Below are 57,671 nucleotides of genomic sequence, written 5' to 3'. Positions count from 1 at the left end.
GGATCGGCACCTTCTTTTTCGGCAGCACGGTCCTTGGGATTCGTGCTTTTGCAGTCGTTCTTTCAGCACTCAGCAGTATTCTGCTCTTCCGGCTTGGCAAGGAGCTCTATGATGAGAGGACAGGTCTTGCCTCTGCTTTTCTTCTTCAGGTTGTGCCGCTTTTTTCTGTCTACGGCATGCTCCTTACCATAGATGCTCCCTTCATCTTTTTCTGGACACTTTCTCTCTATCTTTTCCACCGCATCCTCAGGCAGGAGCTTTCTCCCGGAAACAATAGATCATCCCTTCTGTCTTGGGTGCTGTTAGGCATAGCAGCAGGGTTTGGACTGCTCACAAAATACACGATGGTATTTTTTCTGCTGTCGGCGTTTCTCTATCTTCTTTTCCGGAAGGATGCAAGAAGGCTTCTGCGGACCTTTGGCCCATATCTGGCGTTTCTGACCAGTATGCTTGTTTTCAGCCCGGTTATATTCTGGAACGCTTCACGCGGCTGGGTGACGCTGAAGCATACAGCAGGACAGGCCCATCTGCGGGAAGGGCTTGTGCTCTCCGCCTGGTCTTTTGCCGAATTTCTCGGCTCTCAGTTTGGGGTGGTGACTCCCCTGCTCTTTGTGATGATAATCGTTGCGGTGCTGAAATTGCGCAAGACAGAAAAAGGGGCCTTCCTCTTCTGGTTTTCGCTGCCGACAATCGCTTTTTTCCTTCTCAAAAGCATGCAGGGGAAGGTGCAGGCAAACTGGGCCTTGACAGGGTATATCACCGGCATGGTCGCCTTTTCAGCCTTTTTTCTGGACCGGTGGAAAGATTTCAAAAAGCCCCTTCGCATAACGGTGGCGTTCGGCGTCTGCCTGTCCATCCTGATAACACTGTTCATTCATGCCCCCTCAATGCTCAGACTGCCGGAAAAATTTGATCCTTCCATGAGGCTGGTCGGCTGGAAAGAGCTGGGACAGCAAGCGTCGGTCCTTTATAGGGATATGTCCGTCAAGGGGCCGGTCTTTGTTTTTTCCGACAGTTACCAGGTGGCGAGCGAGCTTGCCTTTTATATGAAAGATAATCCGGTCACCTATTGTGTCAATCTCGGCAGGAGGATGAACCAGTATGACCTGTGGCCCGGCTTTGAAAATCTCAAAGGTCAAAATGCCATCTTCATCAGGGCAAGGGAAAGAGAGAACGTCCCTGAAATGGTCTCCAATGCCTTCAGCTCCTGCGATCACAGGGTGATTGAGGTGAAGACGCGGAAGCAGAAAACCCTGAAATTTAGCGTATCGGCATGTTATGATTTCAAAGGTTTTGAATCGCAGCAGCCGGAGACTTTTTGATGACCATATCTGTCGTAATACCTCTTTACAATGAAGAAGAAAATGTGCAGGAGCTCCACAGCCGCCTAAAGACGGTGCTGGAGAGGCTTGGGACCGATTACGAGATCCTCTTCATTGATGACGGAAGCAGTGATAATACGCTGAAATATCTCCAGGAGATCCAGGCAGGGGACCGCAATGTGATTGTGCTGAGTCTCAGGAGGAACTTTGGCCAGACTGCAGCATTTGCCGCAGGGTTTGATTATTCGCGCGGCGATATTATCATCACCATGGACGGGGACCTTCAGAATGACCCCAATGATATTCCGAAGCTCATTGAGCAGATGAAGGACAATGACCTTGTGAGCGGCTGGAGAAAAAAGAGAAAAGACCCCTTCCTCTCGCGCAGGCTCCCTTCGATCATGGCCAACTGGCTTATCAGTAAAGTCACCGGCGTAAATCTTCATGACTACGGCTGTTCGCTCAAGGCCTATAAGCGGGATGTCATCAAGAACCTGAAGCTTTATGGCGAAATGCACCGGTTTATCCCTGCGGTTGCAAGCTGGTATGGCGTGCGCATTGCGGAGGTCGAGACAGAACATCATCCGAGGGTGCACGGGAAGTCAAAATACGGCATTTCCCGGACCATGAAGGTCGTGCTTGACCTGATCACGGTGAAGTTCCTCCAGAGCTTTTCAACAAAGCCTTTACAGTTTTTCGGCCCCGTTGGTCTGGCAAGCGGCATGCTGGGCTTTCTGATCTCAGTCTATCTCACGATAGAGAAGCTTTTTGCGGGCAGGGATATTGGAGGCAGGCCGCTCCTTCTGCTCGGTTCGCTGCTGATTATCGTCGGCATTCAGTTTATAGGCATGGGCCTGCTTGGCGAGATGATGGTGCGTGTGTATCACGAGACCCAGAAAAAACCGATTTATGTTATCAAAAAAGTCATTGGCCCTGGCAAAAAATAAGAAAGTCCTCGTTCTTGTCCTCAAGCTTTTAGTCAGTTCTTTCTCGTTTTATCTTATTTCCCGAAAGGCGGACATGGGGCAGGTGATCCATATCCTCAAAAGCATAGGGCTTTTTGCGTTTCTGGGGGCATCGGCGCTCTATATCCTGTCCCAGGTTTTTTCTACCATGCGGTGGCAGCTTCTCCTGCCCGATACGTATCCCCTGAAGAGACTTTTCTCGCTGTATATGATCGGTGCTTTTTTCAGCAGCTTTCTGCCCGGCGTTGTTGGCGGCGATGCTGTCCGGGCATATTATCTCAACAAGGACTCCAGGAAGATCAGCGTGACGCTGGCCGCTGTTTTCATGGACCGCTATCTTGGCTTTGTTACCCTTATGATAATCGGGATTGCTGCCTTTCCCTTCAGCCTTAAGGTCTTTGGTGACTCGCCGCACAGATGGCTCATGCCTGTTTTTTTCGTATCCTTTGTTGCCGGCAGCATCCTGTTTTTTGGGCTCCAGCTTGGAAAGAGGTTTAAGCTCATGAGCGGCATCTATGAATATTTTTCTGTCATAAAAAAACAGAAGGCTGTCATTGTGAACGCGCTGCTTCTGTCTGTAGTGGTCCAACTGCTCAATTTTTTGAGTGTGCTTATCCTTGCCTCCGGGATGGGCGAAAAGATCCCGCTGCTCCTGCTTGCCGTATTTCTGCCGATCGTTATAACGATCGTGGCCCTGCCCATTTCCATATCCGGTCTTGGCGTCCGTGAAGGGGCCTTTGTCATACTTCTTGGCCTAATCGGCGTTTTGCCTGAGGCGGCAACCTCGCTTTCTCTTGCGTGGTTCATTTCCACTTTTGTCGGCAGTCTTCCGGGACTCGTCTTTTATTTCTTTCACGACCGGCAGAAGGCGGCATAACAGATATGGGGCTTCAGGAAGATAACAGGCATCTCGAAGACGCTGACAGAAAGTATATCTGGCATCCCTTTACGCAGATGAGGGAGTGGGAGGAGGCAACCCCTGTCATTATTACGGAAGGCCGCGGCTCTTTTGTCAAAGACAGCTGCGGCAGATGGTATCTCGACGGTGTTTCATCGCTCTGGGTCAATATTTTCGGCCACAGAAAAAAAGAGATCGATGATGCCATAAAGGCACAGGTAGACAGAATAAGCCATAGCACACTGCTGGGCCTGAGCAATGAGCCTGCAATCCGCCTGGCAGAAAAACTGGTCACGCTGATGAATGTCTCCTTCGGGCAGGCCGAAGGGCCTCCCCCTGCAAAGGTCTTTTATTCGGATAACGGTTCAACTGCGGTTGAGGTTGCCCTTAAAATGGCGTTTCAATACTGGCAGCACCGGGGCGAAACGCAGAAGCGGTCCTTCCTGTCTCTTAACAATGCCTATCACGGCGATACGCTCGGGGCGGTGAGTGTGGGAGGGGTAGCTATATTCCATGAGGCATTTGGCCCGCTCCTCTTTCAGACCTATAAAGCCCCGTCTCCATACTGTTATCGCTGTGAACTCGGCAGGGAATATCCTGCATGCAATCTCGCCTGCGCAGATGCGCTCGAAGAGATAATGAAAAACCATCACCAGGAGATTGCAGGCCTGATCATAGAGCCCCTGGTCCAGGCTGCGGGCGGGATGATCGTTTCGCCTACGGGGTATCTGAGACGCGTACACGAACTCTGCTCAACCTATGACCTTCTCCTTATTGCGGATGAGGTTGCGACAGGCTTTGGCAGGACAGGCAGGATGTTCGCCTCTGAACACGAAAATGTCGTGCCTGATATTATCTGCCTTTCCAAGGGCATCACCGGCGGATATATGCCCCTTGCGGCAACGGTCGCAACAGAAGAAATATACCGGGCATTTCTTGGCGAGTTTAAAGACCTCAAGACTTTCTTCCATGGTCATTCCTACACGGGCAACCCCCTTGCCTGCGCAGCAGCAGTCGCCTGCCTTGATATATTTGCGAAGGAGGATACGCTCAGGGAGATGAAGCCGAAGATTGAACTCCTCGATGACTGGCTCAGGCAGATGCAGGCAGTTCCCCATGTCGGCAATGTCCGGAGCAGGGGGCTTATGGCAGGGCTTGAACTTGTTCTTGACGAAAAGACAAAGGAGCCCTATGACTGGCAGGAGAAGATAGGATGGAAGGTTGCACACCATGCGCTGGACAACGGCGTATTCATCAGGCCGCTTGGCAATGTTATTGTGGTCATGCCGCCGCTGAATATCAGCATCGAAAATCTCGGACGGCTGCTTACGGTCCTCAGGGATGCGGTAATCTCGGCAACAGCATGAGCAGAAAAACGATCATATCTCTCGTCATCCTGATCATATCTCCGGTCATTATCTATGTGCTTTGGCCCTCAGACGAAAGCAGGATACGCAACCTTTTCAGGGAGGGTGCAAAGGCGGTTGAACAGGAGAAGATTGACGAGGTAATGGCGAAGGTTTCATTCAATTATATGGATGAAAGCGGACTGACTTATCTTATCCTAAAGCAGGGGCTGACCAAACTTTTCCTGAACATGGAACATATCAGGGCGGAATATGAGATCACCCGCATAGAGATAAAAAAGAACACTGCCACTGCTGAGCTGGATCTTCGGATATTGGCGACCCAGGGCAGCGATACCGGCTATATTGCAGGAGACCTCTCAAAGCCTTTTCATATGAAGTTCTCCCTCGAAAAAGAGCGAACTGCCTGGCTCGTCACAAAGACTGAGGGCCTGCCGCTTCATTTCTGATGCTCCTGAATATCTGCATGCTGACCGCCGAAATGGTATAGCATCTTTAGGGTAAGATGTGGTATAGTCTCCCCATGCGCAAGATTTGGTTTATGACATTTGTCCTTTTATCTGTCCTCTCTCTGGGGCCCCAGGCATGTATGGCCGCAAAGGGAGATACCCTTAGTGCTGAAGAGGCAAAGACCATTTTGAGCGAGCTCAGTCCAAATGTGAAAGTGCTCTATGTTCAGCCAGCCCCGGTTACGGGACTCTGGGAGGTCGGCGTAGAGACCAATGGCAAAAAAGCTGTACTCTATATCGATCATGCCAAAAAGCATTTAGTATCCGGCAATGTCGTTAACATCAAGACCAAGACCAACCTGACCCAGGAAAGCTTCCAGAAGATCAACAAGGTTGATGTATCAAAGATCCCGCTCAAAGATGCTCTTGTTCTTGGTGACAAGACTGCCAAGAACAAAGTCATTGTATTTTCCGACCCCGATTGACCATACTGCGGAAAACTTCATCAGGAGATGAAGAAGGTCATAAAGGAGAGGAAGGATATAGCCTTCTATAACATCCTCTTCCCCCTGCCGATGCATAAAGAGGCATATGGCAAATCAAAGGCGATCATCTGCGAGCAGTCGCTGGAGCTCCTTGAGGCTGCATTTGATAAGAAGCCTCTGCCTGCGCCAAGCTGTGCGACCACGGTGATCGATCAGAATATCAAGCTCGCAGAGACGCTCGGCATAAGCGGCACGCCTGCGGTAATCTTCCCCAACGGGACGCTCATCCCGGGGGCCATTGACTCTGCCGAGATCATTAAACAGGTCGACAAGAAGTAGTTCCGGTCTTACCCCTTTTACCTTTTTCCGTATCATATCCCATTTGATAATCACTCATTGGCTCTCTCTTTCCTTTGCGAAATAATGCTGGTTGTGATATAAAAAGAGAACTGCTCAGTTGGCTGGTCTATAGTCTCTACCTACAGTCTAATCAACCGGTGCAGGCGGAAAAAATATAAACATGTTGAGTTAAGGAGAAGAAAGGTTTTATGAAAAAATTCCTGATGATAGGCTTATTTGTCGTAATGTTTTATGCCCTGCAGGGTATGCAGTCAATGAAGGCCTCTGCTTTCGGCGGGTGTGAGGAAGACTGCATGAAGTGCCACGCCATGAGCACGCAGGATGCACAGCAGATACTTACAAAGCTCGGCGCTGCCGAGGCAAAGCCCGTTGAGATCAGGCTCAGCCCGATAAAAGGGCTCTGGGAGGTCATTATTGAGGACAAGGGTACCAGGGGCGTCATGTATATCGGTTTTTCGAAGCGGCATGTGATTGCCGGCCCGATCTTTGAAGTCGATACCGGACTGAACAAGACGCAGGAGACCTTTGAGAAGGTCAACCGTGATCTGGTCAAATATGTCGACGTTTCGAAGATCCCACTTGATAAGTCTCTGATCATTGGAGAGAAGGATGCGAAATACAAGGTGATCGTTTTTACTGATCCGGACTGTCCCTACTGCGCAAGGGTCCATGAGGAGATAAAAAAGGTTGCTGCAGAGAGAAAAGATATCGCTTTTTATCTCAAGCTCATGCCTCTTCCGATGCATCCGGACGCGTTCTGGAAATCCCAGAGCATTCTCTGCAAGAGTTCGGTCCAGTTGCTTGAGGATAATTTTGCGAAAAAAGAGATACCGAAGCCAGACTGTGACAATAAGCAGGAGGTCGAGGCAAATATCAAGCTTGCCGCTGAACTCGGCATCACCGGAACACCGACCCTCATTTTGCCGGATGGCATGGTGGTTGTCGGTGGCAAGGATGCCAGGGCGATCATAGAACTTGTGACCAATCCTCCCAAAAAAGGAGAGGGGAAATGAAAAAGGCAATAGTCGTCTTCCTGGCGACTGCACTTATTGCATGTATGGCCGGGCTGTCTTTTGCCGGGGTGAAGATAACGCTGAAAAATGGCAGGACCATTACTGCCGAGTCGTGCCGGGATATGAAGGGGAAGCTCCTGTGCGATCTTGAGGGAGGCACTTTTGAGATTGACCGGCAGGAGATTGTCAGCATGCAGGATACGAAGGTGCTCAGGCAGACGCCTGCGGAAGTCAGCGATGAACCCAAACCGGCCGGCTCTGGCAAGCTGCCGGAAAACGAAAAGCCTCTGCCTTCTGATAAGCCTGTGGTAAAGGGGAGCGAGGGGAAGGTCGTTACCGGCCTGACGCCGGATCAAATATCACGGCTCGACCAGATAAATGAAAAAAAGGCTGCTCTGAAACCTGAACGGGAAAGGCTTGACAAAGAGCGGGAGCAACTCAATGAGGACGTAAAGAACCTGGGTTTGATCAGAAGACAGTCGCAGCTTGATGAAATAAGGGGTCGTATGGCAGACCTTGATGCAAGGATAAAAGGTTTTAATGATGAGGCAGCGAAGCTGAACGAAGAGGAACGGGCGATCATAGATTTGTCTTCAGAAGCAAAGTGAAAAGATAGGCGACCGGCTGCCTATCAGAGTAAACCTGATTTTTACCAGTAATCCTCTGTAAAAGATAGGCGAACACGACTTGGGAATTTCGGTTAATTTCGGTCAGGTTTCGACCTGCTCGTTTGTTTGATTGAGTGGCGTGGGCGGAGAATAGATTATCTGGCGAAATTAAGTCATCTATTACATGTAATAGGAAGTTCATTGCCTAATTTAGCCGATATGCCTGGACGTTAATCTTCAACCTGCTGATTTTGCTGAATTATACTTATTCATTTTTTGGCCTCCTTTTTGCATTGTAAGCTAGTGAAAATCTTGCTTGGAGATATATCAATGAAAAACAGACGCAAAAAAGGATTTACGCTCATAGAGGTGCTAATTGCGGTCACAGTGCTCTCTCTCTCATTTTTTGCATTGCTACCGCTCATTACAACTGCCGTCAGCACGGACAAGACGGCGTTGTTGACAACAAAATCTCAAGCTGTGACAGCTTATAAAATGGACGAACTTCTAGCCGCAGGGACTTCTATGACTTGCAATGGGGCAGCTTGGACTTGTGGTGCTGCTCCAGGAAATACCTGCGTTAACTTTGTCAATGCTGAAACTGATGTGGTGAGCGCTGCAACTACGGGAGCTCCTTTTGAAATCAGGAGAACTTCCAACGCACTTATAGTGAATGCGGCTTCAGGTCTTTGCAAACTGACGGTTACATCGACTTACACATACCAGGGAGAAACGAAGACTTTTAGACTTGTAACGGAAAAGAGTTTGTAGCCATGGAAAAACATCTCAATATCTTAAAAAATAGGACAGGAACAACGCTTGTTGAGTTGATGATTGCGGTAACGATCTTTCTGATATTTTTGGGCGTAGCCTATCCAACATTTACTTTTCTCGGTCAGCGTATGGCTGATGTGCAGACAAATCAGGAGCTGACGCAGAAAGGCCAGAGAATACTGAATTATATGGCAGAGGAGTTAAGGCTTGCAGGTTTGTTTGTCGGCGCTACCCCAAATGTGACTCTATGCGGAGAAGGCACAGCCACAAATTCTCTTGCGCATACAAATGGAAATCCATACGATAGCCTTTTATTTCTGACATCAGAACAGGTGGTGAATAAAACAGATAATGCTGCAATCCCCTTTCTAGTCATGAATGCTGCCGCAGCTTCGGGAGCAGCTTCAATATCTGTAAATGCCACGTATGCGAATGTCAGCGGCCTGAGCCTGGGAGGAAACGCAACGCAGAATGCGAGAGCCTTTGTCACTTTTGATACGCTTGCACCGACGATCCTGAACAGGGCATATCAGGTCACTTCCTTCGGTGGAACGTCACTAGCGATCAGCCCATCGCTTGATCAGACTTTAAATAACGGAAGCAATGTATATGTTGTCATGCGGAAGAGGTTTGATGTAAATGGCCGTGATCTGCGCATTGTGCGATGGCAGTCTGACTGCAGTGAAGAGCCTCTATCGCTGCTCGAAGCCCATGACAGGACCGGTGGCACATCTTGGGGTGGGGTTGATGCCCTGCAGTTCGAATATTTTATGAATGACGGGAATATCAGGGACACAATTGCGGCAACGGATATTACGAATGTTAAGGCGATCAATATCTGGATATTGGTGCGTTCTGACTTTCCGGAAAAAGACTATACTAACAGCAGTATCTATAAGGTGGGCGGTGCGACTAACCCTGATGGTACCGTGATACCCGGCATTACCCTACCTGCGTTTAACGATCAATTCAGGCGAATGCTGCTCTCAAAACGGGTGGAGGTAAAGAACCTTGAAAAATAGCGGATTAGTTATAAGAAATCAAAAGGGTATTGCCCTTGTAGTGGCGATGCTTTTCTCGCTTATTTTGCTGGTTGTAGCAAGTGCTCTAATTTACACCATGGCTTCCTATTTCAAGGCGCTTGCCACAGCCCGGGAAAAAACTCAGGGCTACTATGTGGCGACTGCTGGCGTTGAGAAGATGAGGGATCAGCTCTGGCAGAACAACTGCATACCGCCAAACTGGTGTGGCCAGTTGGGTAACCTTCTTGATACAAATGATTCGGCATATAAAGATAGGACCGGCATACTGCCGACACCCTCAAGTGACTTAATGAATGATCTTGCCGCGGCGGGATACACTGTCTTTCTTAAAGACAATGATGACGGTGACAATGATTTTACGAATGATAGAGATCAAATTATTATTGCTGTTGCCACCGGCACTGACGGCTCTACGGGAACCACCTCAACGATTGAGGCGATGCTGTTATATACTGGCGCTGGCAGTCCCTATGCTCAACTTGGTGCTGGCGTTCAAAAAACCGGAAAATCCTCTGGAAGCGTATCTGCCCCTGGGACTATTCGACAGACGCTTTAATAGATACAGGGTTACGTAGCAAGCAAGTAATATTTCAGAATAACGCGGTCATAATGGAAGGAGAAAGAAAATGAAGACGATGAAGGTGAATAAGACGACGATGCAAACAGCATTAGTGAAACCGGCGGTATTTTGCCTGCTTATTTTTGCCTGCTTATTTGCACTCGCGCCTACTGCTGACGCAGCCACAAGAACATTCCCAAAGGGGTCGTTTATCATACCATTCGACCCTTGCTGGCAGCCGAATAAGGAATGTTTTTCAAATGCCGCCACTTTTACACTCGACACTACGAAATGCCCCGAGTACAAAGATTATGCTTACGGTAAAATAGGCACTACAACGTACCATGCTGAATGCGATACTGCCCTGAACGATCAGGGAACTTTTCAGGCATATGGTTTTATCTATGATTTATTGAAGATTGGCGTCCCCGCATACTGGGTAATTAATCCTGATAAGGAAGTTGGCCCTGGAGGAACCATTACCGCTCCCGATACGGCTAATACTAAGGGGCGCCATGCGATCGATTTCTTCATCAGCAAGAGCGGTACTGATGCTGCAGTACAGATTAAGCACAGCTCTGCGCTTACCACCTCAGGGACAACCTCCCCGATAAACTATAGGGGCGGCCCATTTGTTATCGACATTAATGATTATAATGCCTTGGACTCAACCAAAAAAGCGTCATTTGACGCTGCACTAAGCTACTATACATCAATGAGGTATCATGTTGCTAACTATGATTTTTCTGCCCCCGTGGATAAAGTGCTTACAGGTACTCCCCCAAAAGTGGCAGTGCTTGGGGAAGGGGCTACAAGTATTCTGCTTGACTATCTCAAGGCTTCCGGTTTGGGTTCGAGGGTTTATGATATTTTCAGCACAATAACAAAAGAAGAGGTTATTGCGGGCGATCTGGACAACTTTCAGCTGCTATGGGCACCGCACTGGATCATAGACGACGGGTGTGGTGATAAATGTTCAGCAAGCGGCAACTGCCCTTCCGGATACACGATGAATACTACGTTATGCCCCGTAAGCCCAGCGAGTTGTTACAAGGCACCCGTTGCAGCTAGCTGTGATACGGCGAGCTGTCCCTCTGGGTATAGTTTTAGTACGAGTTATTGCACGACAGGTGCAAATAGATGCCAGAAAAGTAATTCCCCAAACCAGCATTCGTGTGTGGCTCCGATTTGCAGTTCTGGAACTCCCGATACAGTGACATGTACGGATACTAATGCAACTGGCCATAGAAAATATTGCTCTGTCCCTGCAACAATAGCGGAATGCGTAAATCCGACGTGCAATACCGGGGTTGTGAACACTACAGAATGCCCTGCCAGTCCTAATATATGCTACTACTCGGGGTATAGCACAGGCTGTAAAATAGCGCCTGCTGATCAAACAACAATTATGAGTGAAATTAGGGGGTTTCTCGAAAAAGGCAATGCTGCACTTTTTGAGTGCGCATCACTTGAAAGCATGGAAGGGTCATATCAGTATGATGGCAATAAAACTGCTGGAAACACGGTTACAACTGGAGGTTTTCTGACGGCCAAGACATACGCACCACCGAGGCTTGATACAAACGGCGGGCTCTGTAATGATATATCCTCGTGTGACCAGACCAAAATAGCGGTTGAAGGTACTACTAACTTTATCAACCAATGTGCCGGTTGGGTGCATATGCCTGCAAGCGGACATGTCAAAAACTTCCGACCGCTTCTGACGCCGTCTCCTGATTACGGGTGGAATTCAACGGTTACGAGATTTATTCATGACAAGGACACAACTGCTTATTCAAGTCCGCGAGAGGCTGCACCACCTGCATACGACTATTTTGTTGGTGGCAGGATCAACGGCAGCGCTACGCAAGGGTATGTTGCATACATTGCCGGGCATAAATATCTGAAGTGTTCTAATGCTGCCACGATTACACCGAGTGAAAGATTATTGGATCTGACATTTGATAAGGATATTAGCGCGGTTAACCTAACGAATCCCAATATCGTAACAATAGAGGCTGTTTTAAATACGCCGAATCCGCCTAATTATCCGTCTTTGACCGGCTCGTGTACATGCGTTGTTGGTTCCACCTGTCCGAAGCTTCAGATTGACCTTACCAATATTGTTGAAAATATCACAACGCAGGTATGCGGCGTATATATCAGCAGTGATGGTACCACATACAATCCCACCACAAAGACACTTATGGGTCTCAAAATCGGCAGTCTGCAACCCTATGGCAGTGGCACTGCTGATCCTGGCGCTAATTTGAATATTAAAGAGCTTAGGGTTACGTTTCCTAAAGGTGTAGTTGGCCCGCCTCTGATCGCCGATCCGAAGTTGACAACTGTTGTCGATGTAACGGATGACGTGACCGGAGGCTGTAGTGTCTGTTCGCCAAATACAGCCAGTCAGTCGATTTGCACCCCTACAAAGAATATTACATACGACACGGGAGGTGTTGCCATCTGCTCTGCGACGGCGACTGGGATGCAATTCGGCCCGCTTTTGACTAATTGCGATGTCGACTGGGATAGCTCCACGACATGTGGCACAAAATATATTCTGAATTCCCTTCTGGGACTGCAATTGCAAATTGTTCCGAATGAATACGTAAAGGCAGGTGCAGTTCAAAAAGACAATATACTGTATAAGGCGACCTTTGAATTTCCTGGGTATAAGGGGCATCTTTATGCCATCGATGTCACAACAAATCCTGCTACTAAGCTTTGGGATGCGGGAGCAAATTCTGTTATGCCCCCTGCCGGAGCCAGTGGCGCGAATCCGGCAAATCCGACAAATGCAAATGCAGCGCGCTACATTTTCACTACGCTGCCTGGGTCAACGACAAAAATGGGGTTTGAGGTCGGTAATATTGGCACTGTACAGACAGATGCGACAAAGCTCTGGCACTATCTTGATCCTGATGCTGTAAAAACGCTCAATGGTGTTAAGGCGCTGGTTAACTCAGTAAGGGGCCGCAAAAATGCGGATGATACCCTGCCCGCCGGAGATAAGGAATTAAGCAAGCGGCTTGGGGGAATCGAACATTCCACTCCGGCTGTCTTAACCCGCAGCGACCTTGTTACTGGAGCCGGTAGTAGGGATAAGATAATATTCGCGGGAGGGCATGACGGAATGCTGCATGCTTTTTATGGCGGGGCTTGGAATAGTACTACCAAGACGTACAGTACGGGCAGCGGCAAAGAGATCTGGGCGTACATTCCATCAGCACTTCTAACTTCCTTAAAGAATCAGACTTTTACTGACTGCAATCCTGGCGAGACGATTACTAGCTGTGATCCCGCAACGGATCCAAATCACTGTGTCTGCCCGGTCTTTTCTTATGCCGTTTCCGTTGATAGTTCACCCGCCGTTGGTGATTTCTTTGTGGATCATGATAATAATATTAGCACGCCAAATCAGTGGCGGACTATTCTGGTTGCTACGGCAACGACTGCTCAACCAGGCGTGATTAGCGAAGGAATTGTCTTTGCGCTCGATGTCTCTGACCCATATACCCCGTCTGTGCTTTGGGAGAGGACCTACAGCAGTAAGGTTAACCCTGTAAGCTCGACTAATCCTATGAGAAATTACTATCCGACGGGTAGCTTCCCGAGCACTTATACTACAGCGGAAGCAATGACAATAGGGCTTCATTTTGACCCCAATATGGGTAACTCAAAGGGTGTAGCGATTGGTAGGGTCCAGATTGGAACTACTCTCGATACAAATATAATTCTAACTGCCCCATGGTTACGGCCGGTGGATATTAACCCCTTGGGTGCAGCGCATAATGTGCAGGGGCTTAGCGTTTTCGGGCTTAATTTCCGCACCGGGGACTTGGTTTGGGAGACGAAAATCATGTATACCGGAGATGCTGAAAACGTGAATTACACTCCTTCGATTCCAGCGCTGATGGATTATGGGAACAATGGAACGGATGATTATGTTCTCTTCGGTGACATGCAGGGCCGTCTTTGGATATTGCGTGCGGTCGACGGGGTGAGTATTGCGGCAGATGGTTCCGCGGGTAATGGCCCGGCTTTTTATGTTCCATCAAATCTCACCACACTTGTAATGCCTGAAGCTACGTCAACATTAGCGGCAGGCGTGAAGGAACCCATTGGATCAATGGTTTCTATTTCCGGACATAAAATTGTATTTGGCACTGGTGGCAGGGAGAGTCTCCAGGATGAGGCAACGACAAAATATCACCTGTTTGCATTTCAATTTGAGAGCGACAAAACTCTTACGAACCTCTGGGCCAGCTTGGACGACAAGAGCTTTGCCACAAACGATGGGGAAAAGATATGGATTCAGCCTCTTGTAGACTCTTCCGGGACCGTATATTTAGGAACTGCAAAGGGCTATACCGATATCGGTCAACCTGATCTGGTAAAGACTGTATCAACCGGAAGGTTTCTTGCGTTGTCTCTTAAGCCAACTGATGACTTAGTGAACATTGGGAAGAAGTCGGTACTGACGCTGTCTAAGGATATTGGCTCTCCTGTTGTGGGTGGCCTCGCGATAGAGAATAACCACGTGTCGATTCTTTCCTTTGATGGTAAGTTTATTCAGCTTGGCGATGGAAACTTTACTCCAAACGCTGTCCAAGAAAATCCGGTTAAGACGCTCTGGTGGAGGACGTTGCAGTGACGATGCAGAACAGGCATGGAGTCACACTGGTAGAGCTGATAGTAGTAGTCGCTATCATTGGGATTCTTGCGCTGCTGGCGTTTCCGGCGTTCCTGAGTATGATCAGTTCGGAGAACAAGGTGAAGGCTGCGGCAAGGCAGCTGGTCGATGACCTCAAATTTGCCCAGAATGAAGCTGCGGCCCAGGGTAGCGGAAGCATTGTTAATGGAACGCTTCGCCGTCGGAAGGTCTTTGTGGTTTTTAACACTACGGCAAATACCTATCAGGTGTTCCGTTATGAAGATACAAACGGGAATAATGTGCGTACCGCAGCCGAGGTGACAAACCCGGCTGGCTGGGCAGCAGCTAAGGCCATGCAAAACAGAGTTGTCTTTGGCGGAGCCTATGAGGATGACAGTGGCAATGCCGCAACAATTAATAAAAAAGCGTTTATATCAGGCGGTGCCGCCTGCGGCAATGGTAATGGGGCGCCGGCGTCTTTCGTTTCTCTTGGCACACAGACTCGTGCTTCTGACCCTCCCTGCAGTAATATGCCGTGTCTGGCTTTGAACTCAAATGGTTTTCCAATTGACGGCACTGTGGCTGGCGGTACATTTTACCTCAGTAATGGCAAGGATGCGTTTGCCGTAAATATCAATTCAGCAGGCTTAACAAGAATGTGTAAATGGGATAAGGGGGCAACGCAATGGGTAGACTCTCGCTAACGTTTCTCGTAGCCCTGCTTATCATTTTTTGTGCTGTGGCATGTGAGCGGCAGGAATCAAAGAAAGCAGACAGCTCTTCTGCCGACCAGAAATCCGGTCTTGTATTGCCGGTTTCGCAACAGCAAGCCATGAAGAAAATGGATGGTATGACCTTTGTCCCAAGAATTGCACGGTTGCGTCTGACGCCTCAGCAGCCCCGCAAGGGCGATGAGCTGTCGGTATATGCTGAGGCCGAGTCCGGAAAAGAAGGGGCAGTAGCATTTCGCTATGCATGGAAGCTGAATGATGAAATGACGAGGGAAGTGGAGGGGCCGATTTTTAGGGGGCCGTTCAAAAAAGGTGATAGGGTAGAGGTCGAAGTTATTCCTGTTGCCGGTGCGGTGAAGGGAGTCTCGCTTCGACAATTTGCCTTAATTGGAAATACTCCGCCTGTTGCAAAGGCTAATCTTGTAAATGCGAATACGACGCTAACGGGGTATACCGCCTATATTCAGGCAGAGGACCCAGACGGTGATCAGCTCTCCTACTCGCTATTGAAAGGTCCAGACGGCATGAAGATAGATTCAGATACGGGCAGGATTAGTCTTGACTTGCAGGGATTGACTTCGGGAACTTACGATGTTGCGGTATCTGTCAAGGATAGCGATGGTGCAGAGGCAGTTGTTAGCATCCCTTTTACGGTTGAGGTTGGGAAGAGAAACTCCGAAACTCAGTCCGGCCAGTGATATCTGCTCGGAGAGGATAAGATTTTTTCTAGTAAGGACTGCAGTTGAAATATCAGTTTTGGTGGAGCAGATATGAGTGAAAGTGGAAAATTTATTCTTATTCTTAAACCAATAGAAAACAAGAGACTTCAATATATCAGTGCCAGGAGACTGGCTCAACTGTGGCCGAATGTTCCATTCGCTCAGTGGAAGGCGCGAGTGGAAAGCGAAGAGACTATGATCTTAATGCGGTCTGGCAGCACGTCAGCATTTAATCGATTCAAGAGAGAACTCGACGAGATTGGTGCTCCAGTAGAAATTGTTGAACAGAAGTCTATTGGTGGCGCGAGTGTATACTAATAACCAAAAACAACCTTGAGCTCTGTTTTTACGCTTAATAACTGAGCTCGTCCAATAGTCCCAATAGGCCGGGCAAGGTGCACTTCGGCCACAGTACGAATCTGACAAAATCCGCCTGTCCTGTCGGCTATCTTCAACCCTTTTATTCTCACGAATTCCTTGGTATTGTTTGTGATGAGAATAATCCTAGAGGTGAGATGAGCGCCGATAAGCATATCAATTGATCCAACAGTAGGCTGGACTCTTTGCGTATGTATGATCGTCGGCGTCCTTGGTGTTTCGCTTGGCTTTGCCTATTCAGACTGGATCGGCAGATATAAAGTCGAGAAACAGACAAAAGAGATATATTCCGATATGATGTCAGCACGCATGATGGCCATGGAAAGAAGCCGGGAATACTTTGTAGATTTTACCAGTCCGACAACGTATCGCATTGTCGAAGATACGAACGACAATAGCGCCATAAATGTCGGAGCCGGCGATACGGTTCTGGTACCCAAAACAGTTGAGTTTGCAAATGATGCCAATGGCGGCGGCATTCCTCTTACCTTCAAGTTTAACCGCAGGGGCACTATCTCACCGCTCAGGACAATAAGCATTACGCATACGACAGAGCCTGATTATGATTGCATTGTCGTTTCATCAACACGGATCAACATGGGGCAGATGTCGGGAAATTCCTGCGTTCAAAAGTAGTCTGTTGCAGATAAATAGTTACCGATTGACAATTACGGTGCATCGACAGGGTCGATTTCTCTGCCGTAAACCTCTGCAAGTATCTTGTCCGCGCCTTTTGAGAGCAGCTTCTCGCCAAGGGTTATGCCGATTGTCTCGGCATCCTCGATCTTCCCTTCAAGGTGCTCCTTGATAATCCTGTCTCCGGTAACACTGCCGACAAGCCCGTCCATGAACAATCTCCCGTCTTTGATCGTGGCATACGCAGCGATCGGCACCTGACAGCCTCCCTGCAGCCTCTTGAGCAGCGCCCGTTCGGCCCTGACGCAGATTGAGGTGTCTGTATGGTTCAGAGGGGCAATAAGCTGATTGATGAACTCGTCATTGATCCTGCACTCAATACCCACAGCACCCTGACCGATCGCAGGAAGGCTTATTCCCGGCTCTATAACCTCGCTAATCCTCTGTTGCCAGCCCAGTCTTTTTACGCCTGCTGCCGCAAGGATCATGGCATCGAACTGGCCTTCGTCAAGTTTCCGGAACCGCGTCTCAAGATTCCCTCTGAGCTGGGCAATCGTAAGATCCGGTCTTTTGCTCAGAAGCTGACACGACCGTCTCAGGCTGCTTGTCCCGATGGTTGCTCCCTGAGGGAGGTCTTTAAGGCTCTTTGCCGCCTGCCCGCTGCTCTGTGCGATAAAAGCATCCCTCGGGTCTTCCCTCTCGCAGATCACCGCAAGGTAGAGGCCCTCAGGGAATTCGGTCGGAACGTCCTTCATGCTATGTACGGCAAGGTCTGCCTCCCCCCTCAGAAGAGCTTCCTCGATCTCTTTCACAAAGAGCCCCTTGCCTCCTACCTTTGCGAGCGGCACATCAAGAATCTTGTCGCCAGTCGTCTTGATCTTGTTCAGCCCGACCTCAAGTCCCGGATTCAACCGCTGCAGCTCGGCCTTCACCCACTCGGCCTGCCAGAGCGCAAGCTTTGAGCCGCGTGTGCCGATTACTACACTATTTTTTTTCATCATCGTCTCCGTTTAACCCATAGAGTCTCTTGATCACTGCTATCATGACATCTTTGTCTTCCGAGTCATCCTTCAGCGCCACGGTAGGTCCATGGATAAGTTTGTTCATGATCGCGCTCGACAGTCCCTCTATCGCCTTCCGTTCCTTGTCACCCAGTCCGGGAAACCGGTTCAGAAAGCGTTCCAGCTCTTCCTTCCTGATAGCCTCGGCCTTTTCACGAAGGGCAACGACCGCAGGTACAGAATCAAGCGTTGACAGCCATTTTTTGAAGGTCTCGATCTCTTCCTCTACGATCTCACCTGCCTTTTCAGCCTCTTTCTGGCGCTCCTGCTTGTTCGTATCCACAACATCATTGAGGTCGTCGACATTATAGAGGTACACGTTATCCATGTCGTTGATTGACGGCTCAATATTCCGGGGCACCGATATATCGATAAGAAAAACGGGCTTCTGTTTTCTGGCCTTCATGGCCTTCTGCATATGCTCCTTCAGCAGCACATACGCTGGAGCTCCTGTGGAGCATATCAGGATATCCGTATTGACCAGTTTATCAGGGAACTCCTCGAACCTGATCGCCTTACCGTTAAATTCATGCGCAAGTTCGCAGCCGCGCTCATAGGTCCTGTTGGCAACAGCGATCTCCTGCACCCCGTTATTCATCATATGCTTTGCAGCCAGCTCAGCCATCTCGCCGGCGCCAAGGAGCATGAACGATTTGCCCGAAAGGTCGGTGAATATCTTCTTTGCGAGTTCAACCGCTGCAAAGCTGATCGAGACCGCGCTTGAGGCGATCCTTGTCTCTGTCCTGACCCGTTTTGCAACGGATATCGATTTCTTGAGAAGTCGGTTCAGGAGCGCGCCAGTCGCTTTTTTCTCGAGCGCGAAATCGAAGGCATCCTTCAGCTGACCGAGGATCTGGGGTTCGCCCAGAACCATGGAATCGAGGCTTGAGGCTACCCTGAAGATATGCTTCACCGCCATCATATCCTCGTGCAGATACAGGGCAGAGTCCAGAGAATCGCGTTTGAGATCAAAGAACTGCACCAGGAAATCCTTGAGCGAGGCAAACGCCTGCTGCAGGTCCTCAACCGTCAGATAAATTTCTACCCTGTTGCAGGTTGAAAGGATAGCAGCCTCTTTTATGCCGGGGATAGCTTTTATGCTGAGCAGGCCTTCCTCAAGGCGCGGGCCGTTAAAGGCGAGCTTCTCCCTGAGTTCCACATCAGCCGTTTTATGGTTCAGTCCGACAACTGCGATCTTCATCAGAACGTATGGTATCCCTTAAGCAGCAGATTAACGCCGAAAAACGTAAAGAGAACGATACAGAAGCCGATGATCGAAAGGATCGCCGCCTTTTTCCCCCGCCATCCTTTTGTGAGCCTGAGATGGAGCACGGCGGCATAGATAAGCCAGGTTATAAGGGACCATACCTCTTTGGGGTCCCATCTCCAGAATCTGCCGAGAGCGCTTTCTGCCCAGAACGCTCCGGTAATGATGGCCAGCGTTAAAAACGGAAATCCGATCGTGATCAGGCGATAATTCATTTCATCGAGGATCTGGAGACTCGGCAGTCTTTTAAAGAGCCCGCCAAGATGCTTGGACTTGACGTAATGCTCCTGCACCAGATACATGATACCGACGCCGAACGCCATGGCAAAGGCAGCGTCGCCGATAAAGGCGAACGCGGTATGGATAAAGAGCCAGGAACTCTGAAGGAGCGGGCTCAGGTTCTCTATCTTCCGGGGCAGCATGGAGGACGTGAGCATCAGGACAAAAACCACCGGCATGATAAACGAACCGAGAAGTCCGACGCGGTACCGGTATTCGAGGAAAAAGAAGAGCAGCACAATGCACCAGGAAAAGAAAGAAGAAGCCTCGTGGAGACTTGCGGTCGGCATATGGCCTGAAATGAAATACCGCGCAAGGATATGAATGGTATGGAGGACAAACCCGGCAACGACAAGGCCGAACATAATGCGCGAAGTCGTCTTGTTGCCCTTGAACAGTTCAAGACCGCAGACGATCGTTGCGGCAAAATAACAGGTCAGCGCAAACTCAAAAAGAAGCGTCTCCATCAGAAGCACCCTAACTGGCAGTTCCTGATCCTGATGCCGAGATCATCGGCAGCATCGCCTACTTCCTTATATGAAATATTCAGGCTTTCTGCTATCTTTCTGGCATCTGAGCAGGAAAGCTTCCCGTCATCTGCCTTTTTCATCATTTCCTGCTTAAGCTCTTCGTTCATATAATCATCCGGTCACTATTCCAAAAAATCTTTATATTCCGCGCCTGAAAGGCTTCGGGGAAAAGCTTTTTGGTCTGAGTCTGAAGGGAGCCTGACTTCGGAATCATCGAGGATAACATCAGCTCCGGCTGTGAGCCCTTCCGTTGCAGCTCCCAGCGTTTTCTTCCCTTACCAGCTTAAATATTACCGTATCAGGCTTTAAAAACTCAATTTTGCCGCTGTCTATTATGGAGAGGGACGGACAGGGTAACCCGCATCGTGCCTGAGGACAGCCGTTGCACGTGTTATTCTGACCGAGCTGCAGGGCAGGTCGTGATCTCGATAAGGAACCGGTGTTTCATCAGAGCCACTTGATTGAAATGGTTCTGTCTATAAACAGCGACAGCTCTGTCTCAGCCTGCTGCTTCAGTATCTTCTTTATTGACCTCAGCCTTGTGGCCGCATTCCTTATTGACGCAGATCTGCGTCACATTGCCGGCCTTGTCCCACTTCTCGGTCAGGAAGGCTGCACCGCACTTGGGGCAGGGCACGGGAATCGGTTTATACCAGGAGACAAAGGTACAATTCGGATAATTGCCGCAGCCCCAGAACTTGCCTCTTTTTGACCTTCGCTCCACAATGTCTCCGCCATCAAGCGGACATTTCATGCCTGTAGAGACCGGTTTTGTTGTCTTGCATTCCGGATATTTGGAGCAGGCAATGAATTTCCCGAACCTTCCGGTGCGTATGACCATGGGGGATTCGCACTTCGGGCATTTCTCGGCGGTCGTTTCAGGTTCGCCGGCTGCCTGGCCTTCACCCTCAAGCGGTTTTGTTGTCTTGCATTCCGGAAACCCGGTGCAGGCATAGAACCTTCCATGCCTTCCCCAGCGTATTACCATTGGCTTGCCGCAGTTTTCGCAGATCTGCTCAGTAGCAATGTCCTCAGGCTTTACCTTGCCTTTTACCGCTGCTGCTTCGGTCAGTTTTTCATGAAAGGGCTTGTAGAAGTCCTTCACGATCTTTGCCCATTTCTTTTTGCCGTCTTCAATATGGTCAAGGTTCTCTTCCATGTTGGCGGTAAAACTGATATCCATCAGTTCACTGAACCGCTCGACAAGAAAATCGTTAACGACGATTCCGAGCTCAGTAGGAGAGAACTTGCCCTCTGCCTTCTGCACATATTTCCTGTCCTGTATGGTCGAAAGGATTGCGGCATAGGTGCTCGGCCTGCCGATGCCTTTTTCCTCAAGCGCCTTGACGAGTGTAGCTTCGGTATACCGAGGCGGAGGCTGGGTAAAATGCTGTTTTGGCTGAAGCTCAAGGAGTGCAAGTGCTTCTCCCTGAGTAAGGAGGGGCAGGAGCGCTTCACCTTCATCCATAACCTCGTCTGTGCCTTCCGTGTAAAGCGCCATAAACCCCTGGAACTTCACGACACTGCCTGAAGCCCTCAGCACAGGCTCACCCTTGCATGGTTCAGCAGCGCAGGAGATTTCGAAGGTCGTCTGTTCGAGTTCCGCAGGGGCCATCTGACTTGCGATAAACCGGTTCCATATGAGTTTGTACAACGCAAGCTGGTCTTTGCTCAAATACTGCTTTATTGCCTCAGGGACATTGGTCAAATAGGTCGGTCGAACCGCCTCATGGGCATCCTGTGCCGATGCCTTGCTCTTGTAGAAAGGCGGCTTTTCCGGCACGAAATCCTTACCATAGGTGGCTGAAATATATTCTCTGGCTGCCTGCTGGGCCTCGGCAGAGACCCTGAGGGAATCAGTCCTCATGTAGGTAATAAGTCCTACTTCCCCCTCTTCGCCGAGCTCTATGCCTTCATAGAGCTGCTGCGCCATCATCATCGTCTTCTTTGCCGTGAAGCGAAGTTTTCGGGAGGCCTCCTGCTGGAGCGTGCTTGTTATAAAAGGAGGGGACGGATTTCTCTTTTTCTTTTTCCTGTCGATCTTTGAAAGAATGAACCTGCTGCCCCTGATATCACTTACCGCAGCCTCGGCCTGCTCTGCATTGCCGATCTCTACTTTTTCCCCGCAATATTTTACAAGCTTTGACCAGAAGGTCGGTTTGTTTGAACCTTCGAACTCGGCGTTGATGGACCAGTATTCTTCCTGCTTGAAGGCCTCGATCTCACGCTCCCGGTCAACAACGAGCCTGACCGCCACAGACTGCACCCTTCCGGCGCTTAGTCCTCTCCGCACTTTTCTCCAGAGCAGAGGACTGAGTTCATAGCCCACGAGCCGGTCAAGAATCCTGCGGGCCTGCTGTGCATCGACTTTCTGGATATTGATCTCGGTCGGATGGTTCATCGCCTCCCGGACTGCACTCTTGGTTATTTCATTAAAGGTGACGCGGAAGACTTTTTTTGCCTTGCCCTTGATCTCCTCAGCGATATGCCAGGCAATCGCTTCTCCTTCCCGGTCGGGGTCAGGGGCAAGAAACACGGTATCGGCCTCTTTTGCCGCCTTCTTCAGATCTTTGATCACCGTCTCTTTGCCGGGGATGATGATATACTTGGGAGCAAAGCCCTTCTCTATATCAATGCCCATCTCTTTGGCAGGCAGGTCCCTGATATGGCCGACTGAAGCCTTGACCGTAAAATCCTTGCCAAGGATTTTGCTGATCGTCTTGGCCTTTGCCGGCGACTCAACTATAACGAGCGATTTCATTTTTCCCTCCTGATGCATCCAACCAGACAGCTCAGTTCCACAGGATTCTTCTTCCGTTGCCGAAGATAAAGGAGAATATATCCTCTTTCTCATACGAACTGTCCCGTATCAGTATATAAACAAGAAGTGCTTTCAAAATGTCAAGCTCAACTTAGTCAACCTGCTCAGTCGATTCAAGCTCATCGAGTTCTTCCCATATCTCGGCAAGGTCCTCTTCCTCATAATCCACAGACTCAAGAAGCCTCTCGGAATCGATCTCGATATCGTCCCTGTCTGTGGATATCATGCGCAGGATCCTCAGCAGTTTCTGGGTCAGTGTTTCTGTTTCATGCAAGATAGAACCTCTTTCCATCTGACTGTCTTACAACCCCCTTTAACTCCAGGGAAAGGAGTATATCAAGAATCTTCTGAACTGGCAACCTGAACTCCCTGGATAATACATCAATATGCTGCGGCTCGCGTGTCATACAGCCGCAGAGTCCCTTTTCCTCTGCAGAGAGTTGAACTTCCTGTTTTATCTCGCCCCTGATGAAGCCTTTCAGCACAGGTGCCAGTTCCTCAAGAATATCATCCGCCCGGGTCACCATCCTGGCGCCCTGCCGTATCAGCATATTCGTGCCTGCAGCGTTGGCTGACGTGATGTTGCCAGGCACAGCAAAGACCTCCCGATTCTGCTCCAAAGCAATGGATGCCGTAATGAGCGAACCGCTGCCCTCTGCTGCTTCGATCACAAGCACCCCCATCGAAAGGCCGCTTATCAGCCTGTTTCTTCGCGGGAAATTCTCCCTGCTGGGCTCTGTTCCAAGAGGGAACTCCGTGATCGCACAGCCCGAGGCGGCGATCTTTTCCATGAGCCCCCTGTTTTCTGCAGGATAGAAGACATCCAGTCCTGAGCCTAATACGGCAATAGTCCGACCGCCTGATGCCAGGGCGCTCCGGTGCGCAAAGGTGTCGATACCCCGCGCCATGCCGCTGATGACCGTGAACCCGGCAGAAGCAAGCTCTCCGGAGATCTTCTGCGTTACTGCCTCGCCGTAGGGGGAATACTTTCTGGAGCCTACCACCGCAATGCCATACCGGTCTTCAGGCTGATACGTTCCTTTGACATAGAGCACAACCGGGGCGTCAGGGATCTCTTTTAATGCCGCAGGATAGCCAGGACCTCCATAGCAGACAGCCGAAAGTCCCCTTTTCTCCAGTGCCGCCACCTGTTTTTCAACATCGTCCCAACGCGAAAATGTTCTGATATTCTCTGCCCTGATCCTGGCCATGCCATGGACCGAAAGCAGGTCATGCATATCCATTTTGAAAACATGCTCAGCGTCCCCGGCATGCGCTATGAGCTGTTTTGCGGTTATCGGCCCGATATCCGGGATCAGAGAAAGACCGATCCAGTATCTGAGGTCAGACACTACCTGCCCCTGAGTGACCTGTTCGCCTTAAGCCTTAATGCATTCAGTTTGATGAACCCTTCAGCGTCTTTCTGGTTATACACATCCTCAGCTTCAAAGGTCGCAAGCTTTGCGTTATATAATGACTTAGGCGCCTTCCTGCCTGCAATGATGCAGTTGCCCTTGTACAGTTTTATCCTGGCGGTACCGGTAACAACCTTCTGGACAGAGTCGATCATGCACTGAAGCGCTATCCGCTCAGGCGCAAACCAGTACCCGTAATAGATCATTTCTGCATACTTCGGCATAAGAGAATCCAGAAGATGGGTAACCTCACGATCAAGAGTGATGGACTGCACCGCCCGGCGCGCCACATGAAGGATCGTTCCTCCGGGGGTCTCGTAAACACCGCGCGATTTGATTCCGACATACCGGTTCTCAACAATATCGACCCTGCCTACCCCATGCCTGCCGCCGATTTCATTCAGTTTTTCAAGGAGTTTGGCCGGTGAAAGCCTTTTTCCATTTACGCTGACCGGATCTCCCTGCTCAAAACCTATTTCGACATATTCGGCCTTGTCAGGGGCCTCTTCAATCGGCACTGCCAGGGTGTACATATCACGGGTAGGCTCAAGCCACGGGTCCTCAAGGATCCCGCCCTCATAGCTGATATGAAGGATATTCCTGTCCGTGCTGTAGGGCTTTGTCTTGGTGGCTGTGACCGGTATTTTGTGCTTTGCGGCATAGTCAATAAGGGATTCCCGCGAGTTGAATGTCCATTCCCTCCAGGGAGCGAGCACCTTGATGTCCGGCTTAAGCGCGTAGTAGGTAAGCTCAAACCGTATCTGGTCATTGCCCTTGCCGGTTGAGCCATGGGCAACTGCATCGGCCTTTTCCTTAATCGCGATCTCTATCTGTTTTTTTGCAATCAGCGGACGCGCGATGGATGTGCCGAGAAGGTAGAACGCTTCATATACGGCATTTCCACGAAGCATCGGGAAAATATAGTCTTTGACGAACTCTTCGCGCAGATCTTCGACATAGACCTTTGAAGCGCCGGTCCTGAGGGCCTTCTGTTTTACGGTCTTCAGCTCTTCCTTCTGGCCGAGATCTGCGCAGAATGCAATGACATCCGCGTGATAGTTCTCTTTCAGCCATGCGATGGCAACCGAAGTGTCCAGGCCTCCGGAATACGCAAGCACGATCTTCTTAACCATGGTATGCCTCCGTGATATCAGGGAATTAACGGTAACTGAAACTGCAGGGTCATGATGACCTTATCAAAGAGGATTAAACATAGCACAAAATCTAATTATTTGCAAAATATGACTTCTAAAATGCATCCCTTCAGTTATGGGCGATTCATAACACACCCTTCTAATTGCAACTTAATCTCAATTTCAGGTATAATTGCAGTTATGGAATGCAGAACCTTTCAGGATTTTCTTGTTGGCCGTGGCCTGAAACTCACCAAGGAGCGTATGGCAGTGGTTGGCGAAATCTTTTCGACGCACGGCCACTTTGAGCCGGAGCATCTCTATTTCAGGATCAGGGGCTCGGGCATCAAGGCATCGCGTGCGTCGGTATACAGGACCCTGAACCTCCTGGTAGAAAGCGGACTGGTAGAGCGCATTTCGCGCTCCGAAAAGGGCAATGTCTACGAGCTGACTTTCGGTCACAAGCACCATGATCATATGGTATGCACAGATTGCGGCGATGTGATCGAATTTTATTCCGAAAACCTTGAAACGATCCAGAATGACATTTGCACGAAGTACAGTTTTGAAGGAACAAGCCATACACTTGAGATACGGGGTAAGTGCAGATCATGCAGAAAAAGAACATAAGAGACGAGAAGCAGTCATACCGCAGGATTGTTCTGGTGGGGAACCCAAATGTCGGCAAAAGCGTCATCTTCGGACTCCTGACCGGGCAATACGTCACAGTCTCTAACTATCCAGGCACAACGGTTGAGGTTGCCTCAGGCAACCTTACCCTCGCTAACGAAAAGTTCCTGCTCGTTGACTCTCCCGGCATCAACAGTTTCATCCCGATGAGTGAAGATGAGCGGGTAACGCGGGATATCCTCCTTGCCGAAAAATCCGATAATATTGTACTTGTCGCTGACTCAAAAAACCTCAAGCGTGCGCTCATGCTCCTCATCCAGCTCGCAGAGATGGCTCTGCCCTGCATCCTTGTTCTGAATATGGAAGATGAGGCAAAGGCACGGGGCATAGATATTGACTATCGCAGACTGGAAGAGTTGGTAGGCATCAAGGTGATCGGCACGGTCGCTCCGCAGCGCAAAGGGCTTGGCAAGCTCAGAGACTCTATTCTAATGCCCCAAACCCCGAGGCTTTCCACTGACTATGGAAAGGTCATAGAGGAATATGTCGTTGCCATATCATCGCTGTTGCCGGAAGCGCACATCTCGAGGCGTGCCCTCAGCCTGATGATCCTGGCCGGTGATGAGAGTTTAAAGATATGGTGCATAGCTCACCTCGATCCAAAAACTATCGACAAGATCGAGGACCTGAGGTACGAGGCCGAGACGCGGGCAAAGGAGCCGCTCTCTTCCATAATTTCCCGTGCGCGGATCGGGGCTGCGGAGAAGGTCGTGCTGGAAGTCCAGGAGAGATATGAGCCCGAATCCGGGCATATTGCCCGCTGGTTAGGTAAATGGACCATGCATCCGATCGCAGGCTTATTCTTTGTCTTTTTCGTACTCTTCTGTTTTTATGAATTCGTCGGCAGGTTCGGCGCCGGCACCCTGGTCGATTTTTTCCAAAATGTGGTATTTCAGACCTATCTTAATCCTGTCATTGCAAAGACCGTTAAAACGCTGATACCGTCGCCCTTTATTCAGGACTTTTTTGTGGGCCAGTATGGTCTCTTCACCATGGCGCTCACCTATGCGGTAGCCATTATCCTGCCGATTACCGCAACTTTCTTTATCGCCTTCGGCTTCCTTGAAGACAGCGGGTACCTGCCGCGTATTGCGGTCCTTACCAACGGTGCATTTTCAAAGATCGGCCTCAACGGCAAGGCGGTGCTGCCAATGGTGCTGGGCCTTGGCTGCGGAACTATGGCAACCATGACCACGCGGATACTCGAGACAAAAAGAGAACGGCTCATTGCGACCTTTCTTATTGCGCTGGCCATCCCCTGCTCTGCCCAGCTTGGAGTGATCCTTGGTATGCTTGGCCCCTATTCCATAAAAGTCGCTCTCTGGTGGATAGGTACGCTTCTTCTGGTGCTCCTGCTTGCGGGGACCATCACATCCAGAGTGCTGCCGGGAAGCAAGGCAGATTTCTTCCTCGAAATACCTCCCATGCGCATGCCGCGTATGGGAAATATTTTCATGAAGACCATCGGCAGGATAGAATGGTATCTGAAAGAGGCGGTGCCTCTTTTTATCCTGGGAACACTTATTCTTTTCGTGCTTGATAAGACCCATATGCTGAACTGGATAGAGCAGGCAGCCTCTCCGGTGGTGGTGAGGTTTCTCGGTCTGCCCCAGGAGGCGACTGCAGCATTTATTCTGGGATTTCTGAGAAGGGACTACGGCGCTGCAGGCCTCTTCGAGCTGTCAAAGCAGGGGCTGATGAACGAGCATCAGGTGATCGTGAGCATCATAACCCTTTCACTCTTTGTACCCTGCCTGGCGAGCTTCTTTATGATCATAAAAGAACGGGGGCTCAGGACATCGCTTTTGATGTTCGCACTTATTACGGTCTTTGCCCTTATTGTCGGCGGGGGAATAAATCTTGTCCTGACCCTCTTCTGACAATCCTTTACAGTCCTTTCATAAGGCGGGTATAATCTACCTTACCGTGAAACCGAAGCTCATCATTATCCTTGTCCTGTCTTCCATTCTTATCGGCGGCATTGCAGGCGGCTATGTAGCAATCGCCAAGGGCATCCCTTCGATCGACGAGCTCAAGCATTACCAGGCTGGCGGCGGCACGAAGATCTACGCAGACGACGACGTTATGATCGGCGAACTCAAGGCAGAAAAGGGCATTTTTCTTTCAATCAACAGCATCCCAAAACAGATGACCAATGCTATTGTTGCGGTTGAAGACTCACGTTTTTTCAAGCACAAGGGCATAGACTACATCGCTATTGCACGTGCGGTTGTGAAAGACATCATTCACGTAAGCCTGAAGGAGGGCGGCAGCACGCTCACCCAGCAGCTTGCCAAAGTAGTATTTCTGTCGTCTGAAAAAACCATGAAGCGAAAACTTCTCGAAGCAGCCCTTGCCTTCAAGATCGAGAAGAGTCTCAGCAAGCAGGAGATCCTTGAGTTGTACCTTAATAAGGTCTATTTCGGCCACGGGGCCTACGGCGTTGAAATGGCGGCGCGCACCTATTTCGGGAAGTCTGCACGACAGCTTACTCTCGCAGAGGCAGCCATGATCGCAGGTCTGGTCAAGGCCCCCACAACCTATTCGCCCTTTAATGATCTCACACGGGCAAAAGAACGACAGAACATTGTCTTAAGCAGAATGGAAGAGGAAGGATATATCACGAAACAGGAACGGGAAAGCGCATACAACCAGCCCCTGTATCTTTCGAGCCTCAAAAAAGGAATTGAGGCGCACAGCTATTTTGTCGAATATATCAGAAAATATCTGGAAGAGAAATACGGAGAAGAGGCAGTGTACAAAACAGGCCTCAAGGCATATACCACGCTGAACAGGGCCATGCAGCTTTCTGCGGTCAATGCCATGCAGAACGGTCTGCGAGAAGTTGACAAGCGCAGGGGATGGCGCGGCGCAGTCGAAACTAAAAAGGGCATTGACATCGATAAAGAAATGAAAACCCGGGACTTAAGTACAATGGTCATGAATAATCCCGGCGATATCTACACCGGCCTCGTCCTGAAAGTCGCTGCTCATGAGGCAACGATCAAGACCCGCGGGCTGCTTGGCAAGCTCTCGATCAAGGATGCGCAGTGGGCATCGAAAACACTCAACAAGTCGGGCAGTGTCAAGGTCATAAAGGACTTCAGCCTGACCCAGATCCTCAAGCCAGGTGATGTGGTAAGGGTCAGCATCAAGAGCATCCAGAAAAGCAGCGTTCTGCTTGCCCTTGAGCAGGAGCCGGAAGTTGAAGGTGCGCTTATCGCTGTTGAGCCATACACCGGGTTTATCAGGGCAATGGTCGGCGGGTATGACTTTTCCCGGAGCGATTTCAACCGTGCCGTTATGGCAAAGCGGCAGCCGGGCTCATCCTTTAAGCCGATCATCTATGCTGCTGCGATGGACCATGGGTTTACGCCGGCAAGTCTTATCGTGGATGAGCCGGTCACCTATTCGGGAGGTCCCAAAGGCGACTGGACTCCTGAAAACTATGACCACAAATATTATGGCCCCACACGCCTCAGAGAAGCGCTGACCTTTTCGCGCAATGTCGTGACGATCCGTCTTACCGATACCATGGGCCTCGATGCACTTATGAACTTTTCGCGTACCATCGGAGTTACTGCCGACATGCCGCGAAACTTGAGCATTGCGCTCGGTTCATTCAGCATTACACCACTTGAAATGGCGATGACGTACAATGTTTTCGCAAGCACCGGCATGAAGTCGAAACCTCTTGCCCTGAAATATCTGACTGACAGCAAAGGCAGGATTCTTGAGACAAACGAGCCTGAACCTGAACAGGTGATCAGCCCCCAGACAGCATTCCTCATAACCTCCATGATGGAGGATGTTGTCAGATATGGAACCGGCTGGCGGGCCAAGGCCCTGGGAAGGCCTGTTGCCGCAAAGACCGGAACGACAAACGATTATAAAGACGCATGGTTCGTCGGCTATACCTCAAACCTTGTGGCTGCAATCTGGGTAGGGTTTGATAATGCAAAGACGCTTGGGGCGCAGGAGACCGGAGGAAAGGCTGCTGCACCGATCTGGACCATGTTCATGGGCAGTGCAGCCAAAGGAGAATCTGAGGGATTTCAGCAGCCTGAAGGCATCGTCAGTCTTTATATCGACCCAAAAACCGGGCTTCTTTCCCGGGATGAATCGGGCCTGAAAGAATATTTCAGGGAAGGCACACAACCAAAACAGTATTCGTCATCCAAATCCGTATGGGAAATAAGAGATCCGACCCAATTCAACTTTGATTAGAGATAACTGCTCAGGTGGATAGTCTCAGGGTTACTCCGGAGTGAGTTTAGGCAGACAACGGAAGCGCAGAAACAGACGGAATGTCTATTTTTTCTTTGATACCTGTTTTGAAATAAAGACAACGCAGTCTTCGCAGATCCTGCCTGACTCCGTATTGCAGATCATACGGTTCAGTTCCCAACAGGGCTTGGTCTTGTCTATATACGCAGAGCACTTACCCTTCCGCTCCTCAGGGCAACTGGTTATCTCCCAGCAGGGAGCATAATCAAGAAGCTTCTTGATACCTTCAATGCTGATCTTCTGGTTATGGATCAGGTCCCTGAGGCACCTCAGCCACTTGATGTTATTCTCGGAATAAAACCGGTTCTTGTTCCTGCGTGCCGGCTTGATCAGGCCGTGCTTCTCATAAAGCCTGAGTGTCTGATCAGTTGTTCCGATCAGTTCGGCGACAATGCCAATCGGATAAAGAGGAAGGCTCTGTTTCTCCTCGTCACTAAGATCCTTTTTGACTTTATCTTTTGCCATCGCTGTTTCCGTTGTCTGTAGAGTAGAAAGGCATTCTGTTAACCACAGTTATTAATACACTTTTGAAATGAAAAATGCAAGATTTTTGTATTCATTGTCATTTTTTATAGATCTATAAAACCGTTGCAAATCCTTGACTTCTCTCATTTTTCTTAGGTAATATTAGCCTACTTTTCTCCCAAGGAGATTTCAATGCACGAAGAAAAACTGTTATCTGATATTTTCATAAATGTTCATACGGTTCCACACTATGTTTCTTATGCATTCCTTGCGTCTCTTATTCTGATTGTAACTGCCTTTATGGTTAACAGGTCTCTGAAGCTTGTTCCGACCGGCCTCCAGAACTTTATGGAAACCATTGCAGAGGGAGTTCTGGGCCTCTGCGAGGATAACATAGGCCATCACTGGGCAAAGCATTTCTTCCCGCTCATAGGCACAGTTGCCCTCTATGTTGCTGTCTGTAATTTCATGGGTCTTATTCCGGGCTTCTATTCTCCGACCAGCAATATCAATAACAACGTTGCCCTGGCGATTCCGATCTTTCTGGCGACCCATGTTTACGGCCTGAGGGTTCACGGCATCGGCTATTTCAAGCACTTCCTCGGGCCTATCCGGTCACTCCCTGCGCTGCCGCTTATGATGCTCATATTCATCATCGAACTGATCGGCCATCTGGTCAGGCCTGTCACCCTTTCGGTCAGGCTCTTTGGAAACATGGTGGCCAAGCATATCATCCTGCTCGTGCTTGCAGGACTTTCACCCTGGCTGGTTCCGACGCTTATCCTGGCGCTCGGCTCTCTGGTGAGTGTTATCCAGGCCTTTGTTTTCACCCTGCTTACGACATTGTATCTCGCTGGTGCCGTTGAAGAGGCACATTAAATCAAAGTCTTTAAGAAAGGAGGAAAGAACAACATGAAAAAAATTCTTTCTCTCGCACTGCTCACATTCGCTGTTATCTGTCTGCTCGCTCCGGTAGCTGTTTTTGCTACTGAAGGGGCTGCTGCACCGGCTGCTGCACCTGCTGCAGATTCCGGTTCAGGCAAGGGGATGGCCGCGCTTGCTGCAGGCATCGCGATCGGTATCGCTGCTCTTGGCACAGGCATTGGCCAGGGCATGGGCCTGAAGGGTGCTACCGAGGGTATTGCAAGGAATCCGGGAGCTTCCGGCAAGATCACGACGACCCTGATCATCGGTCTTGCCATGATCGAGTCCCTTGCAATCTATGCGCTTCTCGTAGCGCTCGGCATCCTGATCAACGCAAAGATGTTCTTCTAGGAATATCCTTCTTGTATCATAAAAAAGGCCGTGTTTATCACGGCCTTTTTTATTTGTTCCCGTTCCAGACTTTGTGGTAATTTAGATCATGGCCGGGAAGATAATCTCTCTTGCAGTCCACCCTTTTAATGAGAATTGCCACCCTGTCTGGAATTCATGAAATCAGTCTGCACCATAGGCATTGCCGGCTACTCAGGCTCAGGCAAAACAACCCTTATCCGAAAAATCCTTCCTGAATTGAAGGGGCAGGGGCTTGCTGTCGGGGTCCTCAAACATATCCATCATAAGCTCAACATCGATATCAGGGGAAAAGATACCGATATTTTTTATCGCGCAGGAGCGGATTTTGTTTCTGCGCATGACGATCATCAGGGCTTTGCGCGATACCGGAGCGGCGCCATGTCCCTCGCTGAGCGTATCCGGAGATTCCCTTCTTCGCTGGATTTAATAATTGTCGAGGGGCATAAGGATATCGATATCCCCGGCATCTGGCTGGAGACCAAATCTTCGGCAGGAGAGACCGGGAGATTGTGTTATGGCAGCAGATCGATACTATTCAGGGACGATCCGAAATATCATCTCAAGGCCCTATTGCATATACGGCAGGTATTGGAGAGGTTCCACTTGCGACGACCCGTCATGGCCGGTTTGCTTGTCGGCGGCAAAAGCATGCGCATGGGAACGCCTAAATCACTGCTGAAGATAAAGGGCAGAACCATGGCTGCAAGGTCTTTCGATATGCTTTCTGCCGTTTCGGAGAAGACCATACTGCTCGGTTCGGGGAAAATCCCCGCGAGCCTGAAAACAGCTGATCGCCTTGCCGATCTGCCAGAGGTAAGCGGTCCGCTTGCCGGCATGCTCAGTGCTTTCAGGTGGGCGCCCCAAAACACATGGCTCATATCCTCGGTAGATATGCCATTGATGCAAAAAGAGGCCTGGAAATGGCTCCTGAGTCAGCGGAAACCGGGTGTTTGGGCTGTAATGCCGAAGATAAAGGGACGCAAAGGTCTTGAGACTACCGGCGCGATATATGAGCCCATGATATTTGGGTATGTAGAGTCACTGGCTGCTGAAGGGATAACATCGCTGCAGGAGATAGCGAAGCACGGGAAGGTCATTTCACCGGCGATACCGGAATCCCTCGCCTGCGCCTGGAGCAATGTCAATACTCCCGGTGAATGGGAAAAGATCCTCTGGCGCACAAAAAAGCTCTGAGGCAAATGCAAAAAACTGTATTCTGCCTTTGATGATTACAGTTGAAGTGTTGTCCGGCGTATCGTTCCCGCTGTTTTGAGGTTTACATATGCCGCCTATTTAATTGAGATATTGAGCGTATAATCTGCAACCGAGTCTTTCTTCCTGGCGCCGGCGCGCATCATGAAAACCCTGATCAGGTAATCTCCCGTTTCAGGCAGAATATTAGACCAATCTGTTTCTTCGCTTTTGGATATCTGACTTCCGTCAGGCAATCTTACGATAAAGTAAGTGTATATATTGGCAGACTTCAGATGTACGGTCATTGTCTGATTGGCCCGCGCACGGAGCAGGTAATCCTTTGTTTCATAACCATGGATTAGACCGCTGACCGTAGCTGAAACAGCGCCCTTTTTAAAGGTAACCCTTTCCGGCTTATCCGTCTGCTTTGCAGAATCGGGAAATTCAAGAGCCTGGGCATACGTGGGCATTACCGATACAAAAAGCATATATGCGGCAGCTATCATTACGGCAAGAAAAAGCCTTCCTGCCGCACGGTTTACTCTATAAGACCTGTCTAATATCCCTTTGAAATTCATCACCTTATCCTGTTCATTACATGAAGATTATACCAGACGATGATCTGCATATAACACGGCAATAGCCTGCAGTGCAGGGCCTCACAATTATGCAAAGGGCAATTTTGCCTCTGCGCGGCTGACAGAGTATCTATGATCCGGATCATAGGAATTTACCATGGCTTTCGGTAATCTGAGAATAATGCATATACCGGATTAACGAAGCAGAAACAGGTGAGAAATGAAAACGTGTCCCCGATGCGGGAAAAAGTTTAACTTCTGGCAGCGTGCAGTGGGTGAGGCCAAAGAACATCTGCGGATTTGCACAAGTGAGGAAAAGAAGAAGGACCTTGCAGGTCTTGCGGCCCATTGCAGAGGATGTCCAGCCGGCTGTTTTGAGAAGATCGGAAGCCCTGAGGAAGAATAGCGGATTTTCATTATTAGTTTTACCGGCACTTATTGAAATAGACCTCTCTGATAATGTTGCAGATAGACTTCGGTCCAAGGTTCTGATAGCATTCATCATAGGGGAATGATGATTCCCGAAAGCATTGCGTATGAACAGCGATACGAAAGGAGGAAGACCATGGGAGACAAAGGCGGCAAGAAGGACAAAGAGAAGGGCCAGAAACAGAAGTCGGCCAAGCAGGCACAGGATCTGAAGAATAAAAAGGGCAAAGAGCCAAAAAGCGCAATGAAATAAGGGAAATGGAAAATTATAAGCTTGTCCTTCCTGAGCATCTGAACCATTACGGATATCTCTTCGGCGGGTATCTCCTTCAGTGGGTCGATGAGGCAGCCTGGATCTGTGCAAGCCTCGAATACCCTGCCTGCAGATTTGTCACTGTGGCTATGGACAAGGTTGAGTTCAGAAAGAGCGTACGTCAGGGAGCAATACTTCGGTTCGAGGTGAAGAAGACAAAGGCAGGCAATACCTCTGTCCATTATGCTGTCGAGGTTTTTTCTGACCAGCTCAGAACAGGGGGAGGAGATGCGATATTTTCGACAACCATCACCTTTGTCTGCCTCGATGAGCAAGGCAGGAAGACCGGTCTGCCGAAGCTTTAAGAGCGGTCCGGGAGTAGTTCGTGTATGCATGCCGACGAGGCGAGAGTTCTACGAGTTCGAAATGATAGCCATCTACAAAAAACTTCAGGGCACGAATTGCGGCAAATGCGGAGAAGCCACATGCATGGCCTTTGCGATGAAGGTTAAGAAAGCGCAGGCAAGCCTGGGGGATTGCCCTTTTATTGAAGCCGGCACCTCCGGGGAAACGCAGCCGCAGCAGGCAACAACAGGATTCAGTAATTATGAGCAGGTGAGTGCTGATCTTGAAAAAGAGGCGCTCAAGATCGACTTCAGGGAAGCTGCGGAAGCGGTGGGGGGAGAATATCAGTCTTGCGACAACCGTGAAGTCATAAGGCTCAGGATGCTCACCAGGGATTACGAACTCCATAAAGACGGTCTGTTCATGGACGACGAATACTGCAGCGATGCATGGACAAAGATCATTGTGTATGACTATCTCCGCAGGCAGGGCAGAAAGCCTCTTGCCGGAGAATGGATCAGCCTCGGCAATTTCCCCCATACCGCCTCTCACGTCAAGGCCTTTCAGGCCAACGCCGAAAGAAACGTGATCGAGACCTTCAAAAACGATCTTGATGGTCTAAAGCAGCGCTGCCTTGAAATCGGAGGAACCGAAATCGGAAGCAGTATAAAGGCGGATTATACTGTTTGTTTCGACCTTCTTCCCCGTGTTCCGCTTTATCTTTCCTTCTGGCAGGCAGATGAAGAATTTGATCCTGACTGCAAGATACAGTTTGACAGCGCAGCGGAAGACCATATAGATATCGAGTATCTTGCCTATCTTCTGGAATTGTTTGTGAAGGAGTTGACCGGGGATAAGCGTTAGGAATTGTATGGAGAAATCTTCCCGAGAATCGGCACGCACTAAGCTGAAGATAACCAAGAAGACTCTCCCCGGCAAGAGCACTGATAACGATTTTAATAAAAGGAGCCGGGGACAGGTGTGACAGAGCAGCTTCGCTATATGAGAGGATAAATAGGGGGTGGCTCCCGATGCCTGGAACCACCCCTGCATTAACCAAATGGAATGCCTATTTTTTCTTCTTATCTTCTTTCTTCTTCTCGTCGCCCTTCACCTCAACGCCGGTTGCCTTCATCGTGTAGTGAATGGTCACCTTGGCCCCTTTTTTCAGATCGCCGGTTATCTTGGTGTCTTTATCGCGGGCAATCTCCCACTTTTCGTCACCTTTCTGAACAGTTATGGAGTCGTCCTTGACATCCAACACCGGGCCGGTAACCTGATAGGTCTTTGAACCGGCAAATGCAAATGATGCAAACAGCAGAAGTGCCATACAGAAAACCGCAATACGTTTCATGAATTTTTCTCCCTTGGCTGCTTATTTTGTAGTGCTCCCAGGAGCACATTACGTACCGTAAGGTTTTATGCACGTTATATCATTAAGCCAGTCGCTTGTCAATAATTGGGTATTCCTCCTTTATGCAAAAAACAGGACGGATATTTTCAGCGAGGTTGGACAGCGCATGACGCATAGCCTTTAATTATTTCACTTCTTCTGAAACAGTCGGTTGAGTGGTCATTCACCATCCCCGTTGCCTGCATATGCGCATAGCATATTGTGGAGCCCATAAATTTAAACCCTCTTTTCTTCAGATCACGGCTCAATGCATCAGACTCATCACTCGTTGCGGCATAATCAGTCAGTTTTTTTATGGTATGAACCTTCGGCTTATTGTTTACGAATGCCCAGATATAGTTCGAAAAACTGCCATGCTCCTTCTGAACCTCCAGAAATCTTCGGGCATTGTTAACCGAGGCCTCGATCTTCAGGCTATTTCTGATTATTCCGGGATCCTGGATCATCCGTTTAATGTCTGACGTCCTGAACTGCGCCACCTCCTCAGGATCAAATCCCCTATATATCCGACGATAATGGTCTCTCTTGCGTAAAACCGTGTACCAACTCAGACCGGCCTGGGCTGCCTCCAGGGTGAGGAACTCAAAGATGGTCCTGTCGTCATGGATAGGAACACCCCATTCCTTATCGTGGTACTCGACATAGTCCGGTTTGGACAGATCAACCCATGGACAGCGGGTCAGTTCAATTCCCTGCTTTTTTATCATCTGCTCAGGTCCTGTTCCTATTCTTTTCTTCTGAATTCCCCGCTTTTGCCGCCTCGTTTTTCAACAAGCACCATCTCTGACAGCATCATCTCCTTGTCTACTGCCTTACACATATCGTAAATTGTCAGGGCCGCAACTGATACAGCAGTCAGCGCCTCCATCTCAACTCCGGTCTGCCCAAACGTTTTTGCCGTTGCCTCTATGCGTACCCTGCTTTTCCCCTCTTCTACAGTCAACTCTACAGAGACAGAGGTGAGGTTCAGCGGATGACACATGGGAATGAGTTCCCAGGTTTTTTTTGCAGCCATAATGCCCGCGATCCTTGCCGTGGCGATGACATCTCCTTTGGGTATGCTTTTATCGAGAATCAAATGAACTGTTTCAGGCCGCATCGATACGAAACCACGCGCCACCGCCTCCCTCATCGTTGCCTTCTTTTCAGAGACATCCACCATCCTGGCGTTTCCATCTTTATCGATATGGGTCAGCACCTTATCCTCCGATTCTCGACATATTTTTGAGCGCATTCAGATCATCCCGTTGATCGATGTTATGACCTTCAGGTTTTACCGCTATTGCCATGCGAAGCAGCCGTTCTATTTCAGTATCCGAGGACTGAGGTCTCAGCGCGGGTTTAAGGTCTATCTCGGTTTCTGAAAAGAGACAGGGTCTGAGCTTTCCGTCTGAGGTGAGACGAAGCCGGTTGCATTCACCGCAGAAATGATGCGTAAGTGCGCTGATGAAGCCCAGCACACCGGGGGCGCCTTCAAAACTGAAATAGCGTGCCGGCCCGTCTTTTCGAAGTCTTACCGGGATGAGCTGCCCGATTTTTTCGACAGACTTCATGATCTCTTCAGTCGAAATGTATCTTTCATCGCTCCAAAGGTCCCTGGACCCGATCGGCATGAATTCAATGAAGCGTACATGCCGCCGGGTATTGAGAGTCATGAGGGCAAAATCGGTCAGTTCGTCGTCATTAAGATGACGGATCGGAACCATGTTTATCTTGATCGGCAGCAACCCGGCCTTTTCAGCCGCATCGATGCCTTTCAGCACAGAACCGATATCTCCGCACCGTGTTATTTCCCTGTATCTGTCGGCCCTGAGAGTATCGAGACTGACGTTGACCCTGTTAAGTCCTGAGTCGGCAAGTCCCTGGGCGTATTGTTCCAGGAGTATTCCATTTGTGGTCAGACTGATATCTTCAATCCCCTTTATGGCCTTCAGTGACGATATCAGATAGAGGATATTCTTCCTTGTCAGCGGTTCCCCGCCGGTGACCCGGACCTTTCTTACCCCAAGAGATGCGGCTATAGTGACTACCCTTACGATCTCCTCATAGCTCAGTATGTCCTTGTGTTCAAAAAGACTTAGCCCCTTTTCAGGCATGCAGTAGACGCACCTGAGATTGCACCGGTCGGTGATCGAGATGCGCATATAATCTATGACGCGAGAGAAAGTATCCCTGAGTTCCATATCGTTATCATACTATCATTCACAGTCCCAAAAAGGGAATAAGTGCTGTAAGGGGGCTACTTGTTTCAGCCACAGGCTTTATGGCAGGTTTTGCCATGGAGGGGAAATAGGTTCTCTTAGTTTCAGCGTTAAGGAGGGTGTAGGGAAAAAGCCGGTAAAAGAGGTATCCCCCAAGACAGAGTGGGGCATTGAAGGAGGCGTGCGTAGTTCCTCTGAATTGCACCGGCAGGTGAGCCTTCTTGTGGTCGAGAGCATCAGAAAACGATAAGGATATCATTGCTGATCTGCACTACGCATCAGTTCCGGTGATGGCCTGCCTGTGTGATACCCCTGGCTGTAGTTGATGCCAACCTGTTTAATCGTCTCCAGTATTTTGTCATCCTCCACGCATTCGGCGACGGTCTGTATGCCGAATTCCCTGGCCAAAATCGCCATGGTTTTGACAAATACCAGATCTTTTTTATCATTGATCATATTCCTTATAAACTCCCCATCGATCTTGACGAAATCGATGGGGAAACGTTTTATGTAGTTGAAGGAGGAGAAGCCCGAGCCGAAATCGTCGATAGCGAACTTGAACCCCTCTGATTTCAGATCATGCACAAACTTTTCGAGCAGAATGATGTTTTTTACCGTGTCCCGTTCGGTTATCTCAAATACGATGCTGCTGTGGTCTATTTTGTACTTGTTGGTCAGTTTCAAAACGCCAGGAATGAATTCCTTGAGGATGAGAGACTTTGGTGAAAGATTGATAAAAAGGTACCCCTTGTATCCCTCGTCTTTCACCTTCCGGAAGACCTTCTCCATGACGACGTTGTCGAGTTTACTCACGACGCCAAGGCGTTCGGCAAGCTCGATGAACTCTTCAGCGTCCAGTATCCCCTTGTCCGTCCTGATCCTGCTTAGGACCTCGTGGCCATCGGCTTTTCCGGTCTCCAAATTGATAATAGGCTGGAAGTAGGGAATTATAGTCTTCTCTTCAATGGCCTTCATGACCATAACGGACTTTTCTCCTGTCTCCCTGAATACTTCCACCACGTCCTCTTCCGTGGGGATGAGAATGGTATTTTTACCCTCGCTCTTGGCTTTGTACATCATGTTGTCGGCAAACATGAAGAGGTCCTTTGCGCTCTCGGCGTGAACGGGGTAAACGGCAAACCCGATCGAAACCGTGGCCTTGACCTTCGTGCCGTCCTGTGCCGTGAGGGCGAACAACCCGGCATTCCCCAGTATCCTGGTTGCGATGAAGAAGACCTGCTCTTCATCGGCATCGGGCAGGACTACTACGAATTCGTCCCCGCCGTACCGCGCAAGGATGTCTCCGTCCCGCAGTGTATCGTGAATACGGTCGGCGATACCGGTCAGAAAGCGGTCACCGAAAATATGCCCGTGGGAATCGTTGATGTTTTTGAAATTGTCGAGGTCGATCACCAGGAGAGAGAATTTTTCGTTGTGCCGCTCGGCCCGCCCGATTTCGTAGCCGAGCAGTTCCCAGAAGAGTCTCTGGTTGTAGAGGTTTGTCAGCGGGTCTCTCGTGGCATAGTATTCGAGGTCTTTGGTGTATTTGTCGATGGCCTTGATGGACCCTACCACATTCAGCAGCGTCGTCAGGACCCCGTCGATTACGAGGGACCTGATGGTGTCTTTTGTCATCTCCGACTGAACCCCTATGCCCACCACCCCGCCTATCTGCGGGTTCTGAAGAATGATCGATTTGGTCTGGAGTTCTATGTCGTCTTCTATGAGTCCACTCAACATCTGTGACCTGTCGGCTATATTGTGGTTGATTTTCAGCGTGATGTTTTCAAGCCGCATATTCTCGCTTGTTACTTTCTGCCGGATGATCCTCTCGACGCGCTCCTTTATTTCTGCTGATGGGGTGATAGTCCAGAAGACCTCCAAATCATAAATTTCTTCGTCGACCTGGAAGATCGAAAAAAGAGTATAGGCTCTTATGACCTTGTTGATTTCAAGGAGCAGATGCATAACATGGTCTTTCCAGTCTTTTACGACCTCGGAGGTGATGACGAACTTCTCCAGCAGCCTGAGCTCGAATTCAAGGACCTCGCGGTCCACAGCCACGTCCCTGATTCTATTTGCAAAACTCGTGAATTCCTGCAGAAGAACGTTGAATTCAACAAACCCGGTCTCCACGGAGTCAAGGTTGTTCAGCTTTGTCAGATCTCTGACGCTATTTATTTCACTCACCCTTTCATGAAGAAAGGCGGTAGAGCGTTTTATCTTTGCATTCAGAAATGTTGCCACTGCCCCCGCCAGGATAAAGGGGATCGGCAACATCAGGAAAAAATATACGTTGAATTTTCTCTTCGCCTCTCTGATCGCAGGACTGATATCCTGCTGGATCTTCATTACGCCGAGGACTTCTCCGACACGCGCCTCGGCATGGCACTTCAGGCAACTGCCCTCCGCCTTGATCGGGTAAATATTAATGACAATGGGGTCTGCTTTATAGGTTATGGCATCGCCGGTCCGGAAAGAATTTACGATATTTCTGCCCATTTCTGGCTGCTCTATCCTGCCATACTCCTTTTCTACCGTCTCCCCCCTGAAGATTTCCACCTTTAACGGCAGCTGACCTCGCATGCCTTTTGCCGACTCAAGAAACTTGTTCAGTTCTTCCCTGCTCCAGCCCCTCTCCATAAGCTGCAGCATTGAATCGTACATCTGCCGCGATACCGCATCGGAGACCTCATCAGCATTCCTGATAAACGAATTGCGATAGATCGACGATACAACCAGATACGTCACATTAAAGCTTATGAATGACGCTATCACAACTGCCACGCCGGCAAATATTTTTATACGGAACTGTGTGGTAAGCAGATTTTTCAAAACGGGGATCTTCTCAATTATCTGCAATATCGTCTCGCCAATTTTATCGAATGTCTGCATTAATGCTCTTGCCTCCCTTTAATCGTCCGGGGTTTTTCTGCGCCACTTGTGGCAGGGTATCATTGCCGCAACTCCCCCAGGAATGAAATGATAGTTCAATAAGAAGCCCGAATTCAAGATAAAATGAATCTTCTTTCTGGATGGACCCATGAAAGTTATCGATGCCACAATACCCATTGCCTCACACACAAATCTATATCGGGTAGAGATGAAACGCTGGTAACATTTGAAATGGGCAATTGGGTATAATGCAAATATGTTGCGTCATCTGAAGATCTTTCTGGCAGCAACGCTCCTTTTAGCGGTGCTTTGCATGCTCATACCGTCTCATGGGTCTGCTGAAGGTCCGGTCAAGATAGGTGTTGCCTCGATGATAACGCCGGTCGATGCGGTGAAATATTACCAGGATGTTATTGATTACATTGGCGAGCAGATCGGCCAGCCTGTCCAGATGGTGCACAGGAGGACCTATGATGAAATGGACTCCCTGCTCGAAAGGAGCGAGGTCAAGATAGCCTTTATCTGTTCCGCTCCCTATGTGAAGAACAGGGAGCAGTTCGGTGTAGAGCTGCTTGTCGCCCCGAGCGTAAGTGGCAAGCCTCTTTATCACTCTTATATTATTGTGCCTCTGGAGAGCCCCCTGAAAACCTTTCCTGAGCTGAAGGGAAAGACCTTTGCCTTTACTGACCCGAAGTCCAATACCGGGAAGCTTTATCCTACCCATCTTCTGAAGACCATGGGCTATACACCTGAACGATTTTTCAAGAGATTCCTTTTCAGCTACAGCCATAACAAATCGGTCGAAATGGTCGCCAAGAAGATCGTTGACGGGGCAGCGGTCGAAAGTATTGTGTATGACCATATGATAAAGACCGGTTCTCCCTATGCCAAACAGACAAAGGTTATCAAGCGCTCTCCTCCGTATGGCATCCCTCCTGTGGTAGTGACAAAGGACATCGATCCGATGTTGAAGAAGAAGGTGAAAGACGCCTTTCTTGCCATGCAGAATACCCCGCGTGGAAAGGCGATCCTCTCGGCCATGATGATAGACGGGTTTGTCGAGGTCCCTGACAAAAACTATGATTCGATCCGGCAGATGGAAAACAGCACGGTGGACAGTTCAAGGGCTGCCGTGAAGTCCAAAGACAAAAAAACCGTCTATTTCGGCGTGATACCCAGGGACAATCCGAGGATCCTGTATGAAAAGTATCAGCCCCTCCTTGATTATCTGGCCGCAAAGACACCGTATGCGTATGAACTTGTCCTTAAGAAGAACTACGAGGAGACCGTGAATTCTCTTGGCAGCGGGGAGGTTGACCTCGCACTGCTGGGGCCATTAACCTACCTTGAGGCGCATTCGAAATACGGTGCGATCAGTATTCTGAAATCAAGAGGCATCGACAACACTACAAGCTATAAAAGTGTGATCATAAAAAAGAAGGATTCACCGGTCAGCAGCCTCTCTGAGTTAAAGGGGAAAAGTTTTGCCTTTGCTTCGACCAAGTCGACTTCCGGCAATCTAATCCCTCGGTATCTTCTTGCAAATTCAGGGATACATCTCAATAATCTCACCAAGTATGCCAATTTTGATTATCATGATTCGGTCGTGAAGGCCATTTTAAAAGGGCAATATGCAGCCGGAGCGGTGAGAGACTCTACCGCGAGGAAATATATGAAGCTTGGCATAGAGATCATCGCAGAGTCTGAAGCGATCCCTACCGGGCCGCTTGTTGCGGGTGCCGGAACGCCATATGCGGTCATAGAAACTATCAAGAAGGCGCTCCTTGCACTCAATCAGGACAAGGACGGCCAGAAGATACTGAAGCGCCTCGATGAGGATTTTAGAAATGGATTCAGCGAGACTTCGGACGGCGATTACGCTGAGATCCGTTCAAAGATCAACGCTGTCCCCCAGACCTGCGGCGGGGGATGCCATCCGAAAATAAAGCTATGAACACGCTTCTGCATTTATTTTCCTCACTGGGGCTTCAATCCAAATTTATCCTGCTCACTACGAGCTCTATTATCGTGGTCATGAGCATTGTCGGCTATGCGGCGGTGCAGAGGGAGAGGAGCCTTCTCTACGCCTCTGTCGAAAAAGAAGGGCGGTTGCTCGGCGAAACCCTTGCGATACCGATCATCAATGATCTGATCTATGAGAGGCTCGGTCTTGTGGAGGAGGGAGGGCTGCTTGATAACTATATCCTGGAGATCTTTCAAAGAAAGGATATAGACCTGCTCTTCATAGCGATCCTGGACGACGAAGGCAGGGTAATATCTCACAATGATATTAGCCAATACGGCAAGGTTTATGAATATTCCACCCGGTTGGCGGAACGTGCCTTTGTCTCAGACAGCACAGTCGTGCAGCGTTATGGGGTGAAGGATCACGATGTCCTTGATTTCGGCGTTCCTCTTTCCATAGGCAAGAAAAGGTGGGGTACCCTTGCGTTTGGGGTCTCCCTTGAGACGGCCGACCATGAGATCATCTCCACAATAAGAAAGGTCATTGCCCTTACGATAACGCTTGTTATTGCAGGTTTTGCGATTATCCTGTTTTTGAGCAGGCGTTTTATCAGCCCCATAACCCAACTTGCAAATACCATGGAAAGAGCAAGCGGAGAATATCTGGACCTCAAGGTCGAGGTAAAGGGGCACGATGAGCTTGCTGTCCTGGGAGAGAGGTTTAACAGCATGATCGAGAGGATCAGGCAGGCGAATGAGGAACTGAAGAAGACCCATGAGAAGCTTGTCCAGTCCGAGAAGCTTGCCTCGGTCGGTATTCTTGCTGCCGGCGTTGCCCATGAGATCAACAACCCCCTCGGAGGAATATTCAATTGTCTCCAGATGCTCAGGCAGAGCGGCGATAACCCTGAACTGAAGGTGAAGTATCTTGACCTTGTAAACGAAGGACTGGACAAGATAGAAAATACCGTCAGCAAGCTCTTATGGATGTCGCGGAAGGCCGAACATGCACCCGTCGACCTGAATATCAGGGACTCTGTAGGGAAAGTATATTCCCTGCTTGAATACAAGCTGAAGAAGAGAAAGATTACATTCAGGAATGAAATCCCGGAGGACCTGCAGTTTATATTTGACGTGCACGATTTCCAGCAGCTCCTGCTGAATCTGTTTATCAATGCCAATCATGCCATGAGGGAAGGCGGTACCCTTGAGGTCAGAGGACATAAAGACGACTCGGCGGTATACCTTGAGGTTGCCGACACCGGCTGCGGCATTGCACCGGAAAATATCGGCAGAATCTTTGATCCCTTTTTTTCGACCAAGCCTGTCGGAGAAGGGACTGGTCTTGGGTTATGGTTGACCTATGAGATAATCAGGAACTACAATGGTGAAATTTCCGTGGAAAGTGATGAGGGTAAAGGCAGCAGATTCATCATGCGGTTCCCCACGGTCCTGGAATCATGAAAGAAACTATTCTGCTTATAGAAGATGAAAAGATCATGCGCGTCACCCTTGAAGATGCACTCAAGGGTGCCGGCTATGAAGTCATTTCTTTCGAAACAGGAGGCCCGGCCCTACAGGACATAAAGGGTCATTCCTGTGATGTCGTTGTGACTGACGTCAGGCTCCCTGACATAGACGGTTTTGATATTGTCAGGGAAATACATCAGCGGAGTGATACGCCGGTAATCGTAATGACTGCCTATGGCACGATCAAGGACGCCGTTGAAGCGATGAAGCTCGGCGCCTTTGACTATATCACCAAGCCCTTTAGCCTCGATGAATTTCTTCTGCTCGTTGAGCGCGCCCTCGAAATTAAGAAGCTCAAGGAAGAGAACATCAGACTCAGAAAAGATCTCGGCAGATGCTACGGCGGCCCTAATATCATAGGCAGCAGCGACGTGATGAAAAGGGTCTTCTCCCTTATCGAAAAAGTCTCTGCGTCGGATGCGACTGTCCTCATCCTTGGCGAAAGCGGAACAGGCAAGGAGCTTGTTGCCTCGACGATCCACTACCAGAGCAGCAGAAAGGGCAGGCCTCTTATCAAGGTGAACTGCGCTGCCCTTCCTGAGGGCCTTATCGAGAGCGAACTCTTCGGACATGAGAAAGGGGCGTTTACCGGCGCGGTAAAAAGAAAGTCAGGCCGGTTCGAACTTGCCGACCGCGGGACCATATTCCTCGATGAGATCGGTGATTTGCCATTGCAGGCACAATCGAAGCTCCTCCGTGTTCTGCAGGAGAAGACGGTCGAGCGGGTGGGCGGCACCGGGAGCATAACAGTTGATGTGAGACTCATTGCGGCGACGAATAAGAATCTCGATGAGGAAGTGAGGGCAGGTCGTTTCAGAGAGGATCTGTTTTATCGTTTGAACGTAATCCCCGTCATTATCCCTCCGCTCAGGGAAAGAAGAAATGATATCCCCGCTCTTATGGAATTTTTTATGGATAAATTCCGGTCCAGGTTATCGAAGAAGGTCCGGTTTTCGAAAGAGGCGGTTGATACCCTCCTGGCGTATGATTATCCGGGCAACGTCAGGGAGCTTGAAAATATCATTGAACGATGCGTTACGCTTTCGACCGATGAAGTTATCAGCAAAAATGAGCTTCCTCCTCTAATGCGTGCAGATGAGTCAATGAAATCAGACAGGTTGTCTCTTTCGGACGTGGCGGCGGATGCAGAGAAGGAGCATATCAAACGGGTTCTTCAGACAACGCAAGGCAACAAGACAAAGGCTGCGGAACTTCTCGGTGTCAGCAGAAAGACCCTTTGGGAAAAGGCCAAGTCATACGGAATAGAATAGAGAAAATTGTAAGTTGTTACGTTATGGTAACGTGCTGCGCTATTTCACTCAAAATATTTTCTCATTAAAAACAATAAGTTAGTCCTCCCTCAGTAAGTAACGGTTTCTTTTCTGTAACATATCAAAAAAATAAACCCTTAATTACCGTATGTTTCAAGTGGCAAGGTAATTGTAATAACGGCGTTGGATATACCATGACACTGTTCAGAGCAATACATGTGAGACTGCTTGTAATCATTGCCCTATTCTTTATGGCCCCATCAATCCATGCTACGGAAGGCCAACTGAAGATCGGCCTTGGCTCGCGGATAACGCCAGGGGAAAACATAAAAGTATATCGTGATCTGGTCTCTTATCTCTCGAAGAAGACGGGATGGAAGATCGATCTGGTACAAACGACAAGCTATGCCGCCATGAACAAATCCCTGGAGACCGGAAAGGTTGATGTCGCGTTTATATGCACAGGGGCTTTTCAAAAGGGTTTGGCGCAGGGATGGGCCGAGGCCCTCGCGGTGCCGGTATTCAAGGGAGGCCCTGTCTATTTTGCCTATCTCATCGCCCGACCTGATATAAGGGCAACTGACCTCATTGACCTGCAGGGGAGGTCCTTTGCTTTTACGGACCAGCTTTCCCTGACAGGGTTTATTCTGCCTGAAGAGCTGCTCAGGGGAAAAGGGTTTACCCATAAGACGTTCTTCTCAAAAACATTGTTTACCCGTTCCCATGACCGTTCCATCATGGCTGTGGCTCGGGGGTTGGCTGATGCAGCCTCGGTTGACGGAGTTGTCTTTGACGCATACATGAAAGGACGTCCTGAACTGCGTTCGCGCCTCTCACTTGTAAAGAAATACGGACCATTTCCTGCTCCACCGCTTGCAGCCTCAAAAACAACAGACAGGGAGATAAAGGGCGTGATACAGAGACTCTTTCTGGATATGGGCGGGGACAGGGAAGGCAGGGCCATTCTGGAGGAACTCGGAGTCGAGTCTTTTGAGGCGCCGGCAAAGGATTTATACAGGAAGAAGCTGAGATGAATCTCCGGAGGTCTTTAGGTAATCTGAGTATAAAATGGAAACTCTCCCTGCTCCTCGCTGTTCCCTTGGCGCTGGCAGGAAGCGCGGTAACGGTTTACATTGCGTACACTCTTCAGAGTTCCCTGAAAAAAGAGATGGTAATGAGGGCCGAAGTGCTCGGCACTGCGATTGCCGAAAGAGCGGCTGAACCGTTGCTTCTCAATGATGTCATCACGGTGGACGAGATCATGAGGGATTGCATAAAGAGACCTTGGGTTGCTTACTGTGCGGTAAAGGACCGGGGAGGGAGAGTCCTTGCCGGCAGCTTTGAAGGCCCTCCTCCCCAGGGGCTCCTCCAGGGCAGCAGGGGAAATCGCATACATGTACCTGAATACGGCGAGTTATGGGAATTCAGCTTCCCGGTCATGGAAGGTGAAGCCGGTTACCTGTTTATCGGACTTCCGTGGTCTCCGGTCAGGGAGACGATTGTATACCATATCAGGAATTCCATTGGCATTGGAGTTGTGCTTTCCCTTGTGTTCATCGGCCTGTCCTATGCCGTCTCAGGAAGGTTCCTTGCCCCCATCGTGAAACTTACATCCATGACAAGGAGAGTGGCGATGGGGAAGACCGGAGATGTGATCCCGGCCCAGGGTCCTGCCTGCAGTGAGCTCATGAAGTGTGAAAAGAACGACTGCGAATGTTTTGGAGATCACACCATACCCTGTTGGCTTCGCTCAGGGACATTGTGCCTCGGAGAGCCGTCAGGGGTATATGCAGAAAAAATAAGCAATTGCCGGCAATGTCAGGTTTACAGGCAGTATCACGGCGATGAAGTCTCAGAGATGATCTACCACTTCAACCTTATGAGTCTGTCGCTGAAAAAAAGCGAGCAGGATAATGAAAGACATATCAGGGAAATAGAGTCGTTGAACCAAAGCCTCAAAAAGAGCAATATAAAGCTCGGGATGCTGCTTGAGGCCTCCCATCTCACATCCTCAACCCTGGAACTGGAACAGATACTCTCCCTCTCCATGAAGATCATACTTAATGTCACCAACCTCAGAGTTGGCATTATACTCCTCCTGGAGAAAGATCCCGACAAAAAATGCTATGAGTATTTTGAGTGCAATGCCTATGACTGCCCAGCCTATAAGTCCACCACTGCCTGCTGGAGATTATCAGGAACACTCTGCCACGGAGCGGGCCAGGTGCGCAGTCATATCTCCCCGGCAGAGGAAGACTGCGCTTCGGTCTGTCTTCAAAACTGGCCCGGCGATGTCCGTGAGAAGATAAGCGTCTGCAGCCGCTGCAATTTCTTTGCGAATGAAATCCTGATCCCGAAGATGACAGAGGGACTAAATGGCGACCCTGAAATCGGTAAAAGAATGAAGAACAATGCCGGTGCCGTTCACAAGGCCCTGTTCACAGGCTGCACAATCGTGCTGAATTCCAGCGAAAATCCCTTTGGCCTTCCCATGGAGACTGCAACAGAAATCGCCATGCCCCTGGGCATGAAGGAGCAGATCTTCGGCGTAATATACCTGGCCTCGGACGGAGAGTTCCACTATACCAATGAAGACATAGACTTTTTCCAGACCCTTGCAGAGACGGTCTCTGCCGGAATTGTAAACAGCAGGATCTATGAAGATGTCGAAACCTCCTATCTTCAGACGGTAACGGCCCTCTCAAATGCGGTGGAGGCAAAAGACGAATATACCAGAGGGCATAGCGAACGGGTGGCTGAATTCAGCGATCGGATCGCCGAGGCATGCAATCTCAGCCGCCAGGAAAAGGAGTATATGCGTTTCGCAGCTGTCCTGCACGATGTTGGAAAGATCGGCATAGGAAGGGAACTCCTCCATAAACAATGCAGACTGAATGGTGGTGAGGAAGCCGAGATAAGGACTCATCCGGAAAAAGGCGTCAGGATACTTGAGCCCGTCCATTTTCTCAGACCTGTCATTTCTGCAATACGACATCATCATGAGCGGTTTGACGGAGGCGGATATCCAGATGGTCTCAGGGGAAAAGAGATACCCCTCAAGGCAAGGATATTGAGCATAGCTGATGCGTGGGACGCCATGCTCTCAACGAGGCCCTACCGCAAGGCACTTTCATTTGAGGAGGCCAGGGACGAACTCTTCCGGTGCGCAGGCAGCCACTTTGACCCGGAGTTGGTGAATGCATTTATAACGGCTATGGGAACAGACTGCGGCGACTGCTGCGTAGTGACCCGGCCGCCATTAACGTTGAAGGCGAGCAATAGTTAAAAGGAGAATCATGGAAAGCATCTATCTTTTTTTTCAGAATAATATTGAAATTGTTTATTTCCTTTACGGCCTTTCATTTGTCGTTATGGGAATTTTGATCCTTGCGCATCCCAAGAAGGGAAGTGAATTTGCCTTTTCGGGTATCCTCTGGCTCCTCGTTGCCTATGCATTCACCCATGCTCCTGCCGATTTTATCGACATGTGGGTTACTTCATGGGGATATCCCCTCCATATTCCCCAGGCAATATTGACCTTTGTATCCTATCTTTTTCTCTTCGAATTCGGCAGAAGACTTCTGGTGCTCGCCGGGATAATGCTCCCGGGATTGCTGCTGCCTGCCATCGTGGCCTCGATCGTTATCGGCAGTCTCCTTTCCTCGCGTCCCTGGGAAATGCTCCAGGTTCTTACGGGATACTTTCTCCGGTTTCCTGCCGGTCTTATGGCCGGAGTCGGCCTGCTGCAATATTACCGCTCCCAGAAGGTTCGCCTTGAAGGTATGCATATAAAACCCTACTTTCTTCTCGCCGGAGTCACGTTCTTTGTATGGGCTGTTTTCTGTGGAATTATCAGGACAGAGGGTGATTTCTTCCCTGCCGACCGCATTAACACAAATTCGTTTCTCAATGCCGTGGGTGTACCTGTCCATATGTTCCGCATGGTCTGTGCTCTTATAATCGCATGGGCTCTGGCAGGAATTCTGAGGATATTAGACTGGGAGATGAACGAACGGCAGCAAAGGCTGATCCTGGAATTGCAAGACGCTCATACAAATGAAAAGAAACTGCAAGGTATCCTCCCGATCTGCTCATTCTGCAGTAAAGTTCGTGATGACAAAGGGCAATGGAATCACATTGAGCAATATATTACGCAACACTCAAATGCCAAATTTACCCACGGCTACTGCCCCGTTTGCGCTCAGAAACATTACCCTGAGTTTCTACGGAAGGCCCGGGCAGTAGTAAGGGAGCTTGACTGAATTATGCCTGTAGTGCGCCCTTATCCAATTTATGAAGGAGAAATGCAATGAAACAGAGGGTTATGGCAGTTCTGATCTTTACGGCAGTCTTGACGCTTTCCGTTTCGGCTTATGCGGAAGACGTAATCAGGATCGGTGTAGCGGCGATGATATCTCCCAGGGAGACGGCCAAATATTACACTGATATGGTCATGTACGTCGGGCAAAAGATCGGCAAGAAGGTCGAAATCGTCCAGAAGGAAAATTATGCTGAAATGGACAATCTGCTCGAAAAAAGGGAAGTGAATGTCGCCTTTCTTTGCGCAGGTCCATATGTTAACAATCACGAAAAGTTCGGTGCTGAACTTCTGGTCGCTCCCCAGTCCTACGGCAAACCCTTCTACCATGCATACATCATTGCCCATAAAGACAGCCCGATCAAGTCGCTCGACGGGCTGAAAGGAAAGAAATTCGCCTTCACTGACCCTAAATCAAACACGGGAAAACTCGTTCCGACCTACATGGTTGCAAAAAAATTCAACGAAACCCCTGAAACGTTCTTCTCGAGCATTATCTATTCAAAGTCCCACGATAAATCCGTCGAGATGGTAGCGAAGAAACTTGCGGACGGAGCCAGTATCGACAGTCTGATCTATGATTACGCAGTGAAGAAAAATCCGACCTACACGCAGCTGACAAAGATTATTGAAAAGTCGCCTCCCTACGGTATTCCTCCTGTTGTTGTGAATAGGGGCCTGGAATCAAAGCTCAGAGAAGCACTGAAAAACGCTTTCCTGAATATGCATAATGACCCCAAAGGTAAGGCCATCCTTGCCGGAATAATGGTGGACAAGTTTATTGTGCCGAAAGACTCCGATTATAATTCGGTCAGGGAGATGGAAAAATTTCTCTCCAGAGCGCAGAAGTAACTGTGCCTCAGGACAGGGACGTCAGAAAATCTGGTTTCGGCGCCGGCGTCAGTCTCGCCACCCAGTTCGTTATCCTGTCATGCGTGGTGCTGGCCGTTGTCGTGGTAACCGGCAACGGAGTCTTCCTTTATTGGGAGAGAGAGAACATGATGCGGGAACTCCAGGACAGGGGCAAGACCGTCTCTTTTTTCGTTTCACAGCTTGCTACGGACCCGTATCTCTATAAGGATGTGCTGAAGCTTGACAATATCTCGGGTGAAGCGATAAAGGAAAAAGAGGTGGTTTTTGCCTTCTTTCTTGATGCCAATGACAAGCCGATCACCAGTCTTATGGGCAGCGTAGATTTTGAAGACGAGATTGTCAAAGGCATAATCAAACAGGAGGAAGACCCTTCGCAAGTCCTCGGCATTCTTAAAACAAATAAGGATATCATGCATATCAGGACCCCTGTGAGCGATGGCAGCACCGTGCTGGGGAGTCTCGTTCTCGGCATGACAAAGGTCAATGTCCAAAAAAGGTTTTCTCTTGTGGTGCTATACAACATCTTTTTTGGCATCGGGATGCTTTTGTGTCTGTCGGTTTCCATTTTTTTCATGTTCAGTTATGCAGCGGTCAGACCAATACGGAGGATTATTGGCTTTGCGGAGAAAATTGCTACCGGCGACTTAACAGAGACGGTCGATATTCGGGGAAGCACCGAAATCATGGCATTAAGCCGGGCGATCAGCACGATAGGCTTGAATTTTAAGGATATGATATCCAAGGTGATACGTATTACCGGAACAGTCTCAACGGTCACCTCAGCCATTGCTGCTTCCTCTCAAAAAGTTCTGGGCAAGGCCGACGTCCAGAGAGAGGCGATTGTCTCCACCGCTGCTGCTGTCGCGGACATGAATAGTTCGACCGCTGATCTTGCGGCAACCGCTGAAAGCCTTTCTGCGGTCTCAGCGGAAACTACATCGGCCATCATGCAAATGAACATCTCGATCCATCAAGTCGCTGAAAATGCCACCGTAGCGTATGAGGAATCGCAGGAAACAGCATCTTCGGTAGAGGAGATGATTGCATCAATCAGGACGATTACGGAAAATCTGAATAATCTGTCGGCGTCCTCTTCTGAGACCTCGTCCGCACTCTCAGAAATAAACATAGCGGTCAAAGAGGTCGACCATAATGCAAATATATCGGTGGAGCTTGCTGAGAAAGTTGATCAGGAAGCATCCGGGTCTGGACTGACTGCGATAAATGCCGCCCTTGACGGTATGACTGAAATCAGGGAAACGGTGAGCGCCATATCAGAAGTAATCGGACGCTTGCGCGAGAGGTCTGAGGCGATCGGAAAGGTCCTTACGGTGATAGACGATGTGGCAGACCAGACCACACTTCTGGGGCTTAATGCGGCAATTCTTGCCTCCAAGGCAGGAACTCATGGCAAGGGTTTTGCCGTGGTTGCTGACGCGATAAGAGAACTTGCAGAGAGGACCGCTTTTTCAACGACCGAAATATCAAAGCTTATCAATTCAGTGCAGGCGGAGACCAGATCAAGTGTTGAAATGACGGCAAGGAGTCTTCGTGCGGTCGAAAAGGGAATAACACTTTTTAACGACGTAAAAAACAGTCTCAATAGCATAATAACCAGTTCGCATTCCTCCACGGAAATGGCCAGAATGATTCGTAAGGCTGCGGCGGAGGAAACGCTGGCCATCAGCCAGATAACCGAGGCTACCAATGAAATTATGGAGCAGATAACACATATCGCGTACGCTACCGAAGAGCAGAGCAAGGGCAGCCGTTTGATTATGGATGCGACGGAAAAGATGAAAGAGGGTTCTCATGCAATTCAGATGGCCACGGAGGAACAGTCAAGGGGAAGTAAACAGATAACCGATGCCATGGAACATGTCAACCTTCAAACGGTCCAGATCGTTGAAGCAACAAACAGCCAGCGGTTGCGCAGCACTATAATTGTTGATGCTGTCGAAAAAATACAGAAAACGACTGATGAACTAATCGGATCTTCCGGTGAAATGGATCGTCAGATCGTGATTCTCTCAAAAGAGGCCGAAAATCTGCTGCATTCACTGCGCAGATTCAGGATCTGAAGATCTTTCATGAAAGCGCTGCATTCGGCTTTTCCAAAGAAGCCCTCTGACAAGGAAGACGATACGGTGCGCCACTCCCCATATAACGTGCGTTACGTTATCGTAACGTATGGGTCCAGAAACAAACAATACAATAATTAATAAAATCAGATAGTTATGGCCTGGTATCCATATGGTGTTTCATTTAAGTAACATGTGTTTATGAAATATTCAATAATTACGCTGAGTTATAAGTGGCAAGTTAGTTGCATTGACGTATTGAGCATAATAACGGAAATGCAAGCTGCCTTAATCGGTTATATAATTTTACAAAAATGAGGTGAAACATGTTTGGATTAGGTCTGCCGGAGATGGGGATTGTGCTTGCTATCGCTGTATTGTTTCTCGGTCCTTCAAAGCTCCCCCAGCTCGGTAAAAGTATCGGTGGAGCGATCAGCAATTTCAGGTCGTCTGTTGCAGGCAAGGGGGAGGCTGAGTTAAACGATAATAAAGAGCTGAAGTAAGAATGTCTTGTTTTGAAATTAATCCAAGGAGGTTGAAGAATGAAGATTAAGAGAAGAGATTTTCTGAAAGCAAGTGCTGTAACCGGCGCAGCTTTGGCATTAAGTGGTCCGTCCCTCAATGCTTTTGCAGCGGACAAAGCGGCGGTGAAAACGAAGACAATCGGTGGGACGGATCCGGGCGTGTGGATGCCTTCTACCTGTCAGGGATGCACTGCCTGGTGTCCTGTGGAGTTTTTTGTGCAGAAGGGCCGGGTTGTCAAGGTGCGCGGCAACCAGCTCAGTAAGGCAAACAACGGTTACTGCTGCCCGCGTGGTCACCTGATGCTCCAGCAGGTATACGATCCTGACCGGGTCAAGGTCCCCATGAAGCGTACCAACCCCGAAAAGGGACGAGGAATAGATCCCAAGTTCGTGCCGATCACCTGGGACGAGGCCCTTGACACTGTTGCCGATAAGATGATGGAACTGCGCAAGGCCAATGAACCAGAAAAGTTGATGTATATGCGCGGCCGCTACTCATCTACCTCTACGGATCTGCTCTATGGTACACTGCCCAAGATCTTCGGTACTCCTAACTACTTCTCCCACAGTGCTATTTGCGCCGAAGCAGAGAAGATGGGACCTGGCTACACGCAGGGTTTCTTCGGGTACCGGGACTATGACCTGGCCAAGACCACCTGTCTGGTTCTCTGGGGAACAGATCCTCTCAGTTCGAACCGCCAGGTTCCCAATACCATTAGCAAGTTTGGCGATATTTTCGACAGAGGCACTGTTATCACTGTTGATCCACGCCTCTCCGCATCGGCAGCCAAGGCCAATGAATGGCTTCCTGTAAAGCCGGGCGAGGATGGCGCCCTTGCTGCCGCCATAGCTCATGTAATAATGACCGAAGGTATGTGGAGCAAAGAGTTCGTCGGCGATTTCAAAGATGGAAAGAATCTCTTCAAGACCGGTGCAACTGTTGACGAGGCTGCTTTTGTTGAGAAGCAGACCAGTGGCGTGGTGAAGTGGTGGAATATTGAACTGAAGGACAAGACGCCGGCTTGGGCAGCCAAAATCACCCTGATTCCGCAAGAGCAGATCATTCGTGTAGCCCGTGCCATGGGCAAGGCCGGAACCCGGACATCCGTATGGATGGGTCCTGGTGTGGCCATGACCCCACGCGGAACTTACGCTGCCATGGCAGTTTATGCCCTGAACGGTATTCTCGGCTCTATCGAGACGGAGGGGGGCGTTATGCAGAGTTCCAGCGCACCGGTCGAAAAATTCCCCGAAATCAAGAAGCAATTTATCGACGAACTGGCTGAGCATCATGGCCACGGCAAGAAGATAGATGGCCGGGGAGCCAAAGACATGCCTGCGATGATGAGCGCAAAACCGGGCAGCGGTGTGGTCACCAATAACGTGGCCAATGCCCTGTTAAAAGATCCGGGTGCTATCAAGGTATTTCTTAGCACATGGAGCAACTTTGTTTTTTCAGCTACCGGTGCTCAGCGCTGGGAAAAGGTCATGGCAAAAATGCCGTTTTTCGTACACATGGTTACCAATGCCTCGGAGATGTCCCAGTATGCAGACATTGTCCTTCCGGCCACCTTTGCCCCTGCAGAGAAACTCTCCATCGTCGGGAACATGGCCAATCTGCACGGCCATATTTCAATCCAGCAGCCGGTGATCAAGCCGCTCTGGCAGGCCAAAGCCGAGGAGATTGAGGTGATGTGGTTATTGGCAGAGAAACTGAAGTCCAAGGGTTTTTCCAACCTGCATGACTACTATGCATCGTTTGAAGACCCGGAAACCAAGAAGAAACCGGCCAATGCCTCCGAGTTCGCTGAAATTGCCGCAAAAATATCCAGCCAGAAGGTCTGGGACGGCAAAGAGAAGATGAAGGGTGACCAGATTGCCGGCTGGGAGGATTTCAAGAAGAAGGGTATATACAACTCAGAGACCTATAAATACAAGAAGAACTGGGGCAAGGATAATGCCGAGACCAAGAAGTTCGAAGGCAAGTTCAAGACCGAGACCAAGAAGTTCGAGTTCTACAGTGAGACCATGAAAAAGGCCCTTGGCGAGCATGCCAAGAAGCATAACACTACCATCGATGACATCCTCAAGGTCAGCGGTTACGAGGCCCAGGGAGAATTGGCCTTTGTGCCGCACTACGAGTCGCCCAAGCGTCATGGCAGCGACAAGGAATATCCGTTTACCTTTATCGACTACAAATCGAGGCTCAACCGGGAGGGCAGAAGTCAGAACACGACTTGGTATCATGAGTTCAAAAAGGTTGACGTGGGAGACGTCAGCTGGGACGATGTAGCCAAGATCAATCCGATCGATGCCAGGAAGCTCGGGATCAAGAATGGTGATGCTATCCGCCTAACTTCCACAAACGGCTCTATCGCTACGAAGGCATTGCTGTGGGAAGGGGTGCGGCCGGGTACGGTCGCAAAGTGTTACGGTCAGGGCCACTGGGCCTATGGACGCGTAGCTGCCAAGGATTATGCCAAGGCGCAGCCGCGCGGCGGAAACAATAATGAACTGCTCGTCGATGACTACGACCGTTTGAGCGGCGCCACTGCGCGCAACGGCGGGTTCACCGGCGTAAAGATTGAAAAGATATAAGAAAGGAGGAGACGATAAATGCCTAAATATGGAATGGTTATAGATCTGCAGAAATGTGTTGGCTGCGGCGCATGCGCCCTCGCCTGCAAGACCGAAAATAATACCCAGGACAGGGCAGATGGACAGACCTTCAACTGGGCCGACTTCATCATGAAGGAAGAGGGTACGTTCCCTGACGCAAAATTTGCTGCAATGCCTACTCTCTGCAATCACTGCACCGATGCCCCGTGCGTAAAGGCTTGCCCGGTAAAGCCCAAGGCGATGTTCAAGACGCCTGACGGCATTACCATGCACAGTGATGAGCGGTGCATCGGCTGCCAGAACTGCCAGAGAGCATGCCCATATAGCTCTCCTGATGCGGTAAAGGATAAGGCTGTATACAGTGTTCTGAGCTTCAACGTCCATGGTGGCACAGTTCATCCGTTTTATAAGGATACCAGGGAGCTTATCCCTGGCTGCACCTCTTCGGGCGCTGAGGTATCCAAGGCTGCGGGAGATATGCCGCCGCACCGGACCCTCTACAAGCATCCCGAGTATGAGGATGTGAGAAAAAGCGGCATCACCGAGAAGTGCATCTTCTGCGAGCACAGGGTGAAGAAGGGCGAACTGCCTTACTGCGTTGTTTCATGTCCGGCGAGTGCCCGCATATTCGGAGACCTCTCTGATCCCAACAGCGAGCCAAGCAAGGCGCTGAAGGCCCACAAGGCCGTGCAGCTTAAAAACAATAAAGGCGAACTCTTAAAGGCCGGTGAGAAGGGTACTCATCCGAATGTCTACTACATCAGGAGCTTTTCGGCCAGAAAGTAAGTGAATCGTTATGTCAGATACGGATGGGACCAAAAGTCGGTCTCATCCGTATGGTTCCAAAATAATCTGATCAGAGGTGAATGTGATTATCCCCCAGCAACATATTCAGGATGAGCAGGCTAGATGCGAATGCTACAGGTTGCTTGCCGCATGTTTCTACGAGCCCCAGAAGGAGACTCTGATG

53 protein-coding genes (2 of these 53 only partly in view) are annotated in these 57,671 nt (G+C 49.5%); 38 read left to right on the top strand and 15 right to left on the bottom strand.

Annotated features, from left to right (window positions below; all coding sequences use genetic code 11):
* From HZB31_03330 to HZB31_03255, 16 genes are all read left to right on the top strand, one after another.
* A protein-coding gene (locus HZB31_03330) for a glycosyltransferase family 39 protein (protein MBI5846971.1) crosses the window boundary here: on the top strand, nt 1-1,322 show its 3' portion. It extends 709 nt beyond the left edge of the window; only the last 1,322 of its 2,031 coding nucleotides appear in the window; its start codon lies off the left edge, out of view; its stop codon occupies nt 1,320-1,322.
* Nucleotides 1,322-2,269: a glycosyltransferase family 2 protein gene (locus HZB31_03325; GenBank protein MBI5846970.1), complete on the top strand. Its 948-nt coding sequence runs from the start codon at nt 1,322-1,324 to the stop codon at nt 2,267-2,269. The genes HZB31_03330 and HZB31_03325 overlap by 1 nt, the downstream gene beginning before the upstream one ends.
* Nucleotides 2,232-3,164 carry a flippase-like domain-containing protein gene (locus HZB31_03320; GenBank protein ID MBI5846969.1) on the top strand — a complete coding sequence of 311 codons (933 nt, stop codon included), beginning with the start codon at nt 2,232-2,234 and terminating at the stop codon, nt 3,162-3,164. The genes HZB31_03325 and HZB31_03320 overlap by 38 nt, the downstream gene beginning before the upstream one ends.
* Before the next feature lie 5 nt (nt 3,165-3,169).
* Nucleotides 3,170-4,552 carry an adenosylmethionine--8-amino-7-oxononanoate transaminase gene (bioA, locus tag HZB31_03315; GenBank protein ID MBI5846968.1) on the top strand — a complete coding sequence of 461 codons (1,383 nt, stop codon included), beginning with the start codon at nt 3,170-3,172 and terminating at the stop codon, nt 4,550-4,552.
* Nucleotides 4,549-5,001: a hypothetical protein gene (locus tag HZB31_03310; GenBank protein ID MBI5846967.1), complete on the top strand. Its 453-nt coding sequence runs from the start codon at nt 4,549-4,551 to the stop codon at nt 4,999-5,001. The genes bioA and HZB31_03310 overlap by 4 nt, the downstream gene beginning before the upstream one ends.
* Before the next feature lie 92 nt (nt 5,002-5,093).
* Entirely contained in the window at nt 5,094-5,486 is a 393-nt protein-coding gene (locus tag HZB31_03305) for a hypothetical protein (protein MBI5846966.1), read from the top strand.
* Nucleotides 5,487-5,513: 27 nt separating this feature from the next.
* The gene (locus HZB31_03300) at nt 5,514-5,825 is read left to right on the top strand and encodes a thioredoxin fold domain-containing protein (protein ID MBI5846965.1); all 312 of its coding nucleotides are present in this window, start codon (nt 5,514-5,516) and stop codon (nt 5,823-5,825) included.
* 209 nt (nt 5,826-6,034) lie between these two features.
* The gene (locus tag HZB31_03295) at nt 6,035-6,859 is read left to right on the top strand and encodes a DsbC family protein (protein MBI5846964.1); all 825 of its coding nucleotides are present in this window, start codon (nt 6,035-6,037) and stop codon (nt 6,857-6,859) included.
* Nucleotides 6,856-7,467 (top strand): hypothetical protein, encoded by a 612-nt coding sequence (locus HZB31_03290; protein MBI5846963.1) that lies wholly within the window; start codon nt 6,856-6,858, stop codon nt 7,465-7,467. Before HZB31_03295 ends, HZB31_03290 begins: the two co-directional genes overlap by 4 nt.
* Nucleotides 7,468-7,797: 330 nt before the next feature.
* Nucleotides 7,798-8,238: a prepilin-type N-terminal cleavage/methylation domain-containing protein gene (locus HZB31_03285; protein MBI5846962.1), complete on the top strand. Its 441-nt coding sequence runs from the start codon at nt 7,798-7,800 to the stop codon at nt 8,236-8,238.
* Between the two features lie 2 nt (nt 8,239-8,240).
* On the top strand, nt 8,241-9,263 hold the full coding sequence (locus HZB31_03280) for a PilW family protein (protein ID MBI5846961.1): 1,023 nt from the start codon (nt 8,241-8,243) through the stop codon (nt 9,261-9,263).
* Nucleotides 9,253-9,840, top strand: a complete 588-nt coding sequence (locus HZB31_03275; GenBank protein ID MBI5846960.1) for a hypothetical protein — start codon at nt 9,253-9,255, stop codon at nt 9,838-9,840. Before HZB31_03280 ends, HZB31_03275 begins: the two co-directional genes overlap by 11 nt.
* A gap of 70 nt (nt 9,841-9,910) precedes the next feature.
* Nucleotides 9,911-14,503 (top strand): hypothetical protein, encoded by a 4,593-nt coding sequence (locus tag HZB31_03270; protein MBI5846959.1) that lies wholly within the window; start codon nt 9,911-9,913, stop codon nt 14,501-14,503.
* A 2-nt stretch (nt 14,504-14,505) separates the two neighbouring features.
* Nucleotides 14,506-15,207 carry a prepilin-type N-terminal cleavage/methylation domain-containing protein gene (locus HZB31_03265; GenBank protein ID MBI5846958.1) on the top strand — a complete coding sequence of 234 codons (702 nt, stop codon included), beginning with the start codon at nt 14,506-14,508 and terminating at the stop codon, nt 15,205-15,207.
* Nucleotides 15,189-15,932 (top strand): cadherin repeat domain-containing protein, encoded by a 744-nt coding sequence (locus HZB31_03260; GenBank protein ID MBI5846957.1) that lies wholly within the window; start codon nt 15,189-15,191, stop codon nt 15,930-15,932. The genes HZB31_03265 and HZB31_03260 overlap by 19 nt, the downstream gene beginning before the upstream one ends.
* 594 nt (nt 15,933-16,526) lie before the next feature.
* On the top strand, nt 16,527-16,967 hold the full coding sequence (locus tag HZB31_03255; protein MBI5846956.1) for a GspH/FimT family pseudopilin: 441 nt from the start codon (nt 16,527-16,529) through the stop codon (nt 16,965-16,967).
* A gap of 32 nt (nt 16,968-16,999) precedes the next feature.
* Here HZB31_03255 and hemC read toward each other — a convergent pair whose 3' ends face one another.
* The 8 genes from hemC to HZB31_03215 form a co-directional block, all read right to left on the bottom strand.
* A complete protein-coding gene (hemC, locus tag HZB31_03250; protein ID MBI5846955.1) occupies nt 17,000-17,965 on the bottom strand; it encodes a hydroxymethylbilane synthase in 966 nt (321 codons plus the stop codon).
* Nucleotides 17,952-19,229 carry a glutamyl-tRNA reductase gene (locus HZB31_03245; protein ID MBI5846954.1) on the bottom strand — a complete coding sequence of 426 codons (1,278 nt, stop codon included), beginning with the start codon at nt 19,227-19,229 and terminating at the stop codon, nt 17,952-17,954. The genes hemC and HZB31_03245 overlap by 14 nt, the downstream gene beginning before the upstream one ends.
* The gene (gene ccsB / locus HZB31_03240) at nt 19,229-20,041 is read right to left on the bottom strand and encodes a c-type cytochrome biogenesis protein CcsB (GenBank protein MBI5846953.1); all 813 of its coding nucleotides are present in this window, start codon (nt 20,039-20,041) and stop codon (nt 19,229-19,231) included. The genes HZB31_03245 and ccsB overlap by 1 nt, the downstream gene beginning before the upstream one ends.
* The gene (locus HZB31_03235; GenBank protein MBI5846952.1) at nt 20,041-20,211 is read right to left on the bottom strand and encodes a hypothetical protein; all 171 of its coding nucleotides are present in this window, start codon (nt 20,209-20,211) and stop codon (nt 20,041-20,043) included. Before HZB31_03235 ends, ccsB begins: the two co-directional genes overlap by 1 nt.
* 392 nt (nt 20,212-20,603) lie before the next feature.
* Nucleotides 20,604-22,865: a type I DNA topoisomerase gene (gene topA, locus HZB31_03230; GenBank protein ID MBI5846951.1), complete on the bottom strand. Its 2,262-nt coding sequence runs from the start codon at nt 22,863-22,865 to the stop codon at nt 20,604-20,606.
* A 151-nt stretch (nt 22,866-23,016) separates the two neighbouring features.
* Nucleotides 23,017-23,199 carry a hypothetical protein gene (locus HZB31_03225; GenBank protein MBI5846950.1) on the bottom strand — a complete coding sequence of 61 codons (183 nt, stop codon included), beginning with the start codon at nt 23,197-23,199 and terminating at the stop codon, nt 23,017-23,019.
* Nucleotides 23,192-24,277, bottom strand: a complete 1,086-nt coding sequence (gene dprA, locus HZB31_03220) for a DNA-protecting protein DprA (GenBank protein MBI5846949.1) — start codon at nt 24,275-24,277, stop codon at nt 23,192-23,194. Before dprA ends, HZB31_03225 begins: the two co-directional genes overlap by 8 nt.
* Nucleotides 24,277-25,473, bottom strand: a complete 1,197-nt coding sequence (locus HZB31_03215) for an argininosuccinate synthase (protein MBI5846948.1) — start codon at nt 25,471-25,473, stop codon at nt 24,277-24,279. The genes dprA and HZB31_03215 overlap by 1 nt, the downstream gene beginning before the upstream one ends.
* A 201-nt stretch (nt 25,474-25,674) precedes the next feature.
* Between HZB31_03215 and HZB31_03210 the strand changes: the two genes are divergently transcribed.
* From HZB31_03210 to HZB31_03200, 3 genes are read left to right on the top strand one after another with little or no spacing between them, the layout of a single operon-like run.
* The gene (locus HZB31_03210) at nt 25,675-26,103 is read left to right on the top strand and encodes a transcriptional repressor (protein MBI5846947.1); all 429 of its coding nucleotides are present in this window, start codon (nt 25,675-25,677) and stop codon (nt 26,101-26,103) included.
* Nucleotides 26,085-28,043, top strand: coding sequence for a ferrous iron transport protein B (feoB, locus tag HZB31_03205; GenBank protein MBI5846946.1), 1,959 nt, complete (start codon nt 26,085-26,087; stop codon nt 28,041-28,043). The genes HZB31_03210 and feoB overlap by 19 nt, the downstream gene beginning before the upstream one ends.
* A gap of 46 nt (nt 28,044-28,089) precedes the next feature.
* Entirely contained in the window at nt 28,090-30,390 is a 2,301-nt protein-coding gene (locus tag HZB31_03200; protein MBI5846945.1) for a PBP1A family penicillin-binding protein, read from the top strand.
* 84 nt (nt 30,391-30,474) lie between these two features.
* Here the strand turns inward: HZB31_03200 and HZB31_03195 are convergent, their stop codons facing one another.
* Nucleotides 30,475-30,915 carry a MerR family transcriptional regulator gene (locus tag HZB31_03195; GenBank protein MBI5846944.1) on the bottom strand — a complete coding sequence of 147 codons (441 nt, stop codon included), beginning with the start codon at nt 30,913-30,915 and terminating at the stop codon, nt 30,475-30,477.
* Between the two features lie 192 nt (nt 30,916-31,107).
* On the opposite strand from HZB31_03195, the gene atpB reads away from it, so the two are divergent.
* The 3 genes from atpB (at nt 31,108) to mobB (ending at nt 33,405) form a co-directional block, all read left to right on the top strand.
* Complete coding sequence (atpB, locus tag HZB31_03190; protein MBI5846943.1) at nt 31,108-31,794, top strand: F0F1 ATP synthase subunit A; 687 nt, start codon at nt 31,108-31,110, stop codon at nt 31,792-31,794.
* 33 nt (nt 31,795-31,827) lie between these two features.
* Nucleotides 31,828-32,190 carry an ATP synthase F0 subunit C gene (locus HZB31_03185; protein MBI5846942.1) on the top strand — a complete coding sequence of 121 codons (363 nt, stop codon included), beginning with the start codon at nt 31,828-31,830 and terminating at the stop codon, nt 32,188-32,190.
* Nucleotides 32,191-32,346: 156 nt separating this feature from the next.
* A complete protein-coding gene (mobB, locus tag HZB31_03180; GenBank protein MBI5846941.1) occupies nt 32,347-33,405 on the top strand; it encodes a molybdopterin-guanine dinucleotide biosynthesis protein B in 1,059 nt (352 codons plus the stop codon).
* A 95-nt stretch (nt 33,406-33,500) separates the two neighbouring features.
* On the opposite strand, the gene HZB31_03175 is transcribed toward mobB, so the two are convergent.
* A complete protein-coding gene (locus HZB31_03175) occupies nt 33,501-33,983 on the bottom strand; it encodes a hypothetical protein (protein MBI5846940.1) in 483 nt (160 codons plus the stop codon).
* Between the two features lie 275 nt (nt 33,984-34,258).
* On the opposite strand from HZB31_03175, the gene HZB31_03170 reads away from it, so the two are divergent.
* The 4 genes from HZB31_03170 to HZB31_03155 are packed head-to-tail and all read left to right on the top strand — an operon-like array spanning nt 34,259 to nt 35,874.
* On the top strand, nt 34,259-34,498 hold the full coding sequence (locus HZB31_03170; GenBank protein ID MBI5846939.1) for a hypothetical protein: 240 nt from the start codon (nt 34,259-34,261) through the stop codon (nt 34,496-34,498).
* Nucleotides 34,495-34,665, top strand: a complete 171-nt coding sequence (locus HZB31_03165; protein ID MBI5846938.1) for a hypothetical protein — start codon at nt 34,495-34,497, stop codon at nt 34,663-34,665. The genes HZB31_03170 and HZB31_03165 overlap by 4 nt, the downstream gene beginning before the upstream one ends.
* A 5-nt stretch (nt 34,666-34,670) precedes the next feature.
* Nucleotides 34,671-35,030, top strand: coding sequence for an acyl-CoA thioesterase (locus tag HZB31_03160; protein MBI5846937.1), 360 nt, complete (start codon nt 34,671-34,673; stop codon nt 35,028-35,030).
* A 28-nt stretch (nt 35,031-35,058) separates the two neighbouring features.
* Nucleotides 35,059-35,874 carry a DUF3786 domain-containing protein gene (locus tag HZB31_03155; GenBank protein ID MBI5846936.1) on the top strand — a complete coding sequence of 272 codons (816 nt, stop codon included), beginning with the start codon at nt 35,059-35,061 and terminating at the stop codon, nt 35,872-35,874.
* 205 nt (nt 35,875-36,079) lie between these two features.
* Here the strand turns inward: HZB31_03155 and HZB31_03150 are convergent, their stop codons facing one another.
* The 5 genes from HZB31_03150 to HZB31_03130 all read right to left on the bottom strand — a co-directional run bounded on the left by HZB31_03150 (nt 36,080) and on the right by HZB31_03130 (nt 41,520).
* Nucleotides 36,080-36,364, bottom strand: a complete 285-nt coding sequence (locus HZB31_03150) for a hypothetical protein (protein MBI5846935.1) — start codon at nt 36,362-36,364, stop codon at nt 36,080-36,082.
* A gap of 146 nt (nt 36,365-36,510) precedes the next feature.
* A complete protein-coding gene (locus HZB31_03145; GenBank protein ID MBI5846934.1) occupies nt 36,511-37,131 on the bottom strand; it encodes a DNA-3-methyladenine glycosylase I in 621 nt (206 codons plus the stop codon).
* A gap of 17 nt (nt 37,132-37,148) precedes the next feature.
* Nucleotides 37,149-37,658 carry a cyclic pyranopterin monophosphate synthase MoaC gene (gene moaC / locus HZB31_03140; GenBank protein MBI5846933.1) on the bottom strand — a complete coding sequence of 170 codons (510 nt, stop codon included), beginning with the start codon at nt 37,656-37,658 and terminating at the stop codon, nt 37,149-37,151.
* On the bottom strand, nt 37,624-38,607 hold the full coding sequence (gene moaA / locus HZB31_03135; GenBank protein MBI5846932.1) for a GTP 3',8-cyclase MoaA: 984 nt from the start codon (nt 38,605-38,607) through the stop codon (nt 37,624-37,626). The genes moaC and moaA overlap by 35 nt, the downstream gene beginning before the upstream one ends.
* A 273-nt stretch (nt 38,608-38,880) precedes the next feature.
* Nucleotides 38,881-41,520 carry a bifunctional diguanylate cyclase/phosphodiesterase gene (locus tag HZB31_03130; protein ID MBI5846931.1) on the bottom strand — a complete coding sequence of 880 codons (2,640 nt, stop codon included), beginning with the start codon at nt 41,518-41,520 and terminating at the stop codon, nt 38,881-38,883.
* A 256-nt stretch (nt 41,521-41,776) separates the two neighbouring features.
* On the opposite strand from HZB31_03130, the gene phnD (HZB31_03125) reads away from it, so the two are divergent.
* The 12 genes from phnD (HZB31_03125) to HZB31_03070 all read left to right on the top strand — a co-directional run.
* The gene (gene phnD / locus HZB31_03125; GenBank protein ID MBI5846930.1) at nt 41,777-43,474 is read left to right on the top strand and encodes a phosphate/phosphite/phosphonate ABC transporter substrate-binding protein; all 1,698 of its coding nucleotides are present in this window, start codon (nt 41,777-41,779) and stop codon (nt 43,472-43,474) included.
* Nucleotides 43,471-44,949, top strand: a complete 1,479-nt coding sequence (locus HZB31_03120; GenBank protein ID MBI5846929.1) for a HAMP domain-containing protein — start codon at nt 43,471-43,473, stop codon at nt 44,947-44,949. Before phnD (HZB31_03125) ends, HZB31_03120 begins: the two co-directional genes overlap by 4 nt.
* Nucleotides 44,946-46,286: a sigma-54-dependent Fis family transcriptional regulator gene (locus tag HZB31_03115; GenBank protein MBI5846928.1), complete on the top strand. Its 1,341-nt coding sequence runs from the start codon at nt 44,946-44,948 to the stop codon at nt 46,284-46,286. Before HZB31_03120 ends, HZB31_03115 begins: the two co-directional genes overlap by 4 nt.
* 194 nt (nt 46,287-46,480) lie before the next feature.
* A complete protein-coding gene (locus tag HZB31_03110) occupies nt 46,481-47,320 on the top strand; it encodes a PhnD/SsuA/transferrin family substrate-binding protein (protein MBI5846927.1) in 840 nt (279 codons plus the stop codon).
* The gene (locus HZB31_03105) at nt 47,317-49,572 is read left to right on the top strand and encodes an HD domain-containing protein (GenBank protein MBI5846926.1); all 2,256 of its coding nucleotides are present in this window, start codon (nt 47,317-47,319) and stop codon (nt 49,570-49,572) included. The genes HZB31_03110 and HZB31_03105 overlap by 4 nt, the downstream gene beginning before the upstream one ends.
* A gap of 10 nt (nt 49,573-49,582) precedes the next feature.
* Complete coding sequence (locus HZB31_03100; GenBank protein MBI5846925.1) at nt 49,583-50,548, top strand: hypothetical protein; 966 nt, start codon at nt 49,583-49,585, stop codon at nt 50,546-50,548.
* 47 nt (nt 50,549-50,595) lie between these two features.
* The gene (gene phnD / locus HZB31_03095) at nt 50,596-51,456 is read left to right on the top strand and encodes a phosphate/phosphite/phosphonate ABC transporter substrate-binding protein (protein MBI5846924.1); all 861 of its coding nucleotides are present in this window, start codon (nt 50,596-50,598) and stop codon (nt 51,454-51,456) included.
* A 2-nt stretch (nt 51,457-51,458) separates the two neighbouring features.
* Nucleotides 51,459-53,558: a hypothetical protein gene (locus HZB31_03090; protein ID MBI5846923.1), complete on the top strand. Its 2,100-nt coding sequence runs from the start codon at nt 51,459-51,461 to the stop codon at nt 53,556-53,558.
* A 326-nt stretch (nt 53,559-53,884) separates the two neighbouring features.
* Complete coding sequence (locus HZB31_03085) at nt 53,885-54,061, top strand: twin-arginine translocase TatA/TatE family subunit (protein ID MBI5846922.1); 177 nt, start codon at nt 53,885-53,887, stop codon at nt 54,059-54,061.
* A 39-nt stretch (nt 54,062-54,100) separates the two neighbouring features.
* Nucleotides 54,101-56,680, top strand: coding sequence for a molybdopterin-dependent oxidoreductase (locus tag HZB31_03080; protein ID MBI5846921.1), 2,580 nt, complete (start codon nt 54,101-54,103; stop codon nt 56,678-56,680).
* Between the two features lie 18 nt (nt 56,681-56,698).
* Nucleotides 56,699-57,487 (top strand): 4Fe-4S dicluster domain-containing protein, encoded by a 789-nt coding sequence (locus HZB31_03075; protein ID MBI5846920.1) that lies wholly within the window; start codon nt 56,699-56,701, stop codon nt 57,485-57,487.
* 181 nt (nt 57,488-57,668) lie between these two features.
* Nucleotides 57,669-57,671: the 5' portion of a molecular chaperone TorD family protein gene (locus tag HZB31_03070; GenBank protein MBI5846919.1), read on the top strand. The gene runs 594 nt beyond the window's last position; 3 of the gene's 597 nt are visible here — the first part of the coding sequence; its start codon is at nt 57,669-57,671; its stop codon lies beyond the right edge, outside the window.

It is taken from the genome of Nitrospirota bacterium (assembly GCA_016235245.1).
Taxonomy (GTDB): domain Bacteria; phylum Nitrospirota; class Thermodesulfovibrionia; order Thermodesulfovibrionales; family UBA6898; genus UBA6898.
Note: the sequence above shows the minus strand (reverse complement) of the source record. Positions and strands in the feature narration are given on the sequence as shown.

What these genes read in the sequence shown, in the direction of transcription:
- HZB31_03325 (MBI5846970.1), top strand. Translation starts at nt 1,322, where the DNA reads ATGACCATATCTGTCGTAATACCTCTTTACAATGAAGAAGAAAATGTG.
- HZB31_03320 (MBI5846969.1), top strand. Translation starts at nt 2,232, where the DNA reads ATGTTATCAAAAAAGTCATTGGCCCTGGCAAAAAATAAGAAAGTCCTC.
- bioA (MBI5846968.1), top strand. Translation starts at nt 3,170, where the DNA reads ATGGGGCTTCAGGAAGATAACAGGCATCTCGAAGACGCTGACAGAAAG.
- HZB31_03310 (MBI5846967.1), top strand. Translation starts at nt 4,549, where the DNA reads ATGAGCAGAAAAACGATCATATCTCTCGTCATCCTGATCATATCTCCG.
- HZB31_03305 (MBI5846966.1), top strand. Translation starts at nt 5,094, where the DNA reads ATGACATTTGTCCTTTTATCTGTCCTCTCTCTGGGGCCCCAGGCATGT.
- HZB31_03300 (MBI5846965.1), top strand. Translation starts at nt 5,514, where the DNA reads ATGAAGAAGGTCATAAAGGAGAGGAAGGATATAGCCTTCTATAACATC.
- HZB31_03295 (MBI5846964.1), top strand. Translation starts at nt 6,035, where the DNA reads ATGAAAAAATTCCTGATGATAGGCTTATTTGTCGTAATGTTTTATGCC.
- HZB31_03290 (MBI5846963.1), top strand. Translation starts at nt 6,856, where the DNA reads ATGAAAAAGGCAATAGTCGTCTTCCTGGCGACTGCACTTATTGCATGT.
- HZB31_03285 (MBI5846962.1), top strand. Translation starts at nt 7,798, where the DNA reads ATGAAAAACAGACGCAAAAAAGGATTTACGCTCATAGAGGTGCTAATT.
- HZB31_03280 (MBI5846961.1), top strand. Translation starts at nt 8,241, where the DNA reads ATGGAAAAACATCTCAATATCTTAAAAAATAGGACAGGAACAACGCTT.
- HZB31_03270 (MBI5846959.1), top strand. Translation starts at nt 9,911, where the DNA reads ATGAAGACGATGAAGGTGAATAAGACGACGATGCAAACAGCATTAGTG.
- HZB31_03265 (MBI5846958.1), top strand. Translation starts at nt 14,506, where the DNA reads ATGCAGAACAGGCATGGAGTCACACTGGTAGAGCTGATAGTAGTAGTC.
- HZB31_03260 (MBI5846957.1), top strand. Translation starts at nt 15,189, where the DNA reads ATGGGTAGACTCTCGCTAACGTTTCTCGTAGCCCTGCTTATCATTTTT.
- HZB31_03255 (MBI5846956.1), top strand. Translation starts at nt 16,527, where the DNA reads ATGATCGTCGGCGTCCTTGGTGTTTCGCTTGGCTTTGCCTATTCAGAC.
- hemC (MBI5846955.1), bottom strand. Translation starts at nt 17,965, where the DNA reads ATGAAAAAAAATAGTGTAGTAATCGGCACACGCGGCTCAAAGCTTGCG.
- HZB31_03245 (MBI5846954.1), bottom strand. Translation starts at nt 19,229, where the DNA reads ATGAAGATCGCAGTTGTCGGACTGAACCATAAAACGGCTGATGTGGAA.
- ccsB (MBI5846953.1), bottom strand. Translation starts at nt 20,041, where the DNA reads ATGGAGACGCTTCTTTTTGAGTTTGCGCTGACCTGTTATTTTGCCGCA.
- HZB31_03235 (MBI5846952.1), bottom strand. Translation starts at nt 20,211, where the DNA reads ATGAACGAAGAGCTTAAGCAGGAAATGATGAAAAAGGCAGATGACGGG.
- topA (MBI5846951.1), bottom strand. Translation starts at nt 22,865, where the DNA reads ATGAAATCGCTCGTTATAGTTGAGTCGCCGGCAAAGGCCAAGACGATC.
- HZB31_03215 (MBI5846948.1), bottom strand. Translation starts at nt 25,473, where the DNA reads ATGGTTAAGAAGATCGTGCTTGCGTATTCCGGAGGCCTGGACACTTCG.
- HZB31_03210 (MBI5846947.1), top strand. Translation starts at nt 25,675, where the DNA reads ATGGAATGCAGAACCTTTCAGGATTTTCTTGTTGGCCGTGGCCTGAAA.
- feoB (MBI5846946.1), top strand. Translation starts at nt 26,085, where the DNA reads ATGCAGAAAAAGAACATAAGAGACGAGAAGCAGTCATACCGCAGGATT.
- HZB31_03195 (MBI5846944.1), bottom strand. Translation starts at nt 30,915, where the DNA reads ATGGCAAAAGATAAAGTCAAAAAGGATCTTAGTGACGAGGAGAAACAG.
- atpB (MBI5846943.1), top strand. Translation starts at nt 31,108, where the DNA reads ATGCACGAAGAAAAACTGTTATCTGATATTTTCATAAATGTTCATACG.
- HZB31_03185 (MBI5846942.1), top strand. Translation starts at nt 31,828, where the DNA reads ATGAAAAAAATTCTTTCTCTCGCACTGCTCACATTCGCTGTTATCTGT.
- mobB (MBI5846941.1), top strand. Translation starts at nt 32,347, where the DNA reads ATGAAATCAGTCTGCACCATAGGCATTGCCGGCTACTCAGGCTCAGGC.
- HZB31_03175 (MBI5846940.1), bottom strand. Translation starts at nt 33,983, where the DNA reads ATGAATTTCAAAGGGATATTAGACAGGTCTTATAGAGTAAACCGTGCG.
- HZB31_03165 (MBI5846938.1), top strand. Translation starts at nt 34,495, where the DNA reads ATGATGATTCCCGAAAGCATTGCGTATGAACAGCGATACGAAAGGAGG.
- HZB31_03160 (MBI5846937.1), top strand. Translation starts at nt 34,671, where the DNA reads ATGGAAAATTATAAGCTTGTCCTTCCTGAGCATCTGAACCATTACGGA.
- HZB31_03155 (MBI5846936.1), top strand. Translation starts at nt 35,059, where the DNA reads ATGCCGACGAGGCGAGAGTTCTACGAGTTCGAAATGATAGCCATCTAC.
- HZB31_03150 (MBI5846935.1), bottom strand. Translation starts at nt 36,364, where the DNA reads ATGAAACGTATTGCGGTTTTCTGTATGGCACTTCTGCTGTTTGCATCA.
- HZB31_03145 (MBI5846934.1), bottom strand. Translation starts at nt 37,131, where the DNA reads ATGATAAAAAAGCAGGGAATTGAACTGACCCGCTGTCCATGGGTTGAT.
- moaC (MBI5846933.1), bottom strand. Translation starts at nt 37,658, where the DNA reads ATGCGCTCAAAAATATGTCGAGAATCGGAGGATAAGGTGCTGACCCAT.
- moaA (MBI5846932.1), bottom strand. Translation starts at nt 38,607, where the DNA reads ATGGAACTCAGGGATACTTTCTCTCGCGTCATAGATTATATGCGCATC.
- HZB31_03130 (MBI5846931.1), bottom strand. Translation starts at nt 41,520, where the DNA reads ATGCAGACATTCGATAAAATTGGCGAGACGATATTGCAGATAATTGAG.
- phnD (MBI5846930.1), top strand. Translation starts at nt 41,777, where the DNA reads ATGTTGCGTCATCTGAAGATCTTTCTGGCAGCAACGCTCCTTTTAGCG.
- HZB31_03120 (MBI5846929.1), top strand. Translation starts at nt 43,471, where the DNA reads ATGAACACGCTTCTGCATTTATTTTCCTCACTGGGGCTTCAATCCAAA.
- HZB31_03115 (MBI5846928.1), top strand. Translation starts at nt 44,946, where the DNA reads ATGAAAGAAACTATTCTGCTTATAGAAGATGAAAAGATCATGCGCGTC.
- HZB31_03110 (MBI5846927.1), top strand. Translation starts at nt 46,481, where the DNA reads ATGACACTGTTCAGAGCAATACATGTGAGACTGCTTGTAATCATTGCC.
- HZB31_03105 (MBI5846926.1), top strand. Translation starts at nt 47,317, where the DNA reads ATGAATCTCCGGAGGTCTTTAGGTAATCTGAGTATAAAATGGAAACTC.
- HZB31_03100 (MBI5846925.1), top strand. Translation starts at nt 49,583, where the DNA reads ATGGAAAGCATCTATCTTTTTTTTCAGAATAATATTGAAATTGTTTAT.
- phnD (MBI5846924.1), top strand. Translation starts at nt 50,596, where the DNA reads ATGAAACAGAGGGTTATGGCAGTTCTGATCTTTACGGCAGTCTTGACG.
- HZB31_03085 (MBI5846922.1), top strand. Translation starts at nt 53,885, where the DNA reads ATGTTTGGATTAGGTCTGCCGGAGATGGGGATTGTGCTTGCTATCGCT.
- HZB31_03080 (MBI5846921.1), top strand. Translation starts at nt 54,101, where the DNA reads ATGAAGATTAAGAGAAGAGATTTTCTGAAAGCAAGTGCTGTAACCGGC.
- HZB31_03075 (MBI5846920.1), top strand. Translation starts at nt 56,699, where the DNA reads ATGCCTAAATATGGAATGGTTATAGATCTGCAGAAATGTGTTGGCTGC.